This is a genomic window from uncultured Ferrovibrio sp., from assembly GCF_937960835.1.
In the GTDB taxonomy this organism is placed as follows: domain Bacteria; phylum Pseudomonadota; class Alphaproteobacteria; order Ferrovibrionales; family Ferrovibrionaceae; genus Ferrovibrio.
On the sequence record NZ_CALGPC010000010.1, the window covers coordinates 55,177 to 110,872 of the forward strand.

General features: G+C 62.9%; 57 protein-coding genes and 2 tRNA genes (2 of these 59 running past the window's edge). 26 read left to right on the forward strand and 33 right to left on the reverse strand.

Features of this window, described 5'->3' with window-relative positions; genetic code table 11:
• The 3 genes in view from Q0603_RS10300 to Q0603_RS10310 are tightly spaced (at most 15 nt apart) and all read left to right on the forward strand, a layout consistent with a single transcriptional unit that may run on beyond the window.
• Positions 1–737, forward strand: the 3' portion of a protein-coding gene (locus Q0603_RS10300; RefSeq protein ID WP_298725285.1) for an ABC transporter ATP-binding protein. The gene continues 22 nt to the left of window position 1, outside the view; only the last 737 of its 759 coding nucleotides appear in the window; its start codon lies beyond the left edge, outside the window; its stop codon occupies positions 735–737.
• Positions 734–1,513, forward strand: coding sequence for an ABC transporter permease (locus Q0603_RS10305; protein WP_366132496.1), 780 nt, complete (start codon positions 734–736; stop codon positions 1,511–1,513). The genes Q0603_RS10300 and Q0603_RS10305 overlap by 4 nt, the downstream gene beginning before the upstream one ends.
• A gap of 15 nt (positions 1,514–1,528) precedes the next feature.
• Positions 1,529–2,470, forward strand: coding sequence for an ABC transporter substrate-binding protein (locus Q0603_RS10310; RefSeq protein WP_298725287.1), 942 nt, complete (start codon positions 1,529–1,531; stop codon positions 2,468–2,470).
• A gap of 90 nt (positions 2,471–2,560) precedes the next feature.
• Here Q0603_RS10310 and Q0603_RS10315 read toward each other — a convergent pair whose 3' ends face one another.
• The gene (locus Q0603_RS10315; RefSeq protein WP_298725289.1) at positions 2,561–3,175 is read right to left on the reverse strand and encodes a cold-shock protein; all 615 of its coding nucleotides are present in this window, start codon (positions 3,173–3,175) and stop codon (positions 2,561–2,563) included.
• A 121-nt stretch (positions 3,176–3,296) separates the two neighbouring features.
• A complete protein-coding gene (locus tag Q0603_RS10320) occupies positions 3,297–4,046 on the reverse strand; it encodes a hypothetical protein (protein ID WP_298725291.1) in 750 nt (249 codons plus the stop codon).
• A gap of 61 nt (positions 4,047–4,107) precedes the next feature.
• On the opposite strand from Q0603_RS10320, the gene Q0603_RS10325 reads away from it, so the two are divergent.
• From Q0603_RS10325 to Q0603_RS10340, 4 genes are all read left to right on the forward strand, one after another.
• Positions 4,108–4,764 carry a carbon monoxide dehydrogenase subunit G gene (locus tag Q0603_RS10325; RefSeq protein WP_298725293.1) on the forward strand — a complete coding sequence of 219 codons (657 nt, stop codon included), beginning with the start codon at positions 4,108–4,110 and terminating at the stop codon, positions 4,762–4,764.
• Between the two features lie 102 nt (positions 4,765–4,866).
• Positions 4,867–5,337, forward strand: coding sequence for a (2Fe-2S)-binding protein (locus tag Q0603_RS10330; protein ID WP_298725295.1), 471 nt, complete (start codon positions 4,867–4,869; stop codon positions 5,335–5,337).
• A gap of 4 nt (positions 5,338–5,341) precedes the next feature.
• A complete protein-coding gene (locus tag Q0603_RS10335; RefSeq protein ID WP_298725297.1) occupies positions 5,342–7,726 on the forward strand; it encodes a xanthine dehydrogenase family protein molybdopterin-binding subunit in 2,385 nt (794 codons plus the stop codon).
• Between the two features lie 20 nt (positions 7,727–7,746).
• Positions 7,747–8,544: a xanthine dehydrogenase family protein subunit M gene (locus Q0603_RS10340; RefSeq protein ID WP_298725299.1), complete on the forward strand. Its 798-nt coding sequence runs from the start codon at positions 7,747–7,749 to the stop codon at positions 8,542–8,544.
• A gap of 56 nt (positions 8,545–8,600) precedes the next feature.
• Here Q0603_RS10340 and Q0603_RS10345 read toward each other — a convergent pair whose 3' ends face one another.
• Positions 8,601–9,488: a c-type cytochrome gene (locus tag Q0603_RS10345; RefSeq protein ID WP_298725301.1), complete on the reverse strand. Its 888-nt coding sequence runs from the start codon at positions 9,486–9,488 to the stop codon at positions 8,601–8,603.
• Positions 9,489–9,627: 139 nt separating this feature from the next.
• Here Q0603_RS10345 and Q0603_RS10350 point away from each other — a divergent pair, with 139 nt between their 5' ends.
• Entirely contained in the window at positions 9,628–10,260 is a 633-nt protein-coding gene (locus tag Q0603_RS10350) for a TetR/AcrR family transcriptional regulator (protein ID WP_298725304.1), read from the forward strand.
• Here the strand turns inward: Q0603_RS10350 and Q0603_RS10355 are convergent.
• The 14 genes from Q0603_RS10355 to Q0603_RS10420 form a co-directional block, all read right to left on the reverse strand.
• Complete coding sequence (locus Q0603_RS10355; protein WP_298725306.1) at positions 10,247–10,597, reverse strand: nitrile hydratase accessory protein; 351 nt, start codon at positions 10,595–10,597, stop codon at positions 10,247–10,249. The two genes, Q0603_RS10350 and Q0603_RS10355, sit on opposite strands and share 14 nt — an antisense overlap.
• Positions 10,594–11,259, reverse strand: a complete 666-nt coding sequence (gene nthB, locus Q0603_RS10360; RefSeq protein ID WP_298725308.1) for a nitrile hydratase subunit beta — start codon at positions 11,257–11,259, stop codon at positions 10,594–10,596. The genes Q0603_RS10355 and nthB overlap by 4 nt, the downstream gene beginning before the upstream one ends.
• Positions 11,256–11,912: a nitrile hydratase subunit alpha gene (nthA, locus tag Q0603_RS10365; protein WP_298725310.1), complete on the reverse strand. Its 657-nt coding sequence runs from the start codon at positions 11,910–11,912 to the stop codon at positions 11,256–11,258. Before nthA ends, nthB begins: the two co-directional genes overlap by 4 nt.
• Before the next feature lie 103 nt (positions 11,913–12,015).
• Positions 12,016–13,386: a HAMP domain-containing sensor histidine kinase gene (locus Q0603_RS10370; RefSeq protein ID WP_298725312.1), complete on the reverse strand. Its 1,371-nt coding sequence runs from the start codon at positions 13,384–13,386 to the stop codon at positions 12,016–12,018.
• Positions 13,379–14,062 (reverse strand): response regulator transcription factor, encoded by a 684-nt coding sequence (locus Q0603_RS10375; protein ID WP_298725315.1) that lies wholly within the window; start codon positions 14,060–14,062, stop codon positions 13,379–13,381. The genes Q0603_RS10370 and Q0603_RS10375 overlap by 8 nt, the downstream gene beginning before the upstream one ends.
• 45 nt (positions 14,063–14,107) lie before the next feature.
• A complete protein-coding gene (locus tag Q0603_RS10380; protein WP_298725317.1) occupies positions 14,108–15,598 on the reverse strand; it encodes a DegQ family serine endoprotease in 1,491 nt (496 codons plus the stop codon).
• Between the two features lie 88 nt (positions 15,599–15,686).
• Positions 15,687–17,126 carry a multicopper oxidase family protein gene (locus Q0603_RS10385; protein WP_298725319.1) on the reverse strand — a complete coding sequence of 480 codons (1,440 nt, stop codon included), beginning with the start codon at positions 17,124–17,126 and terminating at the stop codon, positions 15,687–15,689.
• A gap of 106 nt (positions 17,127–17,232) precedes the next feature.
• Positions 17,233–17,325 (reverse strand) — tRNA-Ser (locus Q0603_RS10390).
• A 70-nt stretch (positions 17,326–17,395) separates the two neighbouring features.
• Positions 17,396–17,899: a YbaK/EbsC family protein gene (locus tag Q0603_RS10395; RefSeq protein WP_298725321.1), complete on the reverse strand. Its 504-nt coding sequence runs from the start codon at positions 17,897–17,899 to the stop codon at positions 17,396–17,398.
• Between the two features lie 27 nt (positions 17,900–17,926).
• Positions 17,927–18,550, reverse strand: a complete 624-nt coding sequence (locus Q0603_RS10400) for a glutathione binding-like protein (protein WP_298725323.1) — start codon at positions 18,548–18,550, stop codon at positions 17,927–17,929.
• An 87-nt stretch (positions 18,551–18,637) separates the two neighbouring features.
• Positions 18,638–19,069 (reverse strand): GNAT family N-acetyltransferase, encoded by a 432-nt coding sequence (locus Q0603_RS10405; RefSeq protein WP_298725325.1) that lies wholly within the window; start codon positions 19,067–19,069, stop codon positions 18,638–18,640.
• 156 nt (positions 19,070–19,225) lie between these two features.
• The gene (locus Q0603_RS10410; protein ID WP_298725327.1) at positions 19,226–19,930 is read right to left on the reverse strand and encodes a glutathione binding-like protein; all 705 of its coding nucleotides are present in this window, start codon (positions 19,928–19,930) and stop codon (positions 19,226–19,228) included.
• 366 nt (positions 19,931–20,296) lie between these two features.
• A complete protein-coding gene (locus tag Q0603_RS10415; RefSeq protein WP_298725329.1) occupies positions 20,297–20,623 on the reverse strand; it encodes a YnfA family protein in 327 nt (108 codons plus the stop codon).
• A gap of 92 nt (positions 20,624–20,715) precedes the next feature.
• Complete coding sequence (locus tag Q0603_RS10420) at positions 20,716–21,603, reverse strand: alpha/beta hydrolase (RefSeq protein WP_298725331.1); 888 nt, start codon at positions 21,601–21,603, stop codon at positions 20,716–20,718.
• Between the two features lie 130 nt (positions 21,604–21,733).
• Here Q0603_RS10420 and Q0603_RS10425 point away from each other — a divergent pair, with 130 nt between their 5' ends.
• Positions 21,734–22,171: a DUF4383 domain-containing protein gene (locus tag Q0603_RS10425; RefSeq protein ID WP_298725333.1), complete on the forward strand. Its 438-nt coding sequence runs from the start codon at positions 21,734–21,736 to the stop codon at positions 22,169–22,171.
• 160 nt (positions 22,172–22,331) lie between these two features.
• Here the strand turns inward: Q0603_RS10425 and Q0603_RS10430 are convergent, their stop codons facing one another.
• The 3 genes from Q0603_RS10430 to Q0603_RS10440 all read right to left on the reverse strand — a co-directional run bounded on the left by Q0603_RS10430 (position 22,332) and on the right by Q0603_RS10440 (position 27,117).
• A complete protein-coding gene (locus Q0603_RS10430; protein WP_298725335.1) occupies positions 22,332–23,792 on the reverse strand; it encodes a D-aminoacylase in 1,461 nt (486 codons plus the stop codon).
• A gap of 134 nt (positions 23,793–23,926) precedes the next feature.
• Positions 23,927–24,841 carry an NAD(P)-dependent oxidoreductase gene (locus Q0603_RS10435; RefSeq protein ID WP_298725337.1) on the reverse strand — a complete coding sequence of 305 codons (915 nt, stop codon included), beginning with the start codon at positions 24,839–24,841 and terminating at the stop codon, positions 23,927–23,929.
• A gap of 32 nt (positions 24,842–24,873) precedes the next feature.
• Positions 24,874–27,117 carry a PAS domain-containing sensor histidine kinase gene (locus Q0603_RS10440; RefSeq protein ID WP_298725339.1) on the reverse strand — a complete coding sequence of 748 codons (2,244 nt, stop codon included), beginning with the start codon at positions 27,115–27,117 and terminating at the stop codon, positions 24,874–24,876.
• A gap of 201 nt (positions 27,118–27,318) precedes the next feature.
• Here Q0603_RS10440 and Q0603_RS10445 point away from each other — a divergent pair, with 201 nt between their 5' ends.
• Positions 27,319–28,632, forward strand: a complete 1,314-nt coding sequence (locus Q0603_RS10445; protein ID WP_298725340.1) for a flagellar hook-basal body complex protein — start codon at positions 27,319–27,321, stop codon at positions 28,630–28,632.
• A gap of 28 nt (positions 28,633–28,660) precedes the next feature.
• Here the strand turns inward: Q0603_RS10445 and Q0603_RS10450 are convergent, their stop codons facing one another.
• Positions 28,661–29,032: a hypothetical protein gene (locus Q0603_RS10450; RefSeq protein ID WP_298725341.1), complete on the reverse strand. Its 372-nt coding sequence runs from the start codon at positions 29,030–29,032 to the stop codon at positions 28,661–28,663.
• A gap of 233 nt (positions 29,033–29,265) precedes the next feature.
• Here Q0603_RS10450 and Q0603_RS10455 point away from each other — a divergent pair, with 233 nt between their 5' ends.
• From Q0603_RS10455 to Q0603_RS10465, 3 genes are all read left to right on the forward strand, one after another.
• Complete coding sequence (locus Q0603_RS10455; RefSeq protein WP_298725554.1) at positions 29,266–29,883, forward strand: cupredoxin family protein; 618 nt, start codon at positions 29,266–29,268, stop codon at positions 29,881–29,883.
• Positions 29,884–29,932: 49 nt separating this feature from the next.
• Positions 29,933–30,367 carry a cytochrome c gene (locus Q0603_RS10460; protein ID WP_298725343.1) on the forward strand — a complete coding sequence of 145 codons (435 nt, stop codon included), beginning with the start codon at positions 29,933–29,935 and terminating at the stop codon, positions 30,365–30,367.
• A gap of 188 nt (positions 30,368–30,555) precedes the next feature.
• Complete coding sequence (locus Q0603_RS10465) at positions 30,556–31,002, forward strand: CBS domain-containing protein (protein WP_298725345.1); 447 nt, start codon at positions 30,556–30,558, stop codon at positions 31,000–31,002.
• A gap of 3 nt (positions 31,003–31,005) precedes the next feature.
• Here Q0603_RS10465 and Q0603_RS10470 read toward each other — a convergent pair whose 3' ends face one another.
• The 5 genes from Q0603_RS10470 to gatC all read right to left on the reverse strand — a co-directional run bounded on the left by Q0603_RS10470 (position 31,006) and on the right by gatC (position 36,512).
• Positions 31,006–32,451, reverse strand: coding sequence for a hypothetical protein (locus tag Q0603_RS10470; protein WP_298725347.1), 1,446 nt, complete (start codon positions 32,449–32,451; stop codon positions 31,006–31,008).
• Positions 32,452–32,571: 120 nt separating this feature from the next.
• Entirely contained in the window at positions 32,572–33,117 is a 546-nt protein-coding gene (locus Q0603_RS10475) for a DUF6655 family protein (protein WP_298725349.1), read from the reverse strand.
• Between the two features lie 167 nt (positions 33,118–33,284).
• A complete protein-coding gene (gene gatB / locus Q0603_RS10480; protein ID WP_298725351.1) occupies positions 33,285–34,745 on the reverse strand; it encodes an Asp-tRNA(Asn)/Glu-tRNA(Gln) amidotransferase subunit GatB in 1,461 nt (486 codons plus the stop codon).
• A 1-nt stretch (position 34,746) separates the two neighbouring features.
• The gene (gatA, locus tag Q0603_RS10485) at positions 34,747–36,225 is read right to left on the reverse strand and encodes an Asp-tRNA(Asn)/Glu-tRNA(Gln) amidotransferase subunit GatA (protein ID WP_298725352.1); all 1,479 of its coding nucleotides are present in this window, start codon (positions 36,223–36,225) and stop codon (positions 34,747–34,749) included.
• A complete protein-coding gene (gene gatC / locus Q0603_RS10490; protein WP_298725354.1) occupies positions 36,225–36,512 on the reverse strand; it encodes an Asp-tRNA(Asn)/Glu-tRNA(Gln) amidotransferase subunit GatC in 288 nt (95 codons plus the stop codon). The genes gatA and gatC overlap by 1 nt, the downstream gene beginning before the upstream one ends.
• A gap of 78 nt (positions 36,513–36,590) precedes the next feature.
• Here gatC and ruvX point away from each other — a divergent pair, with 78 nt between their 5' ends.
• Complete coding sequence (gene ruvX / locus Q0603_RS10495) at positions 36,591–37,139, forward strand: Holliday junction resolvase RuvX (protein ID WP_298725356.1); 549 nt, start codon at positions 36,591–36,593, stop codon at positions 37,137–37,139.
• Positions 37,140–37,298: 159 nt separating this feature from the next.
• Positions 37,299–38,537: an MFS transporter gene (locus Q0603_RS10500; protein WP_298725357.1), complete on the forward strand. Its 1,239-nt coding sequence runs from the start codon at positions 37,299–37,301 to the stop codon at positions 38,535–38,537.
• Positions 38,538–38,541: 4 nt separating this feature from the next.
• On the opposite strand, the gene Q0603_RS10505 is transcribed toward Q0603_RS10500, so the two are convergent.
• Positions 38,542–38,934, reverse strand: coding sequence for a nuclear transport factor 2 family protein (locus Q0603_RS10505; RefSeq protein ID WP_298725359.1), 393 nt, complete (start codon positions 38,932–38,934; stop codon positions 38,542–38,544).
• Positions 38,935–39,325: 391 nt separating this feature from the next.
• Here Q0603_RS10505 and Q0603_RS10510 point away from each other — a divergent pair, with 391 nt between their 5' ends.
• The 3 genes from Q0603_RS10510 (at position 39,326) to Q0603_RS10520 (ending at position 42,534) form a co-directional block, all read left to right on the forward strand.
• Complete coding sequence (locus tag Q0603_RS10510) at positions 39,326–40,648, forward strand: extracellular solute-binding protein (protein ID WP_298725361.1); 1,323 nt, start codon at positions 39,326–39,328, stop codon at positions 40,646–40,648.
• 78 nt (positions 40,649–40,726) lie between these two features.
• Positions 40,727–41,629: a sugar ABC transporter permease gene (locus Q0603_RS10515; protein WP_298725363.1), complete on the forward strand. Its 903-nt coding sequence runs from the start codon at positions 40,727–40,729 to the stop codon at positions 41,627–41,629.
• Between the two features lie 11 nt (positions 41,630–41,640).
• The gene (locus tag Q0603_RS10520) at positions 41,641–42,534 is read left to right on the forward strand and encodes a carbohydrate ABC transporter permease (protein WP_298725365.1); all 894 of its coding nucleotides are present in this window, start codon (positions 41,641–41,643) and stop codon (positions 42,532–42,534) included.
• Positions 42,535–42,552: 18 nt separating this feature from the next.
• Here Q0603_RS10520 and Q0603_RS10525 read toward each other — a convergent pair whose 3' ends face one another.
• The 6 genes from Q0603_RS10525 to Q0603_RS10550 form a co-directional block, all read right to left on the reverse strand.
• A complete protein-coding gene (locus tag Q0603_RS10525; RefSeq protein WP_298725367.1) occupies positions 42,553–42,987 on the reverse strand; it encodes a cytidine deaminase in 435 nt (144 codons plus the stop codon).
• Positions 42,984–45,623 (reverse strand): valine--tRNA ligase, encoded by a 2,640-nt coding sequence (locus Q0603_RS10530; protein WP_298725369.1) that lies wholly within the window; start codon positions 45,621–45,623, stop codon positions 42,984–42,986. Before Q0603_RS10530 ends, Q0603_RS10525 begins: the two co-directional genes overlap by 4 nt.
• A gap of 182 nt (positions 45,624–45,805) precedes the next feature.
• Positions 45,806–46,432 (reverse strand): DUF2497 domain-containing protein, encoded by a 627-nt coding sequence (locus Q0603_RS10535; RefSeq protein ID WP_298725371.1) that lies wholly within the window; start codon positions 46,430–46,432, stop codon positions 45,806–45,808.
• A 247-nt stretch (positions 46,433–46,679) separates the two neighbouring features.
• On the reverse strand, positions 46,680–48,056 hold the full coding sequence (locus Q0603_RS10540; protein ID WP_298725373.1) for a TolC family outer membrane protein: 1,377 nt from the start codon (positions 48,054–48,056) through the stop codon (positions 46,680–46,682).
• 86 nt (positions 48,057–48,142) lie between these two features.
• Positions 48,143–48,475 carry a rhodanese-like domain-containing protein gene (locus tag Q0603_RS10545; protein ID WP_298725375.1) on the reverse strand — a complete coding sequence of 111 codons (333 nt, stop codon included), beginning with the start codon at positions 48,473–48,475 and terminating at the stop codon, positions 48,143–48,145.
• Between the two features lie 16 nt (positions 48,476–48,491).
• Positions 48,492–49,163: a protein-L-isoaspartate O-methyltransferase gene (locus Q0603_RS10550; RefSeq protein WP_298725377.1), complete on the reverse strand. Its 672-nt coding sequence runs from the start codon at positions 49,161–49,163 to the stop codon at positions 48,492–48,494.
• Between the two features lie 182 nt (positions 49,164–49,345).
• Between Q0603_RS10550 and Q0603_RS10555 the strand changes: the two genes are divergently transcribed.
• From Q0603_RS10555 to Q0603_RS10590, 8 genes are all read left to right on the forward strand, one after another.
• Positions 49,346–49,419 (forward strand) — tRNA-Cys (locus tag Q0603_RS10555).
• A gap of 185 nt (positions 49,420–49,604) precedes the next feature.
• Positions 49,605–49,982, forward strand: a complete 378-nt coding sequence (locus Q0603_RS10560) for a hypothetical protein (RefSeq protein WP_298725379.1) — start codon at positions 49,605–49,607, stop codon at positions 49,980–49,982.
• 128 nt (positions 49,983–50,110) lie between these two features.
• A complete protein-coding gene (locus Q0603_RS10565) occupies positions 50,111–51,034 on the forward strand; it encodes a MoxR family ATPase (RefSeq protein ID WP_298725381.1) in 924 nt (307 codons plus the stop codon).
• Between the two features lie 4 nt (positions 51,035–51,038).
• Entirely contained in the window at positions 51,039–52,271 is a 1,233-nt protein-coding gene (locus Q0603_RS10570; RefSeq protein ID WP_298725383.1) for a VWA domain-containing protein, read from the forward strand.
• On the forward strand, positions 52,268–52,597 hold the full coding sequence (locus Q0603_RS10575; RefSeq protein ID WP_298725385.1) for an XdhC family protein: 330 nt from the start codon (positions 52,268–52,270) through the stop codon (positions 52,595–52,597). Before Q0603_RS10570 ends, Q0603_RS10575 begins: the two co-directional genes overlap by 4 nt.
• Entirely contained in the window at positions 52,594–53,316 is a 723-nt protein-coding gene (locus Q0603_RS10580; RefSeq protein WP_298725387.1) for an XdhC family protein, read from the forward strand. The genes Q0603_RS10575 and Q0603_RS10580 overlap by 4 nt, the downstream gene beginning before the upstream one ends.
• A gap of 24 nt (positions 53,317–53,340) precedes the next feature.
• Complete coding sequence (locus Q0603_RS10585; RefSeq protein ID WP_298725391.1) at positions 53,341–54,960, forward strand: molybdopterin-binding/glycosyltransferase family 2 protein; 1,620 nt, start codon at positions 53,341–53,343, stop codon at positions 54,958–54,960.
• A gap of 176 nt (positions 54,961–55,136) precedes the next feature.
• Positions 55,137–55,696, forward strand: the beginning of a protein-coding gene (locus Q0603_RS10590) for an EAL domain-containing protein (RefSeq protein ID WP_298725393.1). The gene runs 691 nt beyond the window's last position; 560 of the gene's 1,251 nt are visible here — the first part of the coding sequence; the start codon lies at positions 55,137–55,139; its stop codon lies off the right edge, out of view.

A 55,696-nucleotide genomic window follows, 5' to 3' on the forward strand; every position in this document is an offset into this window, starting at 1 on the left:
TCCAATCGCCCTCCTCGTTTCGCAGCTTTCAGCTCCGCGGCGATGGCTTTTCCTATGGCCGCGGTCAGGTACTGGCGCCGTTCAGCATCGACGTGGCGGTGGGCGAGATCGTCGCCATCCTCGGCCCCAGCGGCAGCGGGAAAAGCACGCTTCTGAAGCTGCTGGCCGGTCTGCTGCCCTCTGCATCCCAGCCGCCGGGCCAGCTACCAAGTCTGGCAGGTCAGATTGCGTGGATGGCCCAGCAGGATCTGCTGCTCCCCTGGCTGTCCATTCGGGAGAACGTACTGCTCGGCGCGCGTCTGCGTGGCGAGGCGGCGGATCGCACGCGGGCAGAAGCACTGCTGGAGCGCCTGGGGCTCGGTGCATGGCAGGACAGCCGGCCGGCCGCACTCTCCGGCGGCATGCGGCAGCGGGCTGCTCTCGCCCGGACCCTGATGGAGGATCATCCGCTGATCCTCATGGACGAGCCCTTTTCAGCCCTAGACCCGGTGACGCGGGAGGATATGCAGGATCTTGCCAGCACCATGCTGGCAGATCGTGCAGTGCTGCTGGTTACCCATGATCCCGCCGAAGCCTGTCATATGGCTGACCGCATATATGTGCTGTCCGGCCGACCAGCATCCCTAAATCTGGTCGCCACGCTCGCTCTGCCTAAACCACGTGATCCGCTTTCCACACCGGTGCTGCCGCATCTGCGCGCGTTGCAGAATGCCCTCCGGGAGGCTCACCCCAGATGATGGCTCGATCCCGGTTCATTCGGTCGCTGATCACCCTGGCGGGGCTGCTCCTCGCCTGGGATCTCGTTGTGCGCCTCCTCGATCTTCCCGCCTATATCCTTCCGCCGCCCCATCGGGTCACAATGACCATTGTCTCTCGCTTCGATCTTCTTTTGTCGGAAGCGGCAGTCACCGTGGCGGAAATGCTGCTCGGGCTGATTTTCGGCGCCTGGCTGGGCGCGGCAGCCGCCCTTGGACTTCTGCTTTCGCCGGGAGCGCGACGGTGGCTGCTGCCCATCATCATTGCCAGTCAGGCCATCCCGGTCTTTGCGCTGGCGCCCTTATTGGTGCTGTGGTTCGGCTATGGGCTGCCGTCCAAGGTGATCATGGCGATGATCATCATCTTCTTTCCCGTGACCGCCACCCTCTACGACGGCCTGCGCCGCACCGAGCCGGGCTGGCTTGACCTCGCTCATGTCATGACCGGCGGTGACAATCGACACCGCTATCGCATCTTGCTGCGCATCCGCCTGATGGCCGCGTTGCCTGCCTTTGCCAGCGGCCTGAAAGTGGCGGCGGCGGTTGCCCCCATCGGCGCCGTCATCGGCGAATGGGTCGGCGCAAGTGCCGGTCTTGGCTTCCTGATGCTGCAGGCGAATGCACGCGTGCAGATCGATCTGATGTTCGCCGCACTGATCGTCTTGGCGATCTGCGCCGTGAGTTTGTATGCCGCTGTCGATGCTTTATCGCGGCGCCTGCTGCCATGGCAGGCGGATACCCAAGCCCTGTCCAATTAGAGGATGAGAGACGCAATGTCGAAACTGATCAACGCCCTCGTCATCGCTGCAATGATTGGTGCGGCCTCCGCAGCGCAGGCCCATGACAAGCTGACGATCATGCTGGACTGGTTTGTCAATCCGGATCATGCGCCGCTGGTGGTGGCCAAGAATGCTGGCATCTTCGATCGCCACGAATTGCTGGTCGATCTCGTGCCACCGGCCGATCCGAACGATCCGCCGAAACTGGTGGCGGCCGGCAAGGCTGATGCGGCGATCTCCTATCAGCCGCAGCTTCATGTTCAGATCGCGCAAGGCTTGCCGTTGCGCCGGATCGGAACCCTTGTGGCGACGCCGCTGAACAGCCTTGTGGTGCTGCGCGACGGTCCGGTTAAAACGATCGGCGACCTGAAGGGCAAGACGATCGGCTATTCGGTTGGCGGCTTCGAGGACGCACTGCTCAAGACGATGCTGGAGCAATATGGCCTGCAGCTCTCGGACGTCAAACTGGTGAATGTGAATTTCGCGCTGTCGCCCTCCATTTTTGCCGGTAAGGTCGATGGCACGATTGGCGCGTTTCGCAATTTCGAACTGAACCAGATGGACATTGCGGGCAAGCCCGGCCGGGCGTTCTACCCTGAGGAATACGGCGTGCCGCTCTATGACGAACTCATCATCGTCGCGCATCAAGACAACCTGAAAGACCAGCGCCTCGTGCGCCTGCTTGATGCGTTGGAAGAGGCTGTGGCTTATCTGCACAATCAGCCAGAGGCGAGCTGGAAGCATTTCATCAAGGGCAACGCGTCATTGGACGATGAGCTCAACAGGCGGGCCTGGAAAGACACCCTGCCTCGTTTCGCCCAATCACCACGCGCGCTCGATAGCCGGCGCTACAGTCGCTTTGCGGATTATCTCGCCAAGCAAGGGCTGATCCCGAAAGCTCTGCCAACGGAGAATTACGCCGTCGAGCTGCGCTGATCGCTCCTTAGATCAGACAACGAGACCAGACAAAAAAAACGCCGGCGCATATCCTGCGCCGGCGTTCAAAAACTGCCGATACGGCGTCGTTTAGTCGACGCGGATTTCAGCGACTTGCGGTCCCTTGGGACCCTGACCGATGCGAACGCGGACCGACTGGCCCGGCTGCAGCTCGTTAATACCTTCGCGGCGCAGCACTTCCATATGCACGAAGATGTCCTGCTGGCCATCGCCGCGGGAGACAAAGCCGTAGCCTTTCACCGCGTTGAACCACTTCACCTTCGCTTCGAAGAAGTCGCCTTGCGCTGTCACTGAGGGAAAACGAGGGCCTCGATCGCCACCGCCGAAACCGCCGCCAAAACCACCGCGATCACCACCGAAACGGGGCGGACGCGGCGGACGCGGGCCGCCCAGGCCGCCCCCCATTCCACCGGGACCCCGGGCTGCCGGTGACGCCGTACTGGTATCGACTGATAGCACCCGAACTGCCTGCATGCCTTTGGGCCGCCGCGCGACCTCTAGCAACAGCGTTGAGCCTTCCTCGATGCTTTCGTAACCGGCCTGCCGCAAGCAGGAAAGATGCAGGAACACGTCACCGGAGTTGTCGTCGGGACTGACGAAACCAAAACCTTTGACGGCGTTGAACCACTTTACCTTACCGGAAACCTGAATGATTTCCGTCTCACCGAAGCCCCCTTGATCCACTCTTTTAATCCTTCAGTAGCCGAACTAGGGCTTTAAGCGTAACACCTTTTCCAGATGCTGCCAAAGCGATTCTAGAGGGGCGTCCGCGGCTTAGCCCGGTCTATGAAAGTTGAGTGAGGGATTAATCAATGCGCCGCTTCGGCCGCCAGCGGGTGACGGAGCGGCCATCGGCGGTAAAGCGGACTTCCTGACTATCCGGCGGCGCAGCACGCAGATGGCCCACGGCTTCAGCAACCGAGGCGGTAGTCCGGTTCGGTGATTTTATCGGCTGACCACGCATGGCTTTGGTCAGAGGATGGACAGATCCGCCCGCATGCTGAGCAATTTTGGCCCGCACCTCTTCTTCGAAAGGCGGCAGGTCGACGCGGGCACGGCTGACGGCAGCCGGCACGCTGGGCTTGACCGTGGCCTTGCTGACATGGCGGTGGTTTTCAACCGCGATTTCGCTGCCCGGACCATTCTCCTGTGCCTTGCGCCAGGCGGGGTCGCCGATGACGAGTTTATGCAGGGCAATGGCCGGCAGAGCGCCAAAGCGCTTCCAAAACCCCTCCAGGAAGGATTCGGCCGTCTCGCTGAGCGTCGGCGTCCACGGATTTTCGATTCCGGCCTGAAACACGAGGTCGAGCGTCGGTTCGATGGGGCCGTCATCGCCCACAAGGAACGTCGCTGGCATCAGCTTGGCGCCGTCCCGCGCAATCGCATAATGGGCCTGGGCAAGGTACAGAAGCCACCGCAGCTTCGGCAAAGACATGGCAATCCGTTCGGACGCCGCCCTCTCCAGCAGCCAGAAGCTGACATCGATACCCGATCTTGTGGCGGGGACCATATTCCCCCATGACCTCGCGTGAAACCTGAAACTGGTTATCGTCAAGCTAGGGGGTTAATCTTAACAGGTCGTGAATCGTTTTTCTCTGTGATTCTGGAGATTTTCCATGGAACTGACCGGCGAACAGCTTATTCCCGCTTCGCGTGACAAGGTCTGGGCGGCGCTAAACGACCCCGAGATCCTTCGCCAGTGCATCGCCGGCTGCGAGTCCGTGACCAAGAATTCGGATACGGACTTTGAGGCCGTCGTCCAGGTCAAGGTCGGCCCGGTCAAGGCCAAGTTCAAGGGCAAGGTCGCGCTTACCGATCTTGATCCACCGAATAGCTGCACCATCAGCGGCGAAGCCCAGGGTGGCGTTGCGGCAGGCTTCGGCAAGGGCAACGCCAAGGTCCAGCTTACCGACGCTGAGGCTGGCGCCACCCGTCTCACCTATGCTGTACATGCCCAGGTCGGCGGCAAACTGGCTCAGATTGGCGCCCGACTGATCGACGGCGTCGCCGCGAAAATGGCTGAGGATTTCTTCGCCAAGTTCAACACCATCGTTGGCGAGCTGCCAGCACCGCAGTCGGCAGAAGCAGCCCCGGCCGCTGCCGAAGCGCCCCCAGCCGAACCGCAACCCGCTGGTGCCACTCAGCCAGAGATGCTTTCGGCCACGCCGCCGTCACAGCTTCCCTCGGTATCCAAAGGAATACCGAGTTGGCTATGGATCATTGCGCTCATCATCATCGTGGGCGCAGTAACGTTCCTGGTGCTGCGTAGCTGACCTTGCCGAAATGATTCTTGACGCCTTTCACAGGTTTCGCCCACTCTGTTGTCTGGTAAGGCGCGTGCAACGCCCTGCTCTGCGCTCTTAGGGAGGAAAGATATGACCATTTCCGTGACGATGACCGTCAACGGCCAGTCTGTTACGCGCGAAGTCGAGCCGCGCACTCTTCTGGTCCAGTTCCTCAGAGAACATCTCGGCCTGACCGGTACCCATATTGGCTGCGATACCAGCCAGTGCGGCGCCTGCGTCGTCCATGTGGACGGCCGCAGCGTGAAGTCCTGCACCATCCTCGCAGCCCAGGCGCAGGGCGCGAATGTCACCACGATCGAAGGTCTGGCCGCCAACGGCCAGCTGCATCCGATGCAAGAAGCCTTCCGTGAGCACCATGCGCTACAATGCGGCTTCTGCACGCCGGGCATGATCATGAGCGCCATCGACCTGGTGCAGCGCAATCCAAACCCCAGCGAAGAAACCGTCCGTCACGAGCTGGAGGGTAACCTCTGCCGCTGCACGGGCTACCACAACATTGTCAAGGCCGTGATGGCCGGGGCGCAAGCAATGCGGGGGTAACGCCATGACAAACCAGGCCGCCAATCAGGGTATTGGACAAGCTGTCCGCCGCAAGGAGGACTTCCGCTTTCTCACGGGCCAGGGTCATTACACCGACGATATCAACCGCCCCGGCCAGCTTTATGCCGCTTTCCTGCGTTCGCCGCACGCTTTCGCCAAGATCAAGTCCATCGATACGACCGCTGCCAGCAAGAAGCCGGGCGTGGTCGCCATCTATACCGGCAAGGACGTCGCGGCCGACAAGGTCGGCGGCCTGATCTGTGGCTGGACAGTCAAGGACAAGAAGGGCGAACCGCACAAGGCGCCGCGCCACGACATCATCGCTGTCGAATATGTCCGCCATGTCGGCGATCAGGTCGCGGTGGTGATCGCAGATACTGTCGCCCACGCCAAAGACGCCGTTGAAGCCATTCAGGTGGACTACGAGGTTCTGAAGCCAGTGGTGGACGTGCGTGAGGCGGTGAAGCCGGGTGCGCCGCAGGTGCATCCAGATGTGCCGGGCAATCTCTGCTACGACTGGGAATTCGGCGACAAGGCCGCTACCGAGAAGGCTTTCGCCAGCGCGGCCCACATCACCAAACTCGAACTGGTCAACAACCGCCTCTCGCCCAACCCGATGGAGCCCCGTAGCGCTATCGGCGAATACGATCCCGGCACCGATACCACCACGGTCTACACGACCTCGCAAAACCCGCATGTGCTGCGGCTGATCCTGTGCGCCTTCGTCTTCGGTCTGCCCGAGCACAAAGTGCGCGTGATCGCGCCGGATGTCGGCGGTGGTTTCGGCTCCAAGATCTTCAACTATCCGGAAGAAACGGTCTGCGTCTGGGCCGCCCGCAAGCTGAAGAAGCCGATCAAATGGACCTCGGACCGCACCGAGGCCTTCCTGACCGACGCCCATGGCCGCGACCATGTCACCCATGCGGAGCTGGCGCTGGACAAGGACGGCAAGTTCCTCGGCCTACGCGTCGATACGATGGCCAATATGGGCGCGTATCTGTCCACCTTCGCCTCTGCAGTGCCGACCTATCTCTACGCACTGCTGCTCGCCGGCCAATACACGACGCCGGCGATCTATGCCGAAGTGAAGGCCATCTTCACCAACACCACGCCGGTCGACGCCTATCGTGGCGCAGGCCGTCCGGAGGCCACCTATGTGGTCGAGCGTCTGGTGGAAGCCGCTGCGCGTGAGATGAACATCGATCCGGCCGAAATCCGCCGGCGCAACTTCATTCCGCCGACCGCTTTCCCGTATCAGACGCCGGTCGCTTGCGTGTACGATTCAGGCAATTACGCCAAGGCACTGGACGAAGCCTGCAGGCTGGCCGATTACGCCAACTTCCCCAAGCGCAAGGCGGAAGCTGCCCGCAAGGGCAAGCTGCGCGGCATTGGCCTGTGCGCCTATATTGAAGCCTGCGGCCTCGCGCCATCCAGCGTGGTCGGCTCGCTCGGTGCAGGCGTCGGTCTGTGGGAGTCGGCGCAGATTCGCTTTAACGCGACCGGCACGGTCTTCGTCTATACCGGTGCGCATAGCCATGGCCAGGGCCATGAGACCACCTTTGCCCAGATCGTTTCCGACAAGCTTGGCGTGCCGCTCGAGAATATCGAGGTCGTGCACGGCGATACCGCGCAGGTCCCGATGGGCATGGGCACCTATGGTTCCCGCTCGCTGGCGGTCGGCGGCTCCGCCATCGTCCGTGCGGCCGACAAGATCATAGAGAAGGGCAAGAAGATCGCGGCCCATCTGATGGAAGCCTCGGTCGACGACGTGACCTATGACAAAGGCGTCTTCTCGATCAAAGGCACCGACAAGCAGGTGCCGATGGCCCAAGTCGCCTTCACGGCTTACGTTCCGCACAACTATCCGCCCGATCTTGAACCCGGCCTGGAAGCCAGCGCCTTCTACGATCCGTCCAACTTCACCTTCCCCGCCGGCGTGCATATCGCCGAGGTCGAGATCGACAGCGACACCGGCGTGACCACCATCGTCAACTGGGTGGCAGTCGACGATTTCGGCAAGGTGATCAACCCGATGATCGTCGAAGGCCAGGTGCATGGCGGCATTGCGCAGGGTATCGGCCAGGCCCTGCTGGAAGGTGTGGTCTACGATCAGGAAAGCGGCCAGTTGCTCACCGCCTCCTTCCTCGATTACTGCATGCCGCGGGCGGACAACCTGCCCTCCTACAAGATCGGCATGATTGAGACCCCCTGCCCGCATAATCCGCTGGGCGTCAAGGGCTGCGGCGAAGCCGGAGCCATTGCCGCGCCGGCAGCGCTGATGAATGCCATTACTGATGCCTTGGGCACCGAAAAGATCGACATGCCGGCGACGCCGCTGAAGGTCTGGCAAGTGATCCAAAGCCACAATTTTGCCGCTGCGGCAGAATAAGAAAGACGGAGATCAGCCCCATGTATGCGTTCAACTATCACCGCCCGTCTTCACTGGACGACGCAGCCAAGCTGCTGAGCAGCGCCTCGGACGGCAAATTCCTCGCCGGCGGCCAGACCCTGCTGCCGACGCTGAAGCAGCGTCTGGCTTCGCCTTCCGATGTGATCGACCTGACCGGTATTCCCCAGCTGAGCGGGATCACCGTCTCGGGCAGCGCGGTCACCATTGGCGCCACCACCCGCCATGCGGCGGTGGCGGCTTCGGCCGAGGTCAAGAAGGCGATCCCGGCCCTGGCCAAGCTTGCATCCGGCATCGGCGATCCCCAGGTGCGGAATATGGGCACGCTGGGCGGCTCGATTGCCAATAACGACCCGGCGGCCGATTACCCCGCTGCTGTTCTCGGGCTTTGCGCGACCGTCCATACCAACAAGCGCACCATCGCTGCTGACGATTTCTTCACAGGCATGTTTGAGACCGCCCTGGAAGAAGGCGAGATCGTCACCAAGGTGGAGTTTCCGATCCCGAAGCGGGCCGGCTACGTCAAATTCCCCAACCCGGCCTCGCGCTATGTAATGGTTGGCGCCTTTGTGGCGGAAACCGCCGACGGAATCCGTGTCGCGATCAACGGCGCTGGCCCCTGCGTCTTCCGCCACACGGAAATGGAAGCCGCCTTGGCGAAGAACTTCTCGCCCGATGCGCTGAAGGGCATCAGGACCGATCCGGCCGGGATGAACAACGACATCCATGCCAGCGCCGAGTATCGCGCCCATCTTGTTGGCGTCATGGCCCGGCGTGCGGTCGAAGCCGCGCTTGGCTGACGCAAACGATCCAAATGTGAGAACGGCGCGCCCTGATAAAGGCGCGCCGTTTTGCTTTACGACTTACCCTTGGGCGGCAGGCTTGTGAGATAGGCGTATAACGCGCCGATCTCGGTGTCATTCAGCTCCCGTAGGGACTCGAACGGCATGACCTGGATTTCCGATCCATCCGGCCGCCGGCCGCTACGCAGCATCGCGGCAAACATCCCGGCATCGCGATAAGCCTGCATGCCACCACCTGGCACGGATGTGAGATTTGCGGCCGGTGGCCAATCCGGCGGGCCGCCTGGGACTTTGCCGCCAGTCAGATCGAGGCCATGGCAGCCCTGGCACATATTCGCGACATAGGCGCCATTGGCCAAAATATCGTCTGCCGGCGCCGGCTTTGCGGGCGGAAGGCTGTGGTCGATCTTCTCGGCGGCATCCCGCACGATCCCGGCCGCGTAGGCGAACCGCACCGGCGAAGGTAACTGCACGATGCGGCCATCGCCCGGCTGCGGAGGCAAGCCGCGCATATAGGCGATCATCGCCCCCAGATCAGCATCCGTCATTCGCGCATAGTCTTCGCTGGGCATCACCATCAAGGGCCTGAGATCGGGTGCAATGCCATGCCGGATGCTGCGCACCCAATCGGTTACGCTGTAATCCGCCACCGCGCCCTGGGATGTAATATTGGGCCCACGCACCACCAGGTCGCCATTGTCGATGAGCGTCCGCCCCAGGCCATCCTTGCCATGGCAATCGGTGCAGCCGCGCGATTCATAGAGATATTTTCCGCGCGCCAGCGCCGCCTCGTCTTGCGGAATGGCCACGGCCGCCGGACTGATCTCAATCCTGCGGTTCATTTTGTGGTCGCTGCCGAAATGGGCGAATGCCACAAGTCCCGCCAGGACGGCAGCCAACCCGCCGCCCGTCCATAAGGCGGCCTTCGCGACGCGGCGCATGTCAGGCCGCTCCACCCAAGATGCAATATCCGGACTTCCTATTGGCCATCATGCTTTCCTCTCCGTTTACGGATGCTTAGGATATTTATGAGATATCTCTCATATTTGAGAGATGTCTCAATATGAGAGGAGCCTCATTTTGTCAAACAAAAAACAGCCGCCTACCAAACGCGACAGAACCCGGCGGCAACTCCTTGATGCCGCTGCGAAAGTGTTTGCGGCCCGTGGTGTCGATGCAGCCAGTATCCAGGAAATAGCGGCTATGGCCGGTGTCGCCAACGGCACCTTCTACAATTACTTCGCTACAAAAGAAGCAATTCTCGAGGCCGCCGCCGTCCATTATGGGGTCAGCCTGTGCCAGCGCATCGATGCCAGTTGCGTGCAGGTTGAAGATGGCGCCGAACGCATGTCTATTGGCGGCAGAAATTACATGTTGCTGGCTATCGAGCAGCCGGATCTGGCCCGTTTCCTGATGTCGGTGGCTGTTGCCTCGCCGATCTGGGACGAACAGATCCGCCCCTATATCACCCGCGATCTTCTACTGGGGATCAAGCAGCAGCGTTTTCACGTCGCCAGCAAGGACGCGGCGATGACAATGATCATGGGCACCAACATGGCCGCGATCCGCAGCATCCTGGCCGGCAAAGCCGGGCGCAGCCATGTTGTTGCCGTGTCGGCGACGATCCTTCGTGGCTTAGGCATGTCGCCTAAAGAGGCCGATGAAGTGGCGCGTCGGCCGCTGCCCCCCCTGCCGCCCGCTAGCGAAGCGTGATCGGCTTCCCATGCGGCGTTGCGCGCGCCGCGCGGTCCCAGGCAGCCGCGGTTTCACCCAGCATGTCGGCAGTGGCGGCCCCCTTCTCGACCACCAGCCGTTCCAGCGCATTCAGCCAATGCCGGTAATAAGTCTCGCCGGTATCGGGATCGCCGGCGGCCTGCGCCCGCTTGATCTCTTCGCTCAGCACCTGCGCCCATTCAGGCCAGTTAAACAGGCCCTTCTGGTGCAGCGCAACAGCCATGGCAAAGGCCTGCGCTTCCCAGGGCGCGCGGAAGACCGGCCCCTCAGCATCGCAAGGCAGATCCGGAAGGAGGGAACGATCCGGCATGCTCATGCCACAGGCTCCAGATAGCTTTCCCAGGCGTCGACGGAGACCGATAGTGTCGGATCGGCGGCCTCGCCCCACAATTCCGTCCCTTTAAACCGCACCGTATAGAGCCATTGCGGCTGCTCGCCCTGCCCCAGGGCGTTGCTGTCGGGAAAGACATGCGCGCCGTGGACAAGCTCAATGACACCCTCGTGGCCCCTCACGTAGCGCGGCAGTCTTGTATGGCTGGTGGGATGCATGTTCTTGGCGCGGACACGATCGCCGACTTTGAAACGCGCCGCGGTATTCGTCTCGCGCTCCGTCGGCCCGCCTTTGGCTAGTACCGTCGCCACGGCATCGACGTTGAGGATGCGCGGCAAGGGTTTCGGCGGCTGCAGTGAGCGGCCGGTCTCGATTTCCTCCGGCGTGACCAGCCCGCGCTCGGTCATCAGCTTTTCTAGACCTGCCAGCCAGATTCCGTAGTAGCTCTTGGAGAGATATTCTGGCGGCGGCAGGCTCTCGCGCGCCGACCGCGACATATCGAGATTCCACTGGCCGGTCGCACCCATCGCCAAGGTCAGGGCAAAGACACGGCGCTCCCACTCGGCATGGAATTTCGGCTCATCCTCTCCTTCGGGGCATACAGGGCCAAAGCCCATCATGCCGCCCATATCGGCCGCGCCATTCATCGCGCCACCTCCGCTGGCTGGCGGGGCAATCCGGTGCCGATCATGCTGTCGCGGGTCACCAGCTTGGCCAGATCCTCTTCGCTCCAGCCCTCGGTGCCATCAGGCCGTTCGGGCAATACCAGATAGCGAACTTCGGCGGTGGAATCCCAGACCTTGATCTGCTTGCCGGCCGGCAACTCGATGCCGAAATCCTTCAGCACGCCGCGCGGATCGATCACAGCGCGGGAGCGATACGGCGCCGACTTGTACCAGACCGGTGGCAGCCCCAGCACCGGCCAAGGATAGCAGGAGCATAACGTGCAGACGACCATGTTATGAACGGTCGACGTATTCTCCACCGCCACCATATGTTCGCCCTGCCGGCCGACATAGCCGAGCGACGCAATTGCCGCAGTCGCATCCTTCAGCAGCCAGTCGCGATAGGCAGGATCGGACCAGGCTTTAGCTACCACCCGGGCGCCGTTATGCGGACCGACCCTTGTCTCGTAGGTCTCGATCAGCGCATCGAGGGCTGCGGGATCGACATAGCCCTTTTCAACCAGCACGGTCTCCAAGGCGCGGACGCGCAGTTCGACCTCCGAGAGGATGGTCCCCTCGCCATGCTCATGGTCGTGATGGTGCTGATCGTGATGATGATTATGATCGTGGCTCATGGACGTTTCCTGTTACTTGCTGGGACTATAGCAGGAAATCTCTCGGCGATGAAAAGCTGTATCCCGTTCCCAGGCACCTAACTTCCTTCGTCGCCCCGAACGCCTAGCCGCTGGCGGCGGCGGTCTTGGGTAATACCATCGAGGCCCGCAAACCGGGCTGATTGTCACTCAATGCCAGTCTTCCGCCATGCAGGCGGACCACCGCTTCGACCAGGCTCAAGCCCAGGCCGGCGCCACTGCTGCCACGGCTGGCATCGCCGCGATAGAAGCGTTTCGTCACCTGATCGCGTTCGCTTTCCGCTATGCCCGGCCCGCTATCGGCGACGGCGATTACGATGCCTTGATCGGTCGCATTTGCCGACAGCGCGATCCGGCCGCCGCTTGGCGTGTATTTCACGGCGTTGTCCACCAGGTTTCCCACGGCCTGGGCCAGAAGGAACGGATCGCCATCCACCTGCAGATCCGGCGCCAGATCGATCGACAGGGCGATGTCCTTCGCCTCCGCCGTCGGGCCATAAAGCTCGGCGATATCCTGGGCCAAGGCCGCAACATCGACCTTCGTAAAGCCCGCACGCCGCAAGCCTGCATCGACTTCGGCCAGACGCAGCAAGGCATTGAAGATGCCGATCAGGCGATCGATATCGCCGATCGCCTCGCCCAGTTCATCCAGCATTTTCTCGTCATGAGCGCGTGTGCGCAGCAGCCCTTCAAGACGCGCCCGTAGCTCGGTCAGCGGCGTTCTCAAGTCATGGGCAATCGCATTCGAGACATTCCGAACGCCTTCGATCAGCTGCTGAATCTGGTCCAGCATGGCATTAATCGTCCGTGCCAGATGATCGAACTCGTCATTGGCGTCGCGTAAGGGCATGCGCCGTCCGAGATCGCCCTGCACGATGGCATTGGCGGTGCGGTTGATGGTCTCGATGCGCCGCAGCACCGTCCGGCGCAGCAGCAATCCGCTTAAGATGGCAAAGGCCACGGCCACGAGTACGGCCCAGGCCAGACTGCGCAGGAACAGTGCCCGCATTGCCACGCGGTCCTGTACATCGCGGCCGACCAGAAGCTGGAAGTTGCCCGGCAGGACCACATGCAAAAAGCGCGTAGCATGCAGCCTGTTCTGATATACCAGATCGATCTCGTACCAGCCGGGAGTGCGGCCGATTTTCCCGGGCCAGGCATCGACATTGCCAGCCAATGGCTTGAGGAATGGATCTGTCAGAAGATAGATCGCCTTCCTGTCGACATCTGCAATCACGCGTTCGTTGACCGTCTGGATCGCGCCGGGCAATCCGAAATCCCGCAAACGGTCGCCGATGGCGCGGATATCGGCGGTGATCACCGCGTCGGTTTCACGGTCGAGATAGCCGGTCGTATTCCACCAGACCAGACCAAGCAGCAGCACCGACGACACCACGAACAGGATCGCATAACCCAGCGCCAGCCGCAGTGAGGTCGAGCGCAGCAGCTTAATCATCGGCCGACAAGCGATAGCCGGCGCCGCGCACCGTATGCAGCAGCGGCCGGTCGAAACCTGCATCGATCTTCTGGCGCAGATTGCTGATATGAACGTCGATCACGTTGGTCTGGGGATCGAAATGGTAATCCCAGACATTCTCCAGCAGCATGGTGCGAGTTACCACCTGGTTGGCATGCCGCATCAGGTATTCCAACAGCTTGTATTCACGCGGCTTGAGCTGGATTACCTGGCCGCTGCGCGTCACCCGGCGCGACAGCAGATCCATGTGCAGATCGCCGACACGCAGCGAAGTCTGCGGCGCGTCGCCGCTCTGCCCGCGGCGCACCAGGGCATGCAGCCGCGCTTCCAGCTCGCCAAAAGCGAAGGGTTTGGTGAGGTAATCGTCGCCCCCTGCCTTCAGGCCGCGGATGCGCTCATCGACATCCGACAGCGCGCTCAGGATCAGGATCGGGGTGCGGTTGCCGGTCTTGCGCAGCGCCTCGATGATTCCCAGCCCATCCACGCCACCGGGCAGCATGCGGTCGAGAATCACGGCGTCATAGGATTCCGAACTGGCGAGGAACAGCCCGTCGCGGCCGTTATCGACGTGGTCGACCACATGGCCGGCCTCGGTAAGGCCCTTACGGACGAATTGGCTGACTTTCGGATTGTCTTCGACCAGCAGGACCTTCATGCGTCACCATAGAGGCCGGGGCGGCTGTCGCCGCCCCGGTTGCTGTCAGGCAAGAGACAGGGCTAGATAATAAGGCGTGCCGTTGCGCATCACCAGCAGCGGAACCGCCTCCTTCTTGACCTGGCGTGCGGTGCGGATCTTCTCCGCCACTTGCTCGGGCGTGGAGACGCTGTCGTCGCCGACCCGCAGGATGACATCGCCCTGACGCACGCCGCTGCGTTCGGCATTGCTGTCGCGGGTGACGTCGGCCACTACCACACCCTTGGTGTTGCCCTCGATCCCCAGCCGGCTGCGCAGCTCCGGCGTCAGCGGCGCGAGCGCAAGACCGACCTTTTCGTCACCCGTCGGATCCTCCGCCGAAGCGGTCTGCTCGGCTGGCTGCTTGCCGATCGTCACCGTGATCACGCGTTCGCGTCCATCCCGCCAGATGGTCAGCTTGGCGCGCTCGCCCGCCCTCACATTTGCCACTGCGGTGGCAAGATCGCGCGGCTTCTCGATGATCTTGCCGTCGATGCCGATGATCACGTCGCCCTGCTTGATGCCGGCCTTCTCAGCGGGCGAGTCAGGCTGCACGACGCTGACGATCACGCCGTTGCTGTCGCTGCGCCCCACGGCCTTGGCGAGCGTTTCGGTCATCGGCTGCATATGTACGCCGAGCCAGCCGCGTTCTACCTTGCCGCTTTCCTGTAGCTGGGCCACCACCTGCGCTGCGAGATTCGAAGGCACGGCAAAGCCGATACCGACATTGCCGCCGCTGGGCGTGTAGATCGCCGTGGCGATGCCGATCACATTGCCGTACTGATCGAACACCGGACCGCCGGAATTGCCGGGATTGATCGGCGCATCGATCTGAAGGAAGTCATCATAGGGCCCGGCATTGATGTCGCGGCCGCGGGCCGAGAGAATGCCCGCCGAAACGCTGCCGCCAAGCCCGAAGGGATTGCCGACCGCCACGACCCAGTCGCCGATGCGGGCTTTGTCGGAATTGCCGAACACCACATGCGGCAGCAGCTTCTTCGCCTCGATCTTCAGAAGCGCCAGATCGGTCTTCGGATCGCGCCCCTTCACGGTGGCGGGATAGCTGCTGCCGTCATCCAGCGTGACCTCGATTTTGCCGGCGCCTTCGACGACATGGTTGTTGGTCACGATCAGGCCGCTCGGATCGATCAGGAAGCCCGAGCCCAGCGCATGCCGCGGCGTGCGGCGCTGCTGATCGAAAAACGGCTTGAAGAACTCCTCGAAGGGCGAGCCCGGCGGGAAATTCGGTAGGCGCTGCCGGGTGCTGGGATCGACCTTCTCGGTGGTGGCGATGTTGACCACCGCAGGCTTTACCCGCTCGACCAGATCGCCGAAGCCGGGATGCAGGGCCTGCACCGCCGGAGCCTGCGGCTGGATGGTCTGCGGCGTGACGGTCTGGCCCAGCTGGGCCCGGGCGGCGATGAAGCCGCCCCCGCCGGCGACAATGGTGCTGGCCAGCAGCAGCGCGACGACGGCGCGTTTGCCGCGGCCGGATTTGCGAGGGGTTACGTCGTTCATCGGGACAGCTCCTGTGCTCGAAATTCGTGAGCACAAGATAGGGACGCAACTTTTCGCCCGACCTGAAGGCCGAATTAAAAATCTTTAATCAAACCACCCGCAGATAGCCCATCATCCCGGTCTCCTGGTGTTCGATGATGTGGCAGTGGAACATCCAGTCGCCCGGCTCGCCCGCGACGAAGGCGATCCGCAGCCGCTCCTTCGGCCGCACCAGAACGGTATCGGCCCAATGCACCGGCACGTCGCGTTCGCTGGAGCCCAGCACGCGGAAGGTCTGGCCGTGCAGATGCATGGGATGCTGATGCGGCGTGCCGTTGAACAGCTCGACAATATAGCTCTCGCCGCTTTTCAGCCCGGCCAGCGGCGGCGGCTTGCGGTCATGCGCCGCGCCCGGCCAAGCCTGACGGTTGATCGACCAGAAGACCTTCTGCGTCAGGCAGATCTCGTCGGCGGTGGCGCCCATCTCCTTGGCCCAGGCCTCCAGCGCCGGATCGGCATGGCCGGCCAGCAGCGAGAATTCTAGCTTTGTCGCCGCCTTCAGGTCCGGCACCGGCAATTCCGCCGGCGGCAGGCGCAAGCTGGCCCTGGTGCTGCGCAGGCCTTGGCCCGCTGTGACGATTTTGGCGAGCGGCCGCGGCTTGCTACTGAAGACATCCTCCAGCACGAGTTCCGCGCCGGCTTTCTCGGGCGCGACGAAGCCGACATCGGCGCGCATGGCCGGACCGAGCCGCCAGGCATTCAGCGGGAACGGATCGCAGGCATTGCCATCGGTGGCGATCACCACGGCCCGCACGCCGCTCAGGCTGAGCTGCGGGATGCGGGTGGAATCGAGATTGAGGATACGCAGCCGCACGCGGGCGCCGGGCGGCACGGTAAGCACCGGCACCGCCTGGCCGTTGGCGGTGCGCAGGCGGCCGAAACTGCCAGCTTTCGCCGCGCCCGCATCGGTGAGAAAATCCTCGAAGCTGCCGTCATGCTTCACGCGCCAGTCCTTCAGCGCGATGACATGCTCGACATCGAACAGGCCCTGGTCGCGCGGGTCCTCCACGATCAGCACGCCGGCAAGGCCGCGGCCCAGAGCTTCGACCGTGTTACAATGCGGATGGAAGAAGAAGGTGCCGGGATCGGGCGGTGAGAAGCTGTAGGTAAAGCTTTCTCCCGGCTTGACCGGGGCTTGCGTGAAATACGGCACGCCATCCATCGCATAGGGCACGCGCAGCCCATGCCAGTGGATCGTGCTGTGCTCCTTCAGCTCGTTTCTGAAGACCGCCTTGAACGGCCGGCCGCGCTGGGTGCGCAGCACGATGGGAAGCGTGTCGTTCTTGCCGTCGTCGTAGAGCCACAGAGTGGACGGGCCGACCGCGCCCGGCAGGGTCTTCGGCACCTCGCGGGCGGTGAGCGTGACGCCGCCCTCTTCCGCTGCCAGAAGACGGCCCGGCAGAATCACGCTGGGAAGAATCGCAGCGGCCAGACCGGACGTACTGGCTTGGAGACTGGCCTGAAGAAAGGTACGACGAGAAAGACGCATCACGACCTCAATCGAAACGCCGAATCACGGCGCAACTCAAAATCCGGGCGGGCTGGTCGTGACAGGCTCAGATCGGGCATGGCCCGGGTCGGGGCTTAGGGGTAAGTGGCGGAGGGGAAGGGATTCGAACCCTCGATACAGGTTTACCCTGTATAACGGTTTAGCAAACCGCCGCCTTCAGCCACTCGGCCACCCCTCCGCACGCGAGTGGGTATTTACACGGCGTATGCGGGGCCCCTTCTAAGGGGCTGGGGAGGCCCTGTCAACGATCATCCCTGGCTTATGCCGACCGCCTCCTTGCCGCCGGTCCAATCCAGCAATTCCCGGTAACTCAAGGGAAAAACCGCATGCGGATGCCCGGCCGCGGCATGCAGGGTTTCGAACCGCTTCAGGCTGGCATCGACCGCGATGGGAAGCCTTTCCAGATGCCCCAGCGGCGAGACGCCGCCAATGGCAAAACCGGTCGCCTGGCGGACCAGATCGGCATCGGCGCGCTTCGGCGTGCCGCCCAGGCCGAGCGCCTGGCCCAGAGCCGCCAGATCGCATTGCCGGTCGCCCGCCACCAGCGCCATCACCGGCTTGCCCTCATGGGCAAAGACCAGCGATTTGACGATGGCGCCGACCGGGCAGCCCAGCGCATCGGCCGCCTGCTGCGCCGTGCGGGCGGAATCCGACAGCACAATGACGCGGTCGCCCGCGCCGAGATTGCGCAGGGCCTCGCGCACGCGGCGCACCGAGGGATGTTCCAGGATGGGATCGGCAGTCGCGCTCATGACGTCCCTCTTCTCACGCGCGCCGCTTTACGGCACCTCGAAACCGCGCTGCACGGCCGGGCGCGCCTTGATCGCCTCGAACCAGCGCTGCACGTTCGGATACTGCGCCAGATCGATGCCCTGCCAGTCGTGGCGGAACACCCAAGGAAAGGTCGCGATATCGGCGATGGTGTATTCGTTCGCGGCGAGATATTCGCTTTTGCCCAAACGCTCGTTCATCACGCCGTAGAGCCGCGCAACTTCAGTGTCGAAGCGCTTGAGCGCGTAAGGCACCTGCTCCTTGGCGGTGCGGCGGAAGTGATGCGACTGGCCGAAATTCGGGCCGATGCCGCTCATCTGGAACATCAGCCACTGGATGGTGATCATCCGCGCGGTCGGGTCCTTGGGCAGGAATTTGCCGGTCTTCTCGGCGAGATAGATCAGGATCGCGCCCGACTCCCACAGCGTGAACGGCTTGGCATAACCGGCCAGCGGATCGTGATCGACGATGGCCGGAATCTTGCCGTTCGGATTCACTTTCAGGAAATCCGGATCGAACTGCTCGTTCTTGGTGATGTCGATGGGGAAAACCTGATACGGCAGCCCGGTCTCCTCCAGCATGATGGAGATTTTGCGGCCATTCGAGGTACCCCAAACATAAAGATCGATCACGGAAGACTCCTTTATCGTTATCGGTTTCCACGTCACGTCATGCCACGCCTTGGGCGTGGCGGGATGAATGTGATGAGCGGGCGGACATCACACCCTTTTCACAAAATGGAAGCTGACGATCGTGTAGCGCTGGCGGTGATAGAAGCGGTGTGCGTCCACGCGATGGGTGCCGCTGTCGAGATCGACCACCTTTCGGCCTTCGGATTTCGCCAGAGCCTCAACCCAGTCCAGCATGATGGCGCCATAGCCTTTCGAGCGCACACTGCTCAAGGTGGCGAGATCGTCGACATAGATCAGCGGGCCATGCACCAGGCGCTCCTGCCGGCGGAAGCCGATGCAGGCGACCGGCTTGCCCGCCTCTTCCACATAGCCGAGCTGAAAGCCTTCCTTCTGCTGGCGCTTCACACGGGCGACGAGTTCGGCGGCATCCTTCAGATGCGGGCGCAGTTCGTGGATCACCGGAAAGCAGGCGGCGATCTTCTCATCGGTATCAGCGATCTGAACGGAGGGCTTGGTCATGCGTTTCTCAGTTTTTTGCCTATTCGGATGAAGACCCGCGGGTCACTTTGTTTACTGCCGGGCTGGCCTTCGCCGGACCCGGTGGCCCGAGGGTGACGCTTTGGCCCTTCCGCCATGCTCGGGACTTGGCCCGAGCATGACGACTGGGTGTGCTCCCTATCCCTTCACCACGGCGGCGGTCTGGCCGAAGAGCACTTTCTTGGCTTCCTCGGTCATCACCGGCACGCCCTGGTTCACGGCCTTGCCCTTCTCATAGGCGACCTTCGTCGCAGGCCGCGCCCAGATGCTGTCGAACCAGCGCTTGAGGTTCGGGAAATCCTCCAGCTTCTGGCCCTGGCGCTCGTAAGGCACGATCCATGGGTAGCACATCATGTCGGCGATCGTGTATTCGTCGCCGCAGATGAAGGCGCGGCCTTCCAGGCGCTTGTTCAGCACGCCGTAGAGGCGGTTGGTTTCGTTGACATAGCGATTGATCGCGTAAGGGATCTTCTCGGGCGCGTATTGCGAAAAGTGATGGTTCTGGCCGCACATCGGACCAAGACCGCCCATCTGCCACATCATCCATTCGGTGCAGGCGACCCGGCCGCGCAGATCCTGCGGAATGAACTTCTTATACTTGTCGGCCAGATAGAGCAGGATCGCGCCGGACTCGAACACGCTGATCGGCGCGCCGCCATCGGCGGGCGCATGATCGACAATGGCCGGCATGCGGTTGTTTGGAGCGATCTTCAGGAAATCGGGATTGAACTGCTCGCCTTTGGAGATGTTGACCGGCTTGATCGTGTAGGGAATGCCGGCTTCTTCGAGGAACAGGGTGATCTTGTGGCCGTTGGGGGTCGGCCAGTAATAGAGATCGATCATCGCGCGAGACTCCGAGTTTTGACAGCAACAGGATGGGACATCGAAACCTAGGCGGCAAGGCGCAGAGCCACCGCATGCCGGGCCGATGATGGGTCGAATTAGAGCCGGAACAAAGGCTTATCAAGCGGGCCTGCCTTGCCGCCTGCGCTTAGTTGCGAGCCGATTGCAGCCAATTCGAGCCAATTGCATGCCAGGTGCGGGCAAGCGGCAGCCAAGAGCGGCACGATTGCCGGCCAGTGCGATGCCAAGTCCGCGCCAAGGCCACGCCCGTTTTCGCCCGCTTCTTTCATATGTCCACCCGCCTCTCGGCGGCCTCGTCCTTGACGGCAAAAAGCTTCTGCGTCTGATAGTTGACGGGCCTCTCGCCTACGCACCTCTCGGCCCCAATAGAATAATCCCGCTGCCGATCAAGCAGATCGCGGCGCCGGTGAGATCCCAGCGGTCGGGCATGCGGTGCTCAATCATCCAAAGCCAGAACAGCGAGGCCACGATGTAGAGACCGCCATAGGCCGCATAGGCCCGGCCTGCGGCGGCGGCTTCGGCCAAGGTGAGCAGATAGGCGAACAGCGCGAGCGAGGCCATGCCGGGCAGCAGCCACCAGGCCGATTTATCGAGCCGCAGCCAGGCCCAGAAGGAAAAGCAGCCGGCGATCTCGGCCAGAGCCGCGGCGGCGTATACGAGATAGGTCTTCATCGCTCGGCCTCTGCGCTGCCTTCTGTTTTGCTCTTCTGGCCTGCCCTGCTCTTCTGGTCTGCCCCGCTCTTCTTCAGCGTTGCTCTCTTTCTTCAGCCCTGCTGCTGCAGGAAATCGAGCAAACGCTGCGCCGTTTCCTTCGGGAACTGGTCGATAAAGAAATGGCCGCCGGGCAGCGAGGCGGCGGTGACATTCGTGCAGCGCTTTTTCCATTCGGCGGCGAGGTCGAACATCTTCGCCATCGCGCCATTGGCTCCGTAGAAGACCAGCACCGGGCATTCCACCTTCTTCCCGATATCGGCGGCGTCGTGCTCCAGATCGATGCTGGCGGCTGCGCGGTAGTCCGAGCATGAGCCGTGGATCATCGCCGGGTCGCGCCAGCAGCGGCGATACTCGGCCAGCAGCTCCGGATCGAAATCGCTAAGCGCAGATGAGCCCCAGCCGACGAGGCAGGTCTGGTAGAAGAAATCCGGGTCCCTGCCGATGATCGTTTCGGGGAACGGCTCGGGCTGGGCGAGGAAGAACCAGTGCCAGTAGGCCTGCGCCACCGCGCGGTTGAGGTCCATGTACATCGCATAAGTCGGCACGATGTCCATTACGGTGAGCGACTGCACGGCCTCGGGGTAATCGAGCGTGAGGCGATGCGCCGTGCGGCCGCCGCGGTCATGGCCGATCAGATGGAAATGCGGAAAGCCGAGCTGGCGCATCAGGCCGACCTGATCGGCGGCCAGCGCGCGGAAGGCGTAGTTGGACTTGTCAGGCGCGCAATGCGGCTTGGCCGAATCGCCGTAGCCGCGCAGATCGGCGCAGACCACGGTGTAGCGTTGCGCCAGAACCGGCGCGACACGCGCCCACATGGCGAGGTTTTGCGGAAAGCCATGCAGCAGCAGAACCGGCGGACCGGAGCCGCCGATCACGGCGTTGATCTCGATGCCATCCACCGTGACCGTTTTGCGCGTGAAACCCTCGAACAAGGCCATGTCTTCCCTCTTCCCTAGCAATCGTTCCGCTGGCTTGCGTTCCGATCATAGCCGCAGCACCGATACAAAGGGAACAGAGCGCGGCGCCGTGAATTGCTGGGACGATGTGGAGAAACGGCGGAGGGTTTCCATGAATACGCGTGTCTTTGCGCTGGTCTACGGCATCGTCTTTCTGGCGGTGGGCATTGCCGGCTTCATCCCGGGCATCACCCAGCCGGGCGGCCCCTCGCCGGAAGGCTCGCCGCCGGTGCATGACGTGCATCTGCTGCTCGGGATCTTCCCGGTGAACGCGGCGCATAATCTGGTGCATGTGCTGTTTGGCCTTGGCGGCCTGATCGCGTCGCGCGACCTACGGCTGTCCTGGTTCTATGCCTGCATCACCGGCGCGGTCTATCTGATCCTGTTCTTCATGGGGCTGGCTTCGGGCCTGAAGACAATGTTCGGCATGGCGCCGCTCTACGGCGCCGATGTGTGGCTGCATCTCGTGCTGGCGGTAATCGCCATCGCCTTCGCCGTCACCGGACGCGGCAAGCAGCGCCAGCCGCTGCCGCCCGATGCGACGCGGTGAAGGCCTGATTTAGAACCGCGTCGGCACCCCGAACAGAATGGTATGGCGGTCGTAATCGTAGAGCGCGAGGTTGGAATGGTTGCGCGTATGGGCATATTGCGCGCGTTATGCCCACCCCATTCGCTGACGCGAGGCTGCCTCAAATTTTTGATCCGGCGATTCAGGCCGGAAGGGGCTGGCGAGTGATCAGGCGGCCGGCGCTTTCGCCGGTGACGCCCTTGCCGCCCACATAGGACGACACGCCGTTGACCCAGACTTCCAGGATGCCCTTGGCCGGCGTCTTCGGCGCGGCGAAGGTGGCGGTGTCGATCACCGTATCCGGGTCGAACAAAACCAGGTCGGCGAAGGCCCCCTCCTTCAGCACGCCGCGGTCGGCCATGCCGAAGACGCTGGCGGTCAGGCCGGTCATCTTGTGCACGGCGGCTTCCAGGCTGATCAGGCCGAGATCGCGGGCGTAATGGCCCAGCACGCGCGGGAAGGTTCCCCACAGGCGCGGATGCGGCATGTCGTTGGACGGGATGCCGTCGGAGCCGATCATGCTGCGCGGATGCGCGACGATGCGGCTGACATCGGCTTCGTCCATCATGAAATAGATCGCGCCGGCGGGCAGCAGGCGCTGGGCGGCCGTGCGGATGTCGGTGCCCCATTCCTTGGCGATGTCGGAGAGCATGCGGCCGGCCATCTCCGGATGCGGTACGGAGGTGGCGATCTGCACCGGCATGTCGTCGCGCAGGCGGTCGACCAGCAAAGCGGTCGAGCTGGCGGTGTAAGGATAGACGTCGAAATTCACCGTCTGCTTCTGCATCGCCTTCTCGATATAGGCGAGCGTTTCGGTGGAGCGGCCGAAATTCTCCGGCATGGTGCATTTGTGGTGGCTGATCACCACGGCCGAGCCGGTTTCGCGGCCGATCTTCAGCGTTTCTTCGATACTGTCGATGACACCATCGGCCTCGTCGCGCATATGCGTCACATACAGGCCGCCGTAATCGCGCAGGGCTTCGGCCACGGCGATCACCTCATCGGTCGGCGCATGGCGCGAGGGCGGATACCACAGGCCGGTGGAGAAGCCCGACGCGCCTTCCTTCAGCGCCTCGGCCAGCCGCGTCTTCATGCGCTCGGCTTCCTTGTCGGTGGCCGGGCGGTCGAGATCGAAATCCATCGCCTCGCAACGCAGCACCATATGGCCGATCAGCGCATAGGTGTTCACCGCAGGCGGCGTCTTGCGGAGCTGCTCGGCATAGGCGGCGAAGCTTTCGTACTGCCAGACATCGGCATCGCCGACCAGATCGAGCGGCGCGGGCGGACGGCGGTTCATCTTCACCGGCGCGAGGCTGATGCCGCAATTGCCGATCACCACCGTGGTCACGCCCTGAGACAGTTTCGGGACCACGCATTCCGGGCCGCAGAGCACCACGGTGTCGTCATGCGTATGAGCGTCGATGAAGCCCGGCGCCAGCGCCTTGCCCTGGGCGTCGATCTCGCGGTCGGCAGAAGCCGCCGAGAGATCCCCCATCGCCACAATGCGGTCGCCGTTGACGCCGAGATCGCCCTTCCGCGGCAGCGCGCCGGTGCCGTCGATCAGGGTCGCATTGCGGATCAGAAGGTCGAAACGCTGGGCCATTTTTTAGTCCTCTAAATCGTCCGTGCCCCTACTATTCGGGGCACGGAGGGCCAATGCAAGCGCCTTGCGGGGACGGTAACTCACCTTCCACGCCCCGGTTCGGGACGCGGGCCGGACAGAACCGGCAGATGGCATCAGCCGGCGGCGATGCGCCGGCTATGCTCCAGGGCTGCGTTGATCAGGTTCTCGCTGGCTTCCGGCGTACGGAAGGCGGAATGGGCCGACAGCGTCACGTTGGGCAGCTTGAGCAGCTCGTGATCGGCCGGCACCGGCTCGACATGGAACACGTCCAGGCCCGCATGGGCGATGTGGCCGGACTTGAGCGCCGCGATCATCGCCGCCTCGTCGACCAGAGCGCCGCGCGCGGTGTTCACCAGGATAACGCCGGGGCGCATCTTCCGAATGCGCTCAGCCGAAAGGAAGCCGCGGGTCTCATCATTGAGCAGCAGGTGCAGCGAGACGACATGGCTTTGCGCCAGCAAAGTATCGATGTCGACAAACTGCACGCCGGACACACCCTGCTTGGCGCTGCGGTTCCAGGCCAGCACCTTCATGCCGGCGCCGGCGCAAAGCCGCGCCATCTCCGCCCCGATGCCGCCATAGCCGATCAGGCCGACGGTCTTGCCGGTAAGCTGCACGCCGTCCATGCGCAGCCAGTTGCCGCGGCGCATCTCGCCATCCATGCGGGCCAGGCTTTTCGCCGCCGCCCACATGAGCGCAAAGGAACATTCCGCCACGGCCGTATCGCCATAACCCTTGATCAGATGCACGCTGATGCCGAGCTCGGCCAGCTCTTCCGGATTCATGTAGCTGCGCGCGCCGGTGCCGAGAAACACCACATGCTTCAGCCCCTTGCACTGGCGGGCAATGTCGGTCGGCAGATAGGTGTGATCGATCCAGGCGATCGCCGCATCGCCCAGCACTGCAGGCACCTGCTCGGGCTTGATATCGGGCTGGTGGTTGACGGTGAGCGGTGGATCGTCCGGGCGACGGAGGGATTTGGCCAGATCTCCCAAAGTGGGATTGGCATCGACAAAGACAGCGCGCAAGGGATCTTCCTCTTATCGTGTTCGGTGGTTTTTCAGGACCTGACATCCTGGGGGAAGTTGATGGTGAACCGGGTCCCCTCGCCCTCGCGGCTGGAGACCGCAATGGTGCCGCAGAGAACCTGGCTGACCAGATTATATACAATATGCAGACCCAGGCCCGTGCCGCCAGTGCCGCGCTTGGTGGTGAAGAACGGGTCGAAGACGCGCGGCAGATCGCGTTCGGCGATGCCGCGGCCGTTGTCGCTGAACTCGATGGCGACGCGGCCCTCGCGCGGCTGCATCACGCGGATGCGGATACGGCCGCCCTCGTCGTCATTGAAGGCATGCTGGAAGGCATTCATCACCAGGTTGGTGATGATCTGGCCGACCGCGCCTGGGCGCGTGCGGACCGTCAGATCGTTGGGGCAGTCGATTTCGACTTCATGGTTGCTGCGGCGCAGGACCGGCGCGAGGCTGAGCATGATCTCGCGCAGGTAAGAGCCCAGTTCAAAGCTGCGGATTTCGTCGGTGGTCTGGTCGGCGGAAACCTGCTTGAACGCCTGGATGAGCCTGGCCGCGCGGGCCAGGTTGCTTTCCATGATGCGCACCGCCTCGGCGGCGCTGTCGAGGAAATCCTGCAGGTCGGCGCGCTTGAGCGTGTCGTCGCGGAACTGTTCCGCCAGCTTGCCGATCTCCTCAGCCAGATGCGAGGCGGCCGAAACGCCGATGCCTAGCGGCGTGGAGATCTCGTGGCTCATGCCGGCGACCAGCGAACCCAGTGAGGCCATCTTCTCGGCCAGGACCAGATTGGCCTGCGCGTCGCGCAATTCGGCCAGCGCGCGTTCCGCCTCTTCCTTGGCGCGACGCAGTTCATCCTCCATGCGGCGCCGCGCCGTGATATTGGCGCGCACCACCACAAGGTCGCCCGATGGCGTGATGCGTTCATGCACCAGGAACCATTCGCCGGCCATTGTGTGGATCTCGATCATGCGCTCGGATATCCGCCGCCGCGTCAGGCTGGCGATGGCGGCCGAGCCAGCGGCGCGGTCGTCGCGGCTATAGATCCCGCGCTCATAGCCGCGCGCCATCACCTCCTCGAAGCTCATGCCGATGATCTGATCGACCGAAAGGCCGTAAAGCGCGGCAAAGCGGCTGGAGCAGATGGTGATGCGGTCGTTGGCGTCATAAATGGCGAAGCCATCACCGGCCACCTCGACCGCATGACGCAGGCGGCGGTGCAGCGCGTAGCGTTCGGTGGCGTCGTAGATAGTGAGAGCGACCGACCGGTCGGGCAGCCGGTCGGCGGTGAATTCGAGCACCCTGCCGGTGCTGTGCAGGCGCGCCGGAACCACATGCGCCTTGCCGCGCAGCAGGCGGTCGATGTGATAGCGGAAGTCGCTGTAGTCGAGATCGCCGAAATCCTTGCGCTGGACGAAGAAGCGGATCAGCGCCTCATAGGGGTCTCCCGGCTTGACCTCGTTCGGCGGCAGCGCCAGCAGCTCGGCCGCACGGCGGTTGATGGTATGCAGGCGGCCATCGGGATCGACCAGCAGGACGCCGACCTGCAAGGCATCCAGCGCCCAGGCCTGATATTCGCTGCGGCGGCGGTTTTCCTGCCGCGCCAGGGTGAGCGCCTCAGTAACCCGCCTCGCCTCCTCGCGGGCGAGGAAATTGCGGCGGCGCTCCAGCTTGAACTGCCGCATCCCGACAAGGCCGAGCCCGTTGCCGACCAGCAGCATCAGGATCATGCCGAAGACGGTTTCCCCGGGGAGCTGAATCCGGAAGACGCCCATCATGATCGTGCCAAGCGTCAGATAGGCGGCATTGAAGAGAATGCTCCAGGCGGGCGCCGGCACCAGCAGGTAGTAGATCAGCAGGATCGCGAAAGCCAAAGTGCTGGTATTCAGCCCGGTCGGCGGCCCGGCCAGCCAGGAGAGATAGACCAGCGTGGTGAGCGCCATCATCCCGGCGAAGGTAGCAGCATGCAGCGCGTTGATGGTGGGAGCGCGCGCCACCATGATCTGGAAGACGATGCCGATCACCAGGCCGATGCTGCGGATCGTGACATTCCAGTAGAAGACGTTACCCACGCCATGCACCAGATAGTCGCGGACGACGAGAAGGCAGAAGCCAATCGTCGCCGCCAGACCGCAGGCCCGCAGCAGCGAGCGGACCGCCTCCGTGCGATGGTCGTGATACTGCCGCTCCTGCCGGCGGTCGCGGAACTCGCCGGTCCACAGGAAAAGCCGCGCGTCATCGCTGGTCTGCGGCTGAGAGATGAATGGAACTTGCAGCATATCCGGCCTTGGCGGCGTGCCGGCACATTATGACCACCGGGCGCATCCGCGGGAAGCGACCGGCAATTTTTGCCGGGTGCGATGGCGCAAGCCTAGCAGTAGGTTCCTTCGATAACAATAACTTACAGGCAAAAAGCTGACCGGCACGGTGCTTGCTTCTAAGGGCCGCAGACAGACGGAATCTATCGACAGGAGCGATCCATGTCCTTTTTCGGCTCACTGGGCACTGCGGTGCAGGGCATCATCGCCCAGGCCACGGCAATCGGGCATATCTCCGACAACGTCGCCAATTCGACAGCGATTGGCTACAAGGAGGTCAATACCCTGTTCGCCGACATGGTGAGCAGCAAGGTGATCGGCGACAGCCCAGTAATGGATTCCAACCGGTCCATGGGCGTACGCGCTATCGCCGATTTCGCCAACCGCGTCCAGGGCACGATCATCCGCGACAACAGCAGCACCTCTATCGCGATCAGCGGCAGCGGTTTCATCCCCGTCTCCAAGCCGACCGGCATCGACCGCAATACCGGCGAGCCGACCGGCTTCGAAAGCTCGACCTATTACACCCGCCTGGGCGATTTCAAACTCGACATCTCGAACCGGCTGGTCAATTCCGCCGGCTATTACCTGCAGGCGGCGGCACCGGGCGGCAACACGCCGCGGGATTTCGTGGTGGATGACAGCCCGATCCCGGCGGATCCCACCTCGCTGGTCAACTACAAGGCCAACCTTCCTGCCTCCGCGCAGATCGGCCGTACCTATAGCACCGGCATTGGCATCGTCGACGCCAACAGCATCGAGCAAAGTTTCCAGGTGGTCTGGGAGAAGACCGGCGACGATAGCTGGAACATGACGATCAACACGCCCGGCGGCACGCCGAAGAGCTTCGGCCCGGTTGCCGTGACCTTTGCCAATGGCGTGCTGGCGAGCATGAGCAGCACCGATCCGAGCCTTGAGGTCAGCGGCAACGGCGCGGCCACGGTTGCCTTCAGCGCCGATTTCGGCGCAGGCGCCCAGGCGATCACGCTGGACCTTGGCACCTTCGGTGGCGGATTCGACTTCAACGAGTCGAGCGGCCTGACCCAGTTCTCCAGCCAGGTGAGCGAGATCACCAATCTCAACCTGTTCCAGAACGGCTTGGTGGGCGGCGACTTCAGCAGCGTCTCCTTCGATGAGGACGGCAACATTATCTACAATTACACCAATGGCCGCAGCCGCATTGGCGGCCAGCTTCTGCTGGCGAATTTCCCTGAGCCCGACCGCCTCGACCGCGTGGACGGCACGGCTTTCGTTGAGACCCGCAATTCCGGCCGCGTCACCTTCGGCCTTCCGGGCGACGTCAACAACAAAGCCGGTGTCGGCGATCTGGTCGCCGGAGCGCTCGAGCAGTCGAACGTGGATGTCAGCGAGCAGATGACCCGGCTGATCGTGGCACAGCGGGCCTATTCGATGAACGGCCAGGTGCTGACCGCGACCGACGAGATGATGTCCCGCGCCATCGACATGAAGCGCTAAGCGGCTGGCCTCTCGCCTCGCATACAGCCTAGCTCGGCGTGCAGCGCGTGGTCGCCACCGGCACCGAATAGCGGCAGGTCAGTTCCGGCCCCTGTGGTTGCGCCACGCGGAAGATGTCGCCTTCCACGCGGCGCACCGCATAGCCGTTGGAAAATTGCAGCCAGCCGAAACTATCGAAATTGGCGGTGATGCCGTTCGAGAAGATCAGCTCGCGGCGGCGGTTCTTGGAGACGCGGATCTTTGCATTGTATTCCAGCGTGCCGTCGGCAAATTCGCGGATCACCAGCCCGTTGGTGCAGATTGCCTCCTTGACATTGTCGGTCAGCCTGCAGCCGTAAGGCATGTTGCCCGGCGGCGTGCTGATCAGAATGGCGAATATGGTGGCTTCCATCAGGTTCATGCCGGTCCCTCGATTCCGCCGCGGATTTTAGCATACCGGCGCTGTGGCAATCTCGTCTCCCTTGGCTTGACCTTCCCATGCTGGAAGGCGGTAGACGATGCCAATGACCCAAGGATTGCGCCTGCTCAGCCTCGCCTTCGCTGTCAGCCGCACGGCTTCCCTCGCCGCGGCGCCCATCACTTTGGCAGGCTCCGGACCATGACCACGCACATGACCATTCAGGCGGCCATTACATCGGCCATGCCGCAGCCCCGGGCCAGCCGGACGATTCCAAGGCGAAGGCGCGCACCATCGTCGTCACCATGAGCGACGAGATGCACTTCCAGCCCAAGACCATCACTGTGAAACAAGGCGAGACGATCCGCTTCGTGGTGAAGAATGTCGGCGCGCTGTCGCATGAAATAACGCTCGGCACCTGGGAGGAGCTGCTGGTGCACCGGGCACTGATGGAGGAGCATCGGGAGATGCAGAATGACGATCCAAATGCGGTCACCGTCGCGCCCGGAGGCAGCAAGACGCTGATATGGACCTTTACCAAAACAGGCAGTTTCGACTTCGCCTGCCTCATTCATGGGCATATGCCGACCGGCATGGCGGACAAGTCCGCTGACGTAACGGCGTCGGGAAGACGTACCACGCCGCTGGACATGCACGAAGCGGTCAGTAAGATCGCGGCAATCGGGGCTGGGAATTGGATGTCCTGGCTACGGCCTCTGCCGGACCGCACCATAAAAAATGACGGCCGGCCGGGACACCTCCCTCCGCGCCGCTTGGCCACTGGGTCCTTCGGTTCTTGCGGCCGGGGGAGGTGCTGGCGGCCGGACGGATGTCCGGCTGCATCTCACATCTAGTTCATCGCAAGCCTGCCGGCCAGATCGCCGGCCTCAGCAAAGCGTGACGATGATCACCACAGTGCAACTTGCCGCTCGATGTGGACTGAGTATGACAGTGAATCTGCATTTTTTCGCTGCGCTATTTGTCACAGCCGTCATGATTGCGGGACTCGATACTGCGCATGGCGCGGAAGTCCCGGTCACTCAGCCGCAACGCTTAAGCGCCGAAGCGCAGCGCGGGAAAGCCGCGTTCGAGCAGTATTGCCAGCAATGCCATGGCGACTGGGGCCAGGGCAGTCAGAGCGGCCCGCCTCTCATTCACAAGATCTATGAGCCGTCGCATCATGGCGATGCCGCATTCTTCTTTGCAATCACGCGAGGATCACGGCAGCATCACTGGAATTTCGGCAATATGCCGCCGCAGCCGCAAGTCAAGCAGGACGATATTCCAGCGATCATTCGCTTCGTGCGTGAAGTGCAGGAAGTCAACGGAATCCGCTGATAACACTTCTCGAAAAAATTACCCTCGCACTGCATCAATCGCTGCAGTAGAAGCGAATATCTTTCATTCCCGTGTTCTCACGCCTTGTAGGGTACGTAATACCGACTAGATAGCTTCGGTAAGCGCGACGGATGTCGCTGCAGTCGCAGATCGGCTGCTTCACCCCCACACTGCCACAGGAGAACGCGATGAAAGTCAGCGAAGCGATGAGCCGTGACGTACGCACCGTCAGCCCCGATCAGACGATTGCCGAAGCAGCGCAGATCATGGCTGAGATCGATGCCGGCAGCCTGCCGGTTGGCGAAAACGACAGACTGGTCGGCATGGTCACGGACCGCGACATTGCGGTGCGCGGCGTGGCGAAGAAATGTTCGCCCGATACCAAGGTGCGCGATGTGATGAGCGCGGACGTGAAATACTGCTATGACGACGAAGCCTTGGGCCATGTCGCCAAGAATATGGGCGAGATTCAGGTCCGCCGCCTGCCGGTGGTCAACCGCGAGAAGCGCCTTGTGGGCATCATCTCGCTGGGTGATATCGCAACCGACGGCAACAGCCGTCAGGCTGCGGAAACGATCCGCAAAGTCTCAACGCCTGGCGGCCAGCATAGCCAGAGCATGGCCGGCATCCGGTAATATTCAGGCGGCCGCGAAATAGGCTCTCACGCGCTCCAACGTCTCGGCGTCGTTCAGCTTGTAGCGCGCGGCCACAAGATCATCGGTGATCCGCAACACCACGGCCTCGGCGTCGAAGTCAAGCGCCAGGACGGGGTTGCGGATCACGACCTTGATCGGCAGATGATCGCCCACTTCCACGCCACCGGGGCACGGGCCGAACAGCAGCCCTGACATGCTCCAGTTATGCAGGTGCATCCTGACCCCGCTCACCTCGACAACATCGTTCGGCCCGCCGAGGCCGCGCTGCCCCAAGCGGCGCCCGGCCGGCTTCACCACCTTGATGAGCTGATCGCGGAACAGGGCAAGCAGACGCGTCTTGCGCTGCTCGACGATGTCGGCCTTCGCCACGAGTTCGGAAATCTCGCGGACCAGATCGGCAAAATCCTCCCGCGCCGCCTGCGGCCCCAGGAACTGCGATTTGAAATCGCGATGCTCCAGATAATGGTTAAACACGCCGAGCAGTTCGAAACGGGCATTGCCGTCGATGACGTCGTGATAAAGGCGCATCAGGAAAAGCAGTTTGTGGGCGATGTCGGGCTGCACCGCCAGAACCGGGTTCAACTGCTCGGGCGCTACGAAGCGGCCGAAACGGCGGTGCAACTGGCTGAAGATGGCTTCCTCCGCGAGCGGCGATAAGGCTGCAATCCGCTGCTTCAGATCCTGCAAGGCCTGCCATTCATGATGCGGCTCAGCATGGAAAAGCGGCAACGTGCCGTTGAGCATTTCGGTCAGGCGCTCGCGGATGGCCGCCTGGCAATGCGGCAGCGGCAAAGATTGCCGCAGCCGGGTCAACGCCGGGCCGACCTCGACCGCACGATCCTCACCCGCCAGATAGAGACAGATCTCGATCATCCGGCGGCGGTTGATGTCGCCGAACAGGCTGGCTGCCGCGGCCTTCATCCGCAGCATTTCGGCCAGGGTCTGGTCGATCATGGCGCGGCTGGCGCCCTGCACGCCTGCTTCGATCAGGTCTAGGCAGAGCAATGCTCGTGCGCTCCAATCCTCGTTGAGGCGCAGCAGGCGGCTGAGGGTAATTCCTGCCCTCACCTGTCCATCCATCGAGTCATCCGCCAGCAGGCCGTCTCGCAGAGCTTGGTCCGCATTGGCCACAGATGGCAGAGCCTCCGCCCAGTCGGCAATGCGCTGCATCCCGGCCTCGGCCAGCGCGGTCAGTTCGTGCATGCGCTCGTTGACGGGGCGCCTGTTGCGCTGGCCTTGCAAGAGCGCGATGCGCTGCAGAATTTCCTGGAAGCGCGCGCCGTCATCCAGCAGCAGGCGATGCCGCGCCGGATCGTAGATCAACTCGACCGTCGTGATAGCTTGGCGTTCGAGATAAGGACGGGCGACCTGGAAGATCAGATCGCGCGCTGAATCTGCAAAGGCTTCAGCCTCGGTTTGGCAAAACATGGGAGGCAGAAAACGGGCAAAATTGACAGTACACTGAGGATGACCCGTATTCCGCTATCGCCGCAATGTCCGGCTTTGCGCAGTTACCAATATTCTACCTGCGCCAGCATGACGAACGGCCTATTTCCCCACCCAATTGTCATTTTCGGGTTCGGGCACCAGGTCGTTGCTCTCCCAGTTGAAGAGAACCAGGGCAGCCCACTCGGTGCGGTGCGAGAAGCCGTAAACCGGCTCAAGCGATTCGATCAGCTTGCCGGTCTTGGCGTTGTAGTTCGTCGCCGCGACCTTGATCACGCCCTGCCGCTTGTCGCGCTTAAACAGCGCGATTTCGGGCGTGTTCACCTCGCCCGCGAGCGGGATCGGAATGCCGTAATCGGGGATGCCGAACAGCGTCTTCTTGCGGTCCAGAGAGATCGCGCCAACGCGCGGCTCGATGACAATATCCGCCGCATCCCGCGATGCGACCAGTTCGCCGCCCCGGCGCAAGATGCGGTCGCGCAAGGCGCTGATGAGATACTTGCTGTCGACGCCTTCGACATAGGACGCATCAACAAAGACCTTCGTACCCAGGGGGATGTTGAAGGCGAGCTTGTCAGCGGCGCGCTCAGCCGCAGTTGAGAACAGCAGCTGCTCGGTGGCTGTGCGTTCGGGTTCGCTTTCCCGCATGCTTGAGCAGGCCGCAAGCAACAAACAGATCAGCGTGGCAGACAGGACAGAGCCGCGGCGCATCAGTAACCTTTCAGATGATGTTTCCTAATCCTGCAGAAAAGTGACAGAAAAAAGGCCGGTCGTTGTGCGGCCGGCCCCCTTCTCTGTTCTATGTTTTTGAGCGGTCAGCCCGCGAGCTTCTTCTTCAGCAGCTCGTTGACCGCGGCCGGATTGGCCTTGCCGCCCGAGGCCTTCATCGTCTGGCCGACGAAGAAGCCAAACAGCTTCTCCTTGCCCGCACGATACTCGGCCACCTTGTCGGCATTGGCCGCCATCACCTCGTCGATCACCTTCTCGATCGCGCCGGTGTCGGTCACCTGCTTCATGCCCTTCTCTTCCACGATGGTCGCGGCATCCTTGCCGGTTTCCACCATCAGGGCGAAGACATCCTTGGCCAAGCGGTTGGAGATCGTGTTATCGGCGATCAGGTCGATCAGGCCGCCAAGCTTCTCGGGCGTGATGGTGAATTCCGCCATCGACTTGCCCGACTTGTTCAGCGCGCCGAAATACTCGGTGATTACCCAGTTGGCGCAGAGCTTGCCGTCGCGGCCCTTGGCAACCGCCTCGTAGAAATCGGCAGACTCTTTCTCCGCCACCAGCACGCTGGCGTCATAGGGGCTCAGGCCCAGCTTCTCAATGAAGCGCGCCTTTTTCTCATCCGGCAGCTCAGGCAGCGACTTGCGGATCTGCTCGACCCAGGCCGGATCCAGTTCCAGCGGCAGCAGGTCCGGATCGGGGAAGTAGCGGTAGTCATGCGCCTCTTCCTTGGAGCGCATGGACCGCGTGATGCCCTTGCTGGTGTCGAACAGGCGGGTTTCCTGATCAATCTTGCCGCCGTCTTCGAGGATCTCAATCTGGCGGCGCGCCTCGTATTCGATGGCTTGCTGCACGAAACGCACCGAATTGACGTTCTTGATCTCGCAGCGCGTGCCGAACGGCTCACCGGGGCGGCGGACCGAGACGTTGACGTCGGCGCGCATGGAGCCTTCCTCCATGTTGCCGTCGCAGGTGCCGAGATAGCGCAGGATGGTGCGCAGCTTCTTCAGGTAAAGCCCCGCCTCTTCCGCGTTACGCATGTCGGGCTCGGAGACGATCTCCATCAGCGCGACGCCAGAGCGGTTGAGGTCGATGAAGCTCTCGCGCGGGCTCTGGTCATGCAGGCTCTTGCCCGCATCCTGCTCCAGATGCAGGCGGGTAATACCGATCTCGCGCGTGCTGCCATCCGGCATGTCGAGGATCAGCTTGCCCGCGCCGACGATCGGCTGCTTGTACTGGCTGATCTGATAGCCCTGCGGCAGGTCGGCGTAGAAGTAGTTCTTGCGGTCGAACACCGAATGCAGGTTGATCTGCGCCTTCAGGCCAAGGCCCGTGCGCACCGCCTGCTCGACGCAATATCTGTTGATCACCGGCAGCATGCCGGGCATCGCCGCGTCGACGAGGCTGACCTGGTGGTTCGGCTCGGCGCCGAAAGCGGTCGCCGCGCCGGAAAAGAGCTTGGCCTTGGAAGTGACCTGGGCATGGACCTCCATGCCGATGACGACTTCCCACGGACCGGTCGCACCCTGGATGTAATCCTTCTCAGCCATCTTACTGCCTCCACCACGCCTGGGGGCGTGCGGTAAAGTTCGCCGCCTTCTCCAGCGTGCGGCCGACGCGCAATAGCATCGCCTCGTCAAAGGGTTTGCCGATGAGCTGCAAACCAAGCGGCAGGCCATCGCCGTTCAGGCCGGCCGGCACCGACAGGCCCGGCAGGCCGGCCAGATTGACCGGGACGGTGAAGACGTCGTTCAGATACATGGTCACCGGATCGTCGGTCTTGGCGCCGAGCGGGAAAGCCGCATTCGGCGCGGTCGGCGTCAGGATGGCATCGACGCGCTGGAAGGCCTGCTCGAAGTCCTTCTTGATCAGCGTCCGCACCTTCTGCGCCTTGGTGTAATAGGCATCGTAATAGCCCGCTGAGAGCACGTAGGTGCCGATCATGATGCGGCGCTGTACCTCGCGGCCAAAACCTTCGCCGCGGGTGTTCTCGTACATCTCGATCAGGTCCTTGCCCGGCACGCGCAGGCCGTAGCGGACGCCGTCGTAGCGCGCGAGGTTGGAGGATGCTTCCGCCGGCGCGACGATGTAATAGGCCGGCAGCGCGTAATGGGTATGCGGCAGGTGAATATCGACGATCTCGGCGCCGGCTTCCTTCAGCCAAGCCTTGCCCTGCTCCCACAGCGCCTCGATCTCGCGGTCCATGCCGTCCATTCGGTATTCGCGCGGAATGCCGATGCGCAGGCCCTTCACGCCGCCTTCGAGATTGGCGAGGTAGTCCGGCACCGGCAGGTCGACCGAGGTGCTGTCCTTCGGATCGAAGCCCGCCATGGCCTGCAGCATCAGCGCGGAATCTCGCACGGTGCGGGTCATCGGACCGGCCTGATCGAGTGAGGATGCAAAGGCGACGATGCCCCAACGCGAAACGCGGCCGTAGGTCGGCTTGATGCCGGTGATGCCGCAGAGCGCCGCAGGCTGGCGGATCGAGCCGCCGGTATCGGTGCCGGTGACGCCCAGAGCAAAGCCTGCGGCAACCGCAGCAGCCGAGCCGCCTGACGAGCCGCCCGGCACCAGCTTCTCGCCGTTCTTGCCGCGCCAGGGATTAATCACCGGGCCGTAGTAGCTGGTCTCGTTCGACGAACCCATGGCGAATTCGTCGAGGTTCAGCTTGCCCAGCATCACCGCGCCGGCCTTCCAGAGATTGGCCGTCGCAGTGCTTTCATAGGTCGGGTGGAAGCCGTCCAGAATGTGGCTGGCCGCCGTGGTCAGCACGCCCTCGGTGCAGAACAGATCCTTGATGGCGAGCGGAATGCCGTCCAGCAGGCCCGCTTCGCCCTTGGCGCGCCGCGCATCCGAGGCCTTGGCCATTTCGCGGGCCTTGTCCGGCGTCTCGGTGATCATGGCGTTCAGCGGCTTGGCCGCCTGCATCGCCTCGATGCAGGCCTCCGTCAGCTCGACCGAGGTGAATTCCTTCTTCGCCAGGCCTTCCAGGGCCGAGGCAATCGTCAGGGTGGCGGGATCGATGCTCATTACTCGACCACCTTCGGAACAGTGTAGAAATCGCCCTGGCGCTGCGGGGCATTCTTCAGCACGGCTTCGGCGTTGCCGCCGTCGGTGACGACGTCATCGCGCATGCGCAGCTTCATTGGCATGACCGAGGTCATCGGTTCGACGTTTTCCGTATTAACAGCTTGCAGTTCCTCGACAAAGGAGAGAATCCGGTTCAACTCCGAGGTCATCGCGTCCAGCCGCTCCGGCTCCATCTTGAGCCGGGCCAGCTTGGCGATCTTGGCCACTGCTGTTCTATCCAATGACATGCGCTGTCCGTTCTTGACTGAGTCCGCTATAGTATGGGGCGAATCCCCTTGAAATAGCGGCGGAAAGTATCACCCGGCATGCCCCCCGGCAACCCTGACTCACCCCCTGAAAAGCCGGCCGGCACGCCGCCGGAAACCGCGCCGCAGCCCGCCCGCTTCCGCCCGGCGCACGGCCCCGTGCGACTGCAGCCGGGGCAGCGCTATCTGGGCCTGGACCTGGGCACCAAGACGATCGGCCTGGCGCTGTCGGATGCCGGGCACCGGATCGCCAGCCCCTATGCCACCATCCAGCGTCGCAAATTCAAGGATGACGCAGCCGAGCTGGTTCGGATCGCGCAGAAGGAAGGCGTTGCCGCCTTGGTGTTGGGCCTGCCGGTGAACATGGACGGCAGCGAAGGCCCGCGCTGCCAGGCCGCCCGCGCCTTTGCCCGCAACATCGCGCAGCACCTGCCCGTGCCCATCGCGCTGTGGGACGAGCGGATGAGCACCATGGCGGTGCAGCGCATGATGACGGACGAAGCCGATCTCAGCCGCGCCCGCCGCGCCGAACTGGTGGACAAGCTGGCCGCGAGCTACATCCTGCAGGCTTATCTGGACTGGCTGACGGCGCAGTCCGACCCGCGATAACCGCCCAATACTCGATAGCTGACGCGATAACTGGCCGGTTACTCCGGCCGGTTTTAGGGCTGCCCGTACCCGGATTATCTGTTAGGTTTGATGCCGCCAACTACCGGCGGCACAGCCGGACAATGAACCCGGACGCCCAGACAGTCTCGCAGGGAAGTCATGACCGATTTCGCCATTCCCGCCGGCCAGCCCGCCGCTCCCGCCAATCGCGACCTCAAGGTGATGGCGCTGATCGGCATCGCGCATGGCTGCAGCCATTTCTTCCAGCTCGTCCTGCCGCCGCTGTTTCCCTTCCTGAAGGATGCCTTCGCGGTCAGCTACACGCAGCTCGGCCTGGTGATGACGCTGTTCTACGTGACTTCGGGCGTGCTGCAGACGCCGGCCGGTTTCCTGGTGGACCGGATCGGGGCGCGCAACGTGCTGATCGGCGGCCTGGCGATCTTCTGCACCGCGATCCTGCTTTACGGTCTGGTGCCAAGCTTCTGGATGCTGCTGCCGGTCGCGGTGATGGCGGGCATCGGCAATTCCGTTTTCCATCCGGCCGATTTTTCGATCCTGAATGCCTCGGTCGATCAGAAGCGGCTCGGACGCGCCTATGGCACGCATACCCTGGGCGGCAATCTCGGCTGGGCGCTGGCGCCGGTGCTGATGGCGGGCGGCGCCGCTTTGCTCGGCTGGCGCGCAGCGCCGATTGTCGCCGCGCTGATCGGCTATGCCATCCTGGCGGCGGTGCTGCTCAACCGCGACCTGCTGAAGGAAGATGCAGGTGCGGCACGCCGCGCCGCCGTGAAGGCCGGCGAGAAGACAGCGGCGCTGGGGCCTTTGTTGACCATGCCGGTGGTGATGTGCTTTGCCTATTTCCTGCTGCTGTCCTTTGCGCTGATCGGCGTGCAGAACTTCCTGCCCGCCACGCTGGATGCGCTCTATGGCACGCCGCTGGCGCTCGCCACCACGGCGCTGACCGCCTTCCTGCTCGGCGCGTCACTCGGCGTGATGGTCGGCGGCTTTGCCGCGGACTGGGGCCTGAAGCTGGAGGTGATCGTCATCTCCGGCCTGCTGGGCGCGGCTGCGACGATGCTGCTGGTTGCCAATTTTGACCTGCCGAGCTTCCTGCTGGTCGGCGCGATTGCCGGCGCTGGTTTCCTGCAGGGCTTCACGACGCCGTCACGCGACCTGATCGTGCGCGGCGCGGCGCCCAAGGGCGCCTCTGGCCGGGTGTTCGGCTTTGTTTATTCCGGCCTCGATGCCGGTTCGGCCCTGGCGCCGCCGGTGATCGGCCTGCTGCTCGATCACGGCATGCCGGACCGCGTGCTGTGGTTCGTCGCAGGTATGCTGGGGCTGACCACGCTGACCGCCGTTGCGATCCGGCGGAAATCGGCCAGCCCCGCGGCAGCCTGAATCCTCAGGCCGGCAACAGGTCGAAGTGGAAGGTCTTGTTGATGACCTGCCAGCGGCCGTCGAGCTTGATCAGGCTGAGATAGTCGGTGAACAGCTTAGGCGGAATGGCGCAATTCAGCTTGACCATCGCCGTGTTCGGCCCGGTAAGATCGACCGACAGAATGCGTTCGTATTCACGCGTCTGATTTTTCGATTTCGGCGAGGGGCGGCTTGCGATCAGTTCGCACCATTGCTCGCGCGGGATATCGACCAGCGTACCTTCGGTCGATGAAAACAGATGCGCCGCCGGATGGAAGGCCTGCCGCAGCTTCTCCACATCGCCTTCGTAAAGGCCGTCCAGATAGACCTGGACCACCGACAGGATCGCGTCGATCTGCGGGTTGCTCATATTACCCATGATGTTTCCTCCATGATGCGGGCAGAAGACCAGCGCCGGTAAAGCCGGTCAAGCATCCGGCCAGGCCTGCGCGATTACCGCCTGGAAACGGCGGCCTTCCGCACAACATTGTAAAATGGAGTGCTCCGGCGCGACGGCAGATGGGGCTTGCGTATGGGCTCCGGTCTGCTTAGGGTTTCAGTACAAATATATAAGATATCAAGCTTGGGGCCATCCCGGCCCAGGACTTGAACGAGGAAACGCTGTCTGCCCGCCGGTCCTCCGGGGGCAATTCCCCAGAAAGATCGAACCGGCTCAGTGCCGACGGTCCGAGTTGTTGGTGCTGTTGAGTTCAAGACTGCCGGAACGATCCGGCGAAGAACGATAGACAACCACGGGAGGGCGTATACGCATGTCAGATTTCACCAGGCGTGATGTGATCAAGACCACCATCGGTGCGGCGGCGGTTGGCGCGGGCGGCGGCCTGCTCCTGCCCCGCCAGGCGATGGCCCAGCAGGCCCCCAACCTGCCGATCGAAAAAGGCGCCACCTTGCGCCTGCTGCGCTGGAGCCAGTTCGTCCAGGGCGATATCGACACATGGACGGCAAATACCAAGAAGTTCACCGAAAAGACCGGCGTGGAGGTCAGGATCGACCGCGAAGCCTGGCCCGACATCGCGCCGAAAGCCTCGGTGGCGGCCAATGTCGGCTCCGGCCCGGACATCATCCTCGACTTCTTCGACGTGCCCCATCTCTTCGCCGACAAGCTGGTCGACCTGACTGACATCGCCACCTATATCGGCAACAAGTATGGCGGCTGGTTCCCGGTCTGCGAGCGCTACGCCAAGCAGGGCAATCAGTGGATCGCGCTGCCGCTCGGCGCGGCGGGCGCCTGCATGGTCTACCGCAAGAGCCATGTCGAAGCCGCCGGCTTCAAGGAATTCCCGAAGGACATGGACGGCTTCCTGCAGCTCTGCAAGGCGCTGCATGCCAAAGGCACGCCGGCGGGCTTCGCGCTCGGCAATGCGGTGGGCGACGGCTCGTGGACCTACTGGCTGATCTGGGCCTTCGGCGGCAAGATCGTGGACGACAACAACAAGGTCGTCATCAACAGTCCCGAGACGATCAAGGCGCTGGAATATGCCAAGGAGCTGTATCCGACCTTCGCGCCGGGAACGCTGGGCTGGCTCGATCCGAACAACAACAAGGCCTTCCTCGACGGCCAGATCAGCCTGACCAATAACGGCATCTCGGTCTACTACGCGGCGAAGAACTCGCAGGACCCGAAGATCAAGGCGATGGCGGACGACATCTACCACGCCAACTTCCCGATCGGGCCGGTGGGCCGGCCGACCGAGCTGCATCTGTTCAGCCAAGCTTATGTCTTCAAGTACAGCAAGTATCCCAATGCGGCGAAAGCCTATCTGCAATTCATGTGGGAGAAAGAGCAGTATGAGCCGTGGCAGGAGGCCTCGATCGGCTATATCACGCATCCGCTGAAGGACTACGAGAATAACAAAGTCTGGAGTTCCGATCCGAAGAGCCTGCCTTACCGCGACACGGTGAAGAACATGCTGTGGCACGGCTATTCCGGCACGCTCGGCCCCGCTTCGGCCGCCGCGCTGAACGACTACATCGTCAACAACATGGTGGCGCAGGCCGCCTCCGGCTCGAAAACGCCGAAGGAGGCTGCGGAGGAAGCAGAGAAGCGCCTGCTGCGCATCTACAAATCCTGATCGCGCATCCAGCCGAACCGGAGGGCGATACGCTGTATCGCCCTCTTCTTCCCCGATCTGCTGAATGAGCAAGCTCTGATGACAAGCCGCGTCTCGACCTGGGATCGCCTGCGCAATAATACCACACTCCTCTCCGTCCTTTTCATGGCGCCAGCAGGATTGCTGCTGCTGGTCTTTCTTACCTATCCGCTGGGACTTGGCATCTGGCTCGGCTTTACCGATACACGCATTGGCCGCGCCGGACATTTCATCGGCTGGGAGAATTACATCTCCCTGCTGGATGACTCGATCTTCCTGAAATCGGTGTTCAACACCATCCTCTACACGGCGGTCGCCACCGTCATCAAATTTGCGCTCGGTCTGTGGCTGGCCCTGCTGCTGAACCGGCACCTGCCGATGCAGGCGATCATCCGCGCGGTGATCCTGCTGCCCTATATCGTACCGACGGTGCTGTCGGCGATTGCCTTCTGGTGGATTTACGATTCCCAGTTCTCGATCATCTCCTGGATGCTGAGCAAGCTCGGGCTGATCGACGTCTATATTGACTTCCTCGGCAACGAGAACAACGCCCGCGCCTCCGTGATCGCCGCCAATATCTGGCGCGGCATCCCCTTCGTGGCGATCTGCCTGTTGGCCGGGTTGCAGACGATCTCGCCAAGCCTTTATGAGGCCGCCTCACTCGACGGCGCCAATGCCTGGCAGCGGTTCTATTACGTGACGGTGCCGAACCTGATGCCGGTGCTCAGCATCGTGCTGACGTTTTCGATCCTGTTCACCTTCACCGACTTCCAGCTCATCTACGCGATCACGCGCGGCGGACCAAACAACGCCACCCATCTGATGGCAACGCTTGCCTTCCAGCGCGGCATCAATGGCGGCATGCTCGGCGAGGGCGCGGCGATTGCCATCGCGATGGTGCCGTTCCTCATCCTCTCGACGGCCGTGACCTATCTCGGACTGCAGCGGCAGAAGTGGCAATAGGAGCGCCGGTCATGACTGCAGACGCCAATATCTCCACCCGCGTCGACAACCGCGAGGGCATGCAATATCTGGAGACCATTCCTCACCGACTGGTCACGCTCTGGATTCCGCTGCTGATCTTCCTGTTTGTCCTGTTGTTCCCGTTCTACTGGATGGCGCTGACGACCTTCAAACCGAACAGCGAACTGCTGAACTACTCCGATTTCAATCCGCTCTGGGTGGTCGAGCCGACGCTGGCCAATATCAAGAAGCTTCTGTTCGACACGCAGTATCCGCGCTGGCTGCTGACCACCATGGTCGTCGCAGTGGCCGCCACCTTCCTGTCGCTGTTCTGCTCGGTGCTGGCGGCCTATGCGATTGCGCGGCTGCGCTTCAAAGGTTCGGAAACGGTCGGCCTGCTCATCTTCCTGGCCTATCTGGTGCCGCCCAGCATCCTGTTCATTCCGCTGGCGACGATGATCTTCGAGATGGGCCTGTATGACAGCATGTGGGCGCTCATCCTCACCTACCCCACCTTCCTGATCCCCTTCTCGACCTGGCTGCTGATCGGCTATTTCAAGACTCTGCCGTTCGAACTGGAGGAATGCGCGCTGATCGACGGCGCCTCGCGCTTCCAGATTCTGACCAAGATCATCCTCCCGCTCAGCCTGCCGGGACTGATCTCAGCCGGCATCTTCGCCTTCACGCTGAGCTGGAACGAGTTCATCTACGCACTGGCCTTCATCTCCTCGTCGGAGAACAAGACCGTGCCGGTCGGCGTGCTGACCGAACTGGTGGAAGGCGATGTCTATCACTGGGGATCGCTGATGGCGGGCGCACTGTTCGGGTCGTTGCCGGTGGCGATCCTGTATTCCTTCTTCGTCGACTATTACGTGTCGAGCCTGACCGGCGCGGTGAAGGAATAGGCCTGTGAAGGAATAAGTCTATTCCACCCGCTGGTATTTCAGCGGCAGCAGGTCGGCCGGACTATAGGCGGTCAGGCCGCCTTCGGTGGCGAGCAAAACCCGTGCCTCGGGCGCAAAGTCGCGCAGCATCTCGCGGCAGATGCCGCAGGGCGCGACGATCTGGATTTCCCTGTGCTTCTCTGTCGGCCGCGGATGACGCAGCGAGACGATCGCCTCGATGGGATCCTCCTCGCCCGCGCCAGCAGCCATCGCCTGGCCGACCGCCACGGCCTCGGCGCAGACGGAAGCCCGTCCGACATAGGTATCCAGATGCAGGCCGGTGAAGATGCGGCCTGAGCGCGTGCGTAAGGCGGCCGCGATGTGATGGCGGCCGACCTTGTAGCGCGCCTTGATCAGCGCGGTTGCTGCGTCGATGAGAGCCTGGTCTTCCGGCCTGACGGGCTGGACGTTCATCCGAGCTGCTGCAGCGCGTCGGCCAGCTTAGCGACCAAGGCGGCCTGGGCCGCGCGGCGCTCGCGCTGTTCCTCCACCACATGTTCGGGCGCGCGGGCAACGAAAGTCGCGTCGTTCAGCTTGGCATCCAGCTTGGCAATCTCGGCTTCGGCCTTCTCGCGCTCCTTGGTCAGGCGGCTGCGCTCCTTGGCGATGTCGATGACATCGGCCAGCGGCAGCACGAAGGTAGCCTCGTCAACGACGATCCGGGCCGAGCCCTGCGGAGCAGCCTGATCGGCCGAAATCGTCTCGATGCGGGCCAGGCGCTTGATCGGATCGGCGTGGCGCTGCAGGCGCGCAGCCGTTTCCGCATTGGCGCCGTTGGCGATCATCGCAATCTTGGCGGCCGCCGGCACGTTCAGCGCGCTGCGGGCTGCGCGCACGCCGTCGATCAGGCGGATCAGCCAGTCGATCTCGGCAGCGGCAGCAGGGTCTTCCGGCCGGGCGCCGTCATTGGGCCAGTCGCGCAGCATCAGGAAGCCGCCGGGCTTGCCGAACAGCTTGTCCCACAGCTCCTCGGTGACGAAGGGCATGAAGGGATGCAGCAGATGGATGAGCTGCTTCAGGGCATAGGCGCAGGTGGCCTGGGTTTCGGTCTTCAACGCGGCATCGTCGCCGTTCAACGCCGGCTTGATCAGTTCCAGATACCAGTCGCAGAAGGTGCCCCAGGTGAAGTGATAGAGCGCACCTGCAGCCTCGTTGAACTTATAGGCTTCCAGCGCGGCCTCAACGTCGCGCGCCGCCTGAGCCAGCCGGCCCAAAATCCACTTGTTCACCGTGCCCTGCACCTTGGCCGGATCGAAATCAGCCGAGAGCGCGCAGCCATTCATCTCGGCGAAGCGCGCGGCGTTCCACAGCTTGGTGGCGAAGTTGCGGTAACCCTCGACGCGCTGCTCCGACATCTTCACGTCGCGGCCCTGGGCTGCGAAGATCGACAGCGTGAAGCGCAGCGCATCGGCACCGTATTTGCCGATGATGTCGAGCGGGTCCATGACGTTGCCCTTGGACTTCGACATCTTCTGGCCCTTCTCGTCGCGGACCAGGGCGTGGATGTAGACCGTGTGGAACGGCACCTTCTTGGTGAAGTGCAGGCCCATCATGATCATCCGGGCGACCCAGAAGAAGATGATGTCAAAGCCGGTGACCAGCACGTCGGTCGGGTAATGCGACTTCAGCAAATCGGTTTCTTCCGGCCAGCCAAGCGTCGAGAACGGCCACAGCGCCGATGAGAACCAGGTATCGAGCACGTCCTCATCGCGCGTCAATTCGACGCGCTTGCCGTAATGCTTGTCGGCTTCGGCCTGCGCCTCGGCTTCGTCATAGGCGACGAAGACCTTGCCGTCCGGACCGTACCAGGCCGGAATTTGATGGCCCCACCAGAGCTGGCGCGAGATGCACCAGGGCTGGATGTTGCGCATCCACTCGAAATAGGTCTTTTCCCAGTTCTTCGGCACGAACTGGATTTCGCCCTTCTCTACCGCCTCGATGGCCGGCTTCGCCAGCACGGCGGCGTTCACGTACCATTGCTCGGTCAGCCAGGGCTCGATGACGACCTGCGAACGGTCGCCATGCGGCACCATATGGGTGTTGGGCTCGATCTTCTCGACCAGTCCCAGCTCTTCCATATCGGCGACGATCTGCTTGCGCGCCTTGAACCGTTCCATGCCGCGATACTTCTCGGGCACGTTTTCGTTCAGATGCGCATGGCGGTCGAAGATGTTGATCATCTCGAGGTTATGGCGCTTACCCACCTCGAAATCATTGAAGTCATGCGCTGGCGTGATCTTCACCGCGCCCGAGCCTTTCTCGGGATCGGAATATTCGTCGCCGACGATGGGAATGCGGCGGCCGACCAGCGGCAGGATGGCATACCTGCCGATCAGATGCTTGTAGCGGTCGTCTTCCGGATGCACGGCGACGCCGGTATCGCCCAGCATCGTTTCCGGTCGCGTGGTCGCCACCGTGATGTAGGTGTCAGGCATCCCTTCGACGGGATACTTGAAATACCAGAGATGGCTTTTGATCTCATGCTGCTCGACTTCGAGATCGGAGATCGCGGTGAGCAGCTTCGGGTCCCAGTTGACCAGCCGTTTGTCCTTGTAGATCAGGCCTTCGCGGTAAAGCTCGACGAAAACCTTGCGGACGGCGGCGGACAAGCCCTCGTCCATGGTGAAGCGCTCGCGGCGCCAGTCGCAGCTTTCGCCCAGGCGGCGCTGCTGGCCAGTGATCATGCCGCCGGATTCCGCCTTCCACTGCCAGACGCGCTCGACGAATTTCTCGCGGCCCATGTCGTGGCGGTTCTGCTGCTTCTCGGCGAGCTGGCGTTCGACCACCATCTGGGTGGCGATGCCGGCATGGTCGGTGCCCGGCTGCCAAAGCGCATCGCGTCCGCGCATGCGCTGATAACGGATCAGGACATCCTGAAGCGTGTGATTGAGAGCATGGCCCATATGCAGGCTGCCGGTGACGTTCGGCGGCGGCAGGGCGATCGTATAGGGCTTGCCGGACTTGATGCCGTGCCGGAAGCAGCCGCCCTCCTCCCAGGCCTTGTAAAGGCGGGTCTCCACATCCTGCGGCTGATAGGTCTTGTCCAACATGAGCAAATACTCGGGCGACTGACTTTGAAAGGGCGAAAAATAAAGACGATCCGGCCCCGCACGTCCAGAGGTTCAGGGAATATACTGCTGCCGCACTCAGGCTTGGCGTGAGCAGCGATGTGTGCCTTTTCCGCGGGAACAACACTCCGATGCCACGGTAAAGACCGCGGCATGACGAATTCTTACAGGTGGTCCTGCTCTTCTTCCGCCTGGATGGTCAGGCGGGCCACTTCGCGCTCGACGATGCGCTGAACAATGGTGGCCAGATGCGCGTCCAGCCATTCCTTCAGCATCGGACGCAGCAGCTCCTTCACCAGCTCCTCAAGGGTGCGCTGGCTGTTGCCCATCCCCATGGCGCGCGATCCGGCCACGGCGCTGGAAAGCTGGCCCAGATGGGCGGCGGCACGGCTGGCGGTCGGCTGCGACACCAGACCTTCGAATTCGCGGTCGTCGCGGACAACCTCGGTCAGTTCCAGAATGTCTTCGCGCGGCTGCGGTCGCGGAGCAGCCCGGCGCGGCGGCGGCGGAGGTGGCGGCGGCTCGTAGGCTGGTTCCAGCTCGAGCTCCGGTTCCGGAGCAGCGGCCATGACCGGTTCCGGCTCCGGCTCGAAGGCCGGTTCCGGCATCGGATCGGGTTCGAAAGCGGGCTCGGGTTCCGGCTCAGGCGCCGCCACCATCGGCTCAGGCTCGAATTCCGGCTCCGGTTCGGGCATGGGCGGCGGAGGCGGTTCCTCAGCAGGCGGCGCGGCTTGCTGATCGGCACCATCTTCGGAAATGATCCGCCGGATGGAGGCAAGGATTTCCTCCATCGTCGGTTCATTTTGACCAGCTTTAGGGTCGCTCATCCCCTTGCCCAAGAAAAACTGTTTCAATCACGACGCGTTGCATTGGCCACCTGAAACGTCGCAAGCCAATGCAGGCCCCACTGCGATTCAGCCGGGCCGAATCATTGCAGCACTATATGCGCGGCAAAGATAACCGAACTGTTAACCCGGGTTAAGGGAATTTTCCCAAATTCCCTTAATTCCAAGGTTTTCCCCGATTCGAGGCGATTCCCTAGTCGGCGGTCAGGCCGCCGTCGGTGCCAAACCACTTGTTGCGGACCCGGTCGTAATTCTCGATCGGATCGTAATATTCGACCGGCAGCGCAAGCTGGCGCGCCCCCAGACGGCCTATGGCGGACAGCAGGGTGAAGCCGGCGACATATTCGTCGCGGCGGGCACGGACTTCGGCCACGCGCGCGTCAAGGTATTCCTGCTCGGCATCCAGAACGTCCAGCGTGGTGCGCGAACCAACCTCAGCTTCCTGCTGCACGCCTTCCAGCGCGATGCGGGCGGCCTCGACCTGAGCGCGGCGGGCTTCGATATTCGAGCGCGCCGTGGTCAGGTTTTCCCAGGCCTGCACGACCGACTGGCGGACCGCGCGGCGCTGCTCTTCCACCTGGATGCGGCGCTGATTGTGAATCTGCTTGCGCTGACGCGTCTGGCTGTAGACCGAGCCGGACTCATAGAGCGGCACGGTGAGCTGCAGGCTGACGCGCGCGGAATCGGTTTCCAGATTGGCGCGCGAGGTCTCGTCGGCGCGGCTGAGCGAGCCGTTCAGCGACAGGCTGGGCAACAAGGCGCCGGAAATCGCGCGCACGTCATGCTTGGCGGCGACTTCACGGAAGCGCGCGCCGAGCAGATCTGGGTTTTCCTCATAAGCGATCGCCACCGCCTCTTCCTCGCTGCGCGGCAGTTCCGGCAGCGGCGGCGGCGGGGTCAGCGTGCCGGGCATCTCGCCGATTACGCGGGCCAGAACGGCGCGGGCCGAGACCAGCGCGCCTTCGGCAGAAATACGGCCAGCGACGGCGCCGCTCAGTCGCGATTCAGCCTGGGCAACGTCTGTGCGGGTGATCTCGCCGACGCGAAAGCGCTCGCGCGTGGCTTCCAACTGCCGGCGCAGCACCTCCTCGTTGTTGCGGTTGAGATCGAGCACGGCCTGGTTCTGCACCACGTCCATATAGGCCGTGACGGCATCGAGCAGGATGCGCCGCTCAGTGCTGGCCAGATCCTGACGGCCGGCGAGCACCAAGGCTTCGGCGGCTTCGGTCGCGGCCTCGGTACGGCCGCCGCGATACAGCGGCTGCGCCAGGTTCAGCGACAGTGAGCGCGGATTGATCGTGTCGTTCTGGAAGCTGGCCGATTGCGGATCGAACTCCTGGCGCAGGATGCCGGTCTCGCCGGTGACGCTGATGGTGGGGCGCCAGTTCGACAATGCCTGCGGCACGCCTTCATCGGTGGCGCGCAAGGAAGCGCGCGCTGCGAGCAGCGTCGGGTTGTTGTTGTAGGCCGCGCTCAGCACGTCGCTGAGGGACTGGGCCACAGCCGGCTGCACGGCGAGCGCGCAGATGCCAGCCATCGCCGAAGCAAGTAGGGCCTTTTTGAAGCTCATGACGAGTATCCGTTTCTTTTTCCGTTGCCCGCTAGTGACAGCGCCATGCCTTGCTCGTCTTCCCCGATACGCTTCTTTTTATGTACTCAGTATTTCGCCATGCTCGGGTCGATCTGCTCGGCCCAGGCATGAATACCCCCCGCAAGGTTGATCGCCTGCGGAAAACCGTTTTGACGCAACCAGCCGGTGACCTGACGGCTGCGGCCGCCATGATGACACATCACCACCAGCGGCCTGTCCTTCGGCAGTTCTGCGACCCGCTCGGGCACCTGACGCATCGGAATATGCTTCGCGCCTTCCAAGGCGACGGTCGCGACTTCCCAATCCTCGCGCACGTCCAGCACGGCCACATCCCGGCCGGCCTTGCGCCACGCATCGAGCTCGGTCACATCGATCTCAAGAGGTGCGGCGCTGGACATATGGCGCAGCAACCGCTCAGAACACGAAACCGGCGGGACGCTCAAAGCCCGGCAAGGGCCGCGTCCCGGCGTCGAACAGCACACGCTGCGGGAACAGGTTTCCTGCGCGCTTGACGATCACGGCCTGGCCGATCGGTGCTTCCGGCGGACGCACCACGCCGATCAGGCGGCCGCCATCGGCGAGCTGGTTCAGCAGGGTCTCGGAGATTTCCGGAATCGCGCCAGCCAGCAGAATGACATTGAACGGCCCCTGCTTGGCCAGACCTTCCTTCAGCGCGCCTTCGACCACCGCGACATTATCGAGGCCAAGGGACTGCAGGGTCTGGCTGGCCTGCTGCGCCAGGGCGGTATCAAATTCGAGACCAATGGCCGTATTCACGATCTTGGCGAGCACCGCGACGTCGTAGCCGGTAGCGCAGCCAATCACGAGCGCGATGTCCTGCGGCTGCAGCTCGGCTTCCTGCAGCAGGCGGGCCAGCACCATCGGCTCCATCAGGAAGCGGCCGGGCGCCACGGCGACGTCTTCATCCATATACGCCACGCCGCGATAGGGCTGCGGCACAAACTGCTCACGCGGCAAGGCCTCCATGGCATTGATCACCTGCTCGTCAATCACCTTGTTGGGACGAAGCTGGCTCAGCACCATCTGGCGACGGGCTTGGGCATATTGGCGATCGGCTTGGGCCATGGGTCGGATTCCGCGCTGGCTGTAACAGAAGATTGGCGCCGTTTATAATGCTGCAATGCGGCGAAAACAACGGTTCTATGATGGTTTAGCCGTGATCTGTGACATGCCGGGGCCGGAGCATTCGCCGTTACAAACCCTTGACCCCGCAGGCCGGTAACCCTTAGTAAGAGGCGCGCTCGCGAGGTCCGGTGGCGGAGTGGTGACGCAGCGGACTGCAAATCCGCGTACGCCGGTTCAATTCCGGCCCGGACCTCCAATTCCTTCCGTCCTCGTCTGGGCTGCCTAAACCGGTCTGCAAAGCCTATGAACGACCTGCCCCAATACCTTCAATCCGCTTGGTAAGCCCTTCCACCGCCAAGCCGTTATGGCTGCAGACAGTCTGTTATGCCTAACCTTTCGTTAAGCCGGATCGCGTAGCCTTCTTTCTGCCAAGGAGGGGCGATGAAGATCATCGGCTACGGCAAGACCGAGAAAATCGATCACCTGGTCAGCAAGGACATGCTGGACCGGGAATCGGCGCGCAAGCTGCAGAAGTTTCTCGAAGAAGTCGAGATGTCGATCTTCAACGCCAACCGCGAGGTGATCCGGAAGGCGGTGCCAGAACTGACCCGGGAATCCTTCATGGCCTTCAGCGTCCGCGTTGCCGAAGCCCGTGCCCGCTACATCAAGACGGCGCTGGAACTCGCCGCGATCCCCCATCCCTCGCCCGAGGAGATTGCCCGCCTGCGCGCCGCGCGCGAGGCCAATGACGAACTGGTGCAGGCTTTCGAGGCGACCAAGCGGATCATCGAACGCGGCTATACCCTGCTGCCGCGCTGAGCGTTCAACCACCAATCTCTGCGGCTATTCGCCTTATTAAGCGTTCGGCATCGCAATGCAGGCGGCGGGCCGCCTTGTGACGCGGCCCCGGACCGGGCATGATTTATAGGTCCATAGCCCTAGATCGTATGCCCATGTCGTCCCTGCCCGCCTCCATCGATGCCGTCGAAGCCCTGCTGAACCAGGGCGATTACGTGGCCGACCGCCCGCTGGCCACGGCGCTGTACCTCGCCCTGAAGATGGGCCGGCCACTGTTCCTGGAAGGCGAAGCCGGTGTCGGCAAGACCGAAATCGCCAAGGTGCTGGCGGCGACGCTGAACCGCAATCTGCTGCGGCTGCAATGCTATGAGGGCCTCGATCTGGCCTCGGCGGTCTATGAATGGAACTATCCGCGCCAGATGCTGGAAATCCGCCTGGCCGAAGCGACCGGCGAAGGCGACAAGGGCAGCCTGAGCCGCGATCTGTTCAGCCCGGACTTCCTGATCGAGCGGCCGCTGCTGCAGGCGCTGAAACCCGATCCGCTGGGGCCGCCGGTTCTGCTGATCGACGAACTCGACCGCACGGACGAGCCGTTCGAGGCCTATCTGCTGGAAGTCCTGTCGGATTATCAGATCACCATCCCCGAGATCGGCCCGATCAAGGCAGCCGAACCGCCGATCGTCATTATCACCTCCAACCGCACGCGTGAGATCCATGACGCGCTGAAGCGGCGCTGCCTTTATTACTGGGTGGATTATCCGAGCGCCGAGCGCGAGCTGGCGATCCTGAACCGCAAGGTGTCCGGCGCGCCGGAGCGCCTGAGCCGCGAGATTGTCGCCTTCATCCAGTATCTGCGCCAGACCGAGCTGTTCAAGCTGCCCGGCGTGGCGGAGACAATCGACTGGACCCGCGCGCTGGTCTTCCTCGACAAGGTCGCGCTCGATCCGGAAACGATCGACAACACGCTCGGCGTGCTGCTGAAGTATCAGGATGACATCGCGAAGATAAAAGGCTCCGAGGCAGCGGCGATCCTGCGGAAAGTGCAGCAGGACATGGCGGCGCTGGGAGTCTGAGGCGATGAACCTGCGGCCCGATCTGCCAGCAGGTGAACACGGCGCTTTTGCCGCCAATATCGTGCATTTCGTGCGTCTGCTGCGCGCCGCCGGGCTGCGGCTGGGACCTGGCAAGGCGCTCGATGCCGTGCGTGCGGTGGAAGCCGCCGGCATCCGCCGCCGCGACGATCTCTACTGGACCCTGTTTGCGGTCCTGGTGAACCGGCGCGATCAGCGCGAGCTCTTCGATCAGGCTTTCCATATCTTCTGGCGCGATCCAAAGATCATGGAACGCATGATGAGCCTGCTGCTGCCCGAGGCAGAGAGCACCGCCGAGCCGCAGAAGAACAGCGTTTCGCAGCGTCTTCGCCAGGCCCTGCTGCCCAATCGCGGAGACAGCCAGCCGAGCGGCGAGCAGAAGGAAGTCGAAATCGACGCCACCTTGACCTTCTCTGCCGACGAACTGCTGCAGAAGAAGGACTTCGCCGAGATGACGGCGGAAGAACTCGATCTGGCCAAGGCAGCGCTCGCCCGCATGGATTGGCCCTTCCGCCCGAACCGGACTCGCCGCATGAAACCCGATGTCCGCGGACACCGCGTCGATCTGCGCGCCAGCCTGCAAGCCTCGCTGCGCACCGGCGGCGCAATCATTCCGCTGAAGCGCAAAAGCCCGGGCGAACGTCCGCCGCCCTTGGTCGTGCTGTGCGACATCTCCGGCTCGATGAGCCAGTACAGCCGTATGTTCCTGCATTTCATGCATGCGCTGACCAACGACCGCGCGCGCGTGCATTCCTTCCTGTTCGGCACGCGGCTGACCAATGTCACACGCCTTTTGCGGCAGCGCGACGTCGACAAGGCGCTGGCATCGGTCAGTGAGCATGTGCCGGATTGGTCGGGTGGCACGCGCATCGGCGCCACCTTGGCAGAGTTCAACCGGCTGTGGTCGCGGCGGGTACTGGCGCAGGGCGCCGTGGTGCTGCTGGTGACCGATGGCCTGGACCGCGAGGGCGGCGAAGGCCTCGGGCGCGAAATGGAGCGGCTGCACAAATCCTCCCGCCGCCTGATCTGGCTCAATCCGCTGCTGCGCTGGGAGGGCTTCGAGCCGAAAGCGGCCGGTATCCGCGCCATCCTGCCCCATGTTGACGATTTCCGGCCGGTTCACAATCTTAACTCTATCGCCGATCTTGCCGCGGCGCTGAGCCATGACAGCGATGCCGGCAATCGGTGGCGGGAGAACATGAGGAGGATGGCGGCATGAACAGACAGCAGACTGACGACATCCTGGCCACAGCGCAGGCCTGGAAAGCCGCCGGCAAGGGCGTTGCGCTGGCCACGGTCGTGACCACCTGGGGCTCGGCCCCGCGCCCCGTGGGCAGCCAGCTCGTGGTCGACAATGAAGGCAAATTTTTGGGTTCGGTTTCCGGCGGCTGCATTGAAGGCGCCGTGGTCACGGAGGCGCTGGACGCCATCGCCGACGGCAAGCCGCGCCTGCTGGATTTCGGCGTGTCGGATGCGCAGGCCTGGGAAGTCGGGCTCGCCTGCGGCGGCAAGATTCAAGTCTATGTCGAGCGGCTGGACGGATGAAAAAGGAAATCCTCGACCAATTGCAGCAGGACCGCGCCCAAAAGCGCCCGGTGGTGCTGGCGACCTTCCTGAACACGGGTGAGCAGCGCCTGCTGTATCTCTATGGCAAGAAAGGCCTGAAGGACATCGATCCGCGCATCGGCGAAGCCGCCCGCGCCGCCCTTCTGGAAGACAAGCCGCGTACCATCGAGACCGAGCAAGGCCCTCTCTTCCTCAATGTGTTCAATCCGCCGCTGCGCCTCGTTCTGGTGGGTGCGGTGCATATCGCCCAGGCGCTCGTGCCGATGGCGCAGTTGGCCGGTTATGAAGTCATCGTCATCGATCCACGCAGCGCCTTCGGCTCGGCCGAACGCTTCCCCGGCGTGAGGCTGTCGAACGACTGGCCAGATGAGGCCATGGCGGAGATCAAGCCCGATCTGCGCACGGCAGTGGTGACGCTGACGCATGATCCGAAGATCGACGATCCGGCGCTGATCGCCGCGTTGAAATCGGATGTGTTCTATATCGGCGCGCTCGGCAGCAAGAAAACCCATGCCTCGCGGCTGGAGCGGCTGCTCGCCGCGGGCATTCCTGAGCATGAACTGGCGCGTATTCACGGTCCGGTCGGCCTGAGCATCGGCGCGAAATCGCCGGCCGAGATCGCGATATCGATCCTGGCGCAGATGACCGCCGCCCTGCGTCAGCCGGCCGAACGCAACCCAGTCACTGCCGCGGCCTGAGCGATGTTCTTTGGTCCAGTCCCGGTGCAAGCCGCTGCCGGCGGCATTCTCGCCCATAGCCTCAGCGCGGGCAGCCAACGCTTCAAGAAGGGCCGCGTCCTCAGCGCCGACGATATCGCTGCGCTGAAAGCCGCCGGGTACGAGCGGGTTCATATCGCCCGCCTGGAGGCGGACGACATGGCGGAGGATGAAGCCGCCGGACGCATTGCCGCAGCCGCAGCCGGACCGCATGCCCGAGTCGGTGCCGCCTTTACCGGTCGCGCCAATCTCTATGCCGAAAGCGCGGGCCTCGCCCGCATCGACACGCGCCGGCTGGACGAACTCAACGAACAGGATGAAGCGCTGACCATCGCCACGGTGCCGGATTACGACATGGTCGAACCCGGACAGATGCTGGCGACTGTCAAGATCATTCCCTTCGCCGCCCCGCGAAACGTGATCGAGCGCAGCGAAGCGATGCTGCAAGCGGCAGGTCCGCTGGTGCAGGTCGCGCCCTTCCAGCCGAAAGCCGCCGGCCTGATCCTGACCCGCGTGGCGGAAACAAAGGCCAGCGTACTGGTCAAGACCGAACAGGCCGTGGCGCAGCGTCTGGCGCTGATGGGCGGACGCATCGCTGCGATGCGGATTGTCGCCCATGATGAGGCGGCCGTGGCGGAAGCCATTGCAGAGCTGAAGGCGCAAGGCTGCGAGCCGATTTTGATCTTCGGCGCCTCGGCCACGGTCGACCGGCTCGACATGGTTCCGGCCGGCCTAGTGAGAGCGGGCGGCATGGTGGAGCATTTTGGCATGCCGGTCGATCCCGGCAACCTGCTGATGCTGGGCCGCCATGGCGATGTGCCGGTGGTCGGCGTGCCGGGCTGCGCCCGCTCACCCAAGCTCAATGGCTTCGACTGGGTGCTGCAGCGGCTTTGCGCCGGCATAGCGGTCCGGCGGCGCGACATCATGCGGATGGGCGCCGGCGGCCTGCTGAAGGAAATCCCCAGCCGCCCTATGCCGCGCGCGCAGACGGATGCCGCTTCGTCCGATACCGGCACCGCCCCTCGACGTCCCAAGATCGCCGCCATAATCCTGGCCGCCGGCATGTCGCGCCGCTTTGGCGACGGCCATAAGCTGCTGGCAGACCTGGAAGGCAAGCCGGTAATCCGCCATGTGACGGACGCCGTGCGCGCCTCTTCGACCCGGCCAATCCTGCTGGTGACCGGACACCAGGCCGATGCCGTCGTTGCCGCGGCCGGCAGCAACGACCTCACAGTTATCCACAACCCTTCTTATGCCGATGGCCTGGCCTCATCGCTGCGGGTTGGACTAGCGGCGCTGCCAGCAGGCCTGGATGGCGTCGTGGTCTGCCTGGGCGACATGCCCGATGTCGGCACGGCGGTGCTGGAAAAGCTGATTACCGCCTTCAATCCGGTCGAAGGACGGGCCATCTGCCTGCCCATCCACAATGGCAAGCGCGGCAACCCGACGTTGTGGGGCGCCCAATTCCTGCCCGACCTGCTCCGTCTGGAGGGGGATAGCGGCGCGCGCAGTCTGTTCGGCCCCTATGCGGATTGGATCTGCGAGGTGCCTGTGGATGATCCTGGCATCCTGCAGGACTACGATACCGAGGCCATGCTGGCCAACCGCCGCGCGGCGAAGCGATAGCCATGGAATCTTGGTTAATCGAATATTATCCCTATTCCGAGAATAACTAACTCATCTGGCTTTTGCCGATGCGTGGAATTTGTCATAGTGGATGGGGCCGCGGGGGCAAAAACTACGCTTAAATCGGCAGGTTGCCGCCCTCTCCACGACCGTTACCGGAGAAAGCGACCGTTTCGATGAGCGAAGCGATTATTCAGAACCAGCCGTCGTTCGACGACGAAAAGATGTTCACCGACTTTGACCGCTTGGTTCGCGGCAAGATTTTCGGTGGGCGTCTGGCCGCTGTCATCCAGTTCGTCAATCCAAAGACCTTCGAGCGCAACCGCGAGAGCTACAACATCGTTGTGCACTCGATCCGGTCGCTGATGTCAAAGTACGAAGGCACCTTTTACACGCTGCACGATTATTCGATTGTCCTGTTCGTCCGGTTGTCGGAGCGCTTTTTCGACCAGACCTTCGAAAAGCTGGTGCTGGAAATCGACGATATTCTGACCCGCAACAACGTCGCAATCGGCCTGACCCCGGAAGAAGCTGAGAATGCCGTTCGCTGGTACCGCTTCGACAGCCAGTTCGAGGAACTGCAGGAACTGGTGGATTCAATCCAGCAGCGCTACCGCACTTTCTCTGAACGCCGCAAGCGCCTGCTGGCCAAGGCGGGCACCGCCGCCGGCCAGGGCGAAGGCACGCCGCTGACCCCCGGCGCCCTGCAGCAGATCGACGACATCCTCAAGAAGGC

Coding starts and splice junctions, on each gene's coding strand:
- Q0603_RS10470 (WP_298725347.1), bottom strand. CDS start 32,451: ATGTTTTGCCAAACCGAGGCTGAAGCCTTTGCAGATTCAGCGCGCGAT.
- Q0603_RS10445 (WP_298725340.1), top strand. CDS start 27,319: ATGTCCTTTTTCGGCTCACTGGGCACTGCGGTGCAGGGCATCATCGCC.
- Q0603_RS10540 (WP_298725373.1), bottom strand. CDS start 48,056: ATGAGCTTCAAAAAGGCCCTACTTGCTTCGGCGATGGCTGGCATCTGC.
- Q0603_RS10425 (WP_298725333.1), top strand. CDS start 21,734: ATGAATACGCGTGTCTTTGCGCTGGTCTACGGCATCGTCTTTCTGGCG.
- Q0603_RS10560 (WP_298725379.1), top strand. CDS start 49,605: ATGAAGATCATCGGCTACGGCAAGACCGAGAAAATCGATCACCTGGTC.
- Q0603_RS10570 (WP_298725383.1), top strand. CDS start 51,039: ATGAACCTGCGGCCCGATCTGCCAGCAGGTGAACACGGCGCTTTTGCC.
- gatC (WP_298725354.1), bottom strand. CDS start 36,512: ATGTCATTGGATAGAACAGCAGTGGCCAAGATCGCCAAGCTGGCCCGG.
- Q0603_RS10305 (WP_366132496.1), top strand. CDS start 734: ATGATGGCTCGATCCCGGTTCATTCGGTCGCTGATCACCCTGGCGGGG.
- Q0603_RS10510 (WP_298725361.1), top strand. CDS start 39,326: ATGTCAGATTTCACCAGGCGTGATGTGATCAAGACCACCATCGGTGCG.
- Q0603_RS10460 (WP_298725343.1), top strand. CDS start 29,933: ATGATCACCACAGTGCAACTTGCCGCTCGATGTGGACTGAGTATGACA.
- Q0603_RS10530 (WP_298725369.1), bottom strand. CDS start 45,623: ATGTTGGACAAGACCTATCAGCCGCAGGATGTGGAGACCCGCCTTTAC.
- nthB (WP_298725308.1), bottom strand. CDS start 11,259: ATGAATGGCGCGGCCGATATGGGCGGCATGATGGGCTTTGGCCCTGTA.
- gatA (WP_298725352.1), bottom strand. CDS start 36,225: ATGAGCATCGATCCCGCCACCCTGACGATTGCCTCGGCCCTGGAAGGC.
- Q0603_RS10545 (WP_298725375.1), bottom strand. CDS start 48,475: ATGTCCAGCGCCGCACCTCTTGAGATCGATGTGACCGAGCTCGATGCG.
- Q0603_RS10450 (WP_298725341.1), bottom strand. CDS start 29,032: ATGAACCTGATGGAAGCCACCATATTCGCCATTCTGATCAGCACGCCG.
- Q0603_RS10520 (WP_298725365.1), top strand. CDS start 41,641: ATGACTGCAGACGCCAATATCTCCACCCGCGTCGACAACCGCGAGGGC.
- Q0603_RS10525 (WP_298725367.1), bottom strand. CDS start 42,987: ATGAACGTCCAGCCCGTCAGGCCGGAAGACCAGGCTCTCATCGACGCA.
- Q0603_RS10475 (WP_298725349.1), bottom strand. CDS start 33,117: ATGCGGGAAAGCGAACCCGAACGCACAGCCACCGAGCAGCTGCTGTTC.
- Q0603_RS10385 (WP_298725319.1), bottom strand. CDS start 17,126: ATGCGTCTTTCTCGTCGTACCTTTCTTCAGGCCAGTCTCCAAGCCAGT.
- ruvX (WP_298725356.1), top strand. CDS start 36,591: ATGCCCCCCGGCAACCCTGACTCACCCCCTGAAAAGCCGGCCGGCACG.
- Q0603_RS10565 (WP_298725381.1), top strand. CDS start 50,111: ATGCCCATGTCGTCCCTGCCCGCCTCCATCGATGCCGTCGAAGCCCTG.
- Q0603_RS10405 (WP_298725325.1), bottom strand. CDS start 19,069: ATGACCAAGCCCTCCGTTCAGATCGCTGATACCGATGAGAAGATCGCC.
- Q0603_RS10580 (WP_298725387.1), top strand. CDS start 52,594: ATGAAAAAGGAAATCCTCGACCAATTGCAGCAGGACCGCGCCCAAAAG.
- Q0603_RS10440 (WP_298725339.1), bottom strand. CDS start 27,117: ATGCTGCAAGTTCCATTCATCTCTCAGCCGCAGACCAGCGATGACGCG.
- Q0603_RS10550 (WP_298725377.1), bottom strand. CDS start 49,163: ATGGCCCAAGCCGATCGCCAATATGCCCAAGCCCGTCGCCAGATGGTG.
- gatB (WP_298725351.1), bottom strand. CDS start 34,745: ATGGCTGAGAAGGATTACATCCAGGGTGCGACCGGTCCGTGGGAAGTC.
- Q0603_RS10465 (WP_298725345.1), top strand. CDS start 30,556: ATGAAAGTCAGCGAAGCGATGAGCCGTGACGTACGCACCGTCAGCCCC.
- Q0603_RS10515 (WP_298725363.1), top strand. CDS start 40,727: ATGACAAGCCGCGTCTCGACCTGGGATCGCCTGCGCAATAATACCACA.
- Q0603_RS10330 (WP_298725295.1), top strand. CDS start 4,867: ATGACCATTTCCGTGACGATGACCGTCAACGGCCAGTCTGTTACGCGC.
- Q0603_RS10420 (WP_298725331.1), bottom strand. CDS start 21,603: ATGGCCTTGTTCGAGGGTTTCACGCGCAAAACGGTCACGGTGGATGGC.
- Q0603_RS10575 (WP_298725385.1), top strand. CDS start 52,268: ATGAACAGACAGCAGACTGACGACATCCTGGCCACAGCGCAGGCCTGG.
- nthA (WP_298725310.1), bottom strand. CDS start 11,912: ATGAGCCACGATCATAATCATCATCACGATCAGCACCATCACGACCAT.
- Q0603_RS10335 (WP_298725297.1), top strand. CDS start 5,342: ATGACAAACCAGGCCGCCAATCAGGGTATTGGACAAGCTGTCCGCCGC.
- Q0603_RS10430 (WP_298725335.1), bottom strand. CDS start 23,792: ATGGCCCAGCGTTTCGACCTTCTGATCCGCAATGCGACCCTGATCGAC.
- Q0603_RS10370 (WP_298725312.1), bottom strand. CDS start 13,386: ATGATTAAGCTGCTGCGCTCGACCTCACTGCGGCTGGCGCTGGGTTAT.
- Q0603_RS10505 (WP_298725359.1), bottom strand. CDS start 38,934: ATGGGTAATATGAGCAACCCGCAGATCGACGCGATCCTGTCGGTGGTC.
- Q0603_RS10500 (WP_298725357.1), top strand. CDS start 37,299: ATGACCGATTTCGCCATTCCCGCCGGCCAGCCCGCCGCTCCCGCCAAT.
- Q0603_RS10535 (WP_298725371.1), bottom strand. CDS start 46,432: ATGGAGGAAATCCTTGCCTCCATCCGGCGGATCATTTCCGAAGATGGT.
- Q0603_RS10395 (WP_298725321.1), bottom strand. CDS start 17,899: ATGAGCGCGACTGCCGATCCCATCCTGGAACATCCCTCGGTGCGCCGC.
- Q0603_RS10340 (WP_298725299.1), top strand. CDS start 7,747: ATGTATGCGTTCAACTATCACCGCCCGTCTTCACTGGACGACGCAGCC.
- Q0603_RS10310 (WP_298725287.1), top strand. CDS start 1,529: ATGTCGAAACTGATCAACGCCCTCGTCATCGCTGCAATGATTGGTGCG.
- Q0603_RS10345 (WP_298725301.1), bottom strand. CDS start 9,488: ATGCGCCGCGTCGCGAAGGCCGCCTTATGGACGGGCGGCGGGTTGGCT.
- Q0603_RS10375 (WP_298725315.1), bottom strand. CDS start 14,062: ATGAAGGTCCTGCTGGTCGAAGACAATCCGAAAGTCAGCCAATTCGTC.
- Q0603_RS10380 (WP_298725317.1), bottom strand. CDS start 15,598: ATGAACGACGTAACCCCTCGCAAATCCGGCCGCGGCAAACGCGCCGTC.
- Q0603_RS10410 (WP_298725327.1), bottom strand. CDS start 19,930: ATGATCGATCTCTATTACTGGCCGACCCCCAACGGCCACAAGATCACC.
- Q0603_RS10325 (WP_298725293.1), top strand. CDS start 4,108: ATGGAACTGACCGGCGAACAGCTTATTCCCGCTTCGCGTGACAAGGTC.
- Q0603_RS10415 (WP_298725329.1), bottom strand. CDS start 20,623: ATGAAGACCTATCTCGTATACGCCGCCGCGGCTCTGGCCGAGATCGCC.
- Q0603_RS10355 (WP_298725306.1), bottom strand. CDS start 10,597: ATGAGCATGCCGGATCGTTCCCTCCTTCCGGATCTGCCTTGCGATGCT.